Origin of the sequence: Kitasatospora papulosa (assembly GCF_000717245.1) — a bacterium.
GTDB lineage: Bacteria > Actinomycetota > Actinomycetes > Streptomycetales > Streptomycetaceae > Streptomyces > Streptomyces papulosus.
On the sequence record NZ_JNYQ01000013.1, the window covers coordinates 1 to 57,671 of the forward strand.

At 70.6% G+C, this 57,671-nt stretch carries 46 protein-coding genes and 1 pseudogene; 17 read left to right on the forward strand and 30 right to left on the reverse strand.

From position 1 onward, the window contains the following. Positions 1 to 289: 289 nt before the first annotated feature. The 3 genes from IA22_RS0127085 to thyX form a co-directional block, all read right to left on the reverse strand. A complete protein-coding gene (locus tag IA22_RS0127085) occupies positions 290 to 1,975 on the reverse strand; it encodes a ribonuclease J (RefSeq protein ID WP_015578985.1) in 1,686 nt (561 codons plus the stop codon). Positions 1,976 to 2,105: 130 nt separating this feature from the next. Further along, the gene (dapA, locus tag IA22_RS0127090; protein WP_030125134.1) at positions 2,106 to 3,005 is read right to left on the reverse strand and encodes a 4-hydroxy-tetrahydrodipicolinate synthase; all 900 of its coding nucleotides are present in this window, start codon (positions 3,003 to 3,005) and stop codon (positions 2,106 to 2,108) included. A 152-nt stretch (positions 3,006 to 3,157) separates the two neighbouring features. After that, the gene (gene thyX / locus IA22_RS0127095) at positions 3,158 to 3,895 is read right to left on the reverse strand and encodes an FAD-dependent thymidylate synthase (RefSeq protein ID WP_030125135.1); all 738 of its coding nucleotides are present in this window, start codon (positions 3,893 to 3,895) and stop codon (positions 3,158 to 3,160) included. Positions 3,896 to 4,070: 175 nt separating this feature from the next. Here thyX and IA22_RS0127100 point away from each other — a divergent pair, with 175 nt between their 5' ends. Together IA22_RS0127100 and IA22_RS0127105 are read left to right on the forward strand one after the other, a co-directional pair. Next, positions 4,071 to 4,310, forward strand: coding sequence for a hypothetical protein (locus IA22_RS0127100; protein WP_014153715.1), 240 nt, complete (start codon positions 4,071 to 4,073; stop codon positions 4,308 to 4,310). A 93-nt stretch (positions 4,311 to 4,403) separates the two neighbouring features. Further along, on the forward strand, positions 4,404 to 4,955 hold the full coding sequence (locus IA22_RS0127105) for a hypothetical protein (RefSeq protein WP_014153716.1): 552 nt from the start codon (positions 4,404 to 4,406) through the stop codon (positions 4,953 to 4,955). A gap of 52 nt (positions 4,956 to 5,007) precedes the next feature. On the opposite strand, the gene IA22_RS0127110 is transcribed toward IA22_RS0127105, so the two are convergent. The 6 genes from IA22_RS0127110 to eccD all read right to left on the reverse strand — a co-directional run bounded on the left by IA22_RS0127110 (position 5,008) and on the right by eccD (position 12,096). Further along, positions 5,008 to 5,460, reverse strand: a complete 453-nt coding sequence (locus tag IA22_RS0127110) for a tetratricopeptide repeat protein (protein ID WP_014153717.1) — start codon at positions 5,458 to 5,460, stop codon at positions 5,008 to 5,010. 14 nt (positions 5,461 to 5,474) lie between these two features. Then, the gene (gene dapB, locus IA22_RS0127115; RefSeq protein ID WP_030125136.1) at positions 5,475 to 6,227 is read right to left on the reverse strand and encodes a 4-hydroxy-tetrahydrodipicolinate reductase; all 753 of its coding nucleotides are present in this window, start codon (positions 6,225 to 6,227) and stop codon (positions 5,475 to 5,477) included. A gap of 13 nt (positions 6,228 to 6,240) precedes the next feature. After that, positions 6,241 to 7,632 (reverse strand): M16 family metallopeptidase, encoded by a 1,392-nt coding sequence (locus IA22_RS0127120; RefSeq protein WP_015578982.1) that lies wholly within the window; start codon positions 7,630 to 7,632, stop codon positions 6,241 to 6,243. After that, entirely contained in the window at positions 7,629 to 9,842 is a 2,214-nt protein-coding gene (locus IA22_RS0127125) for a polyribonucleotide nucleotidyltransferase (RefSeq protein WP_014153720.1), read from the reverse strand. The genes IA22_RS0127120 and IA22_RS0127125 overlap by 4 nt, the downstream gene beginning before the upstream one ends. A gap of 271 nt (positions 9,843 to 10,113) precedes the next feature. Beyond that, complete coding sequence (gene rpsO / locus IA22_RS0127130) at positions 10,114 to 10,404, reverse strand: 30S ribosomal protein S15 (RefSeq protein WP_003965855.1); 291 nt, start codon at positions 10,402 to 10,404, stop codon at positions 10,114 to 10,116. A gap of 189 nt (positions 10,405 to 10,593) precedes the next feature. Then, positions 10,594 to 12,096, reverse strand: coding sequence for a type VII secretion integral membrane protein EccD (eccD, locus tag IA22_RS0127135; protein ID WP_014153721.1), 1,503 nt, complete (start codon positions 12,094 to 12,096; stop codon positions 10,594 to 10,596). 245 nt (positions 12,097 to 12,341) lie between these two features. On the opposite strand from eccD, the gene eccCa reads away from it, so the two are divergent. The 3 genes and pseudogenes from eccCa to IA22_RS38320 form a co-directional block, all read left to right on the forward strand. After that, the gene (gene eccCa / locus IA22_RS0127140) at positions 12,342 to 16,310 is read left to right on the forward strand and encodes a type VII secretion protein EccCa (protein ID WP_030125137.1); all 3,969 of its coding nucleotides are present in this window, start codon (positions 12,342 to 12,344) and stop codon (positions 16,308 to 16,310) included. A 620-nt stretch (positions 16,311 to 16,930) separates the two neighbouring features. After that, on the forward strand, positions 16,931 to 18,001 hold the full coding sequence (locus tag IA22_RS0127145; protein WP_030125138.1) for a (+)-(1(10)E,4E,6S,7R)-germacradien-6-ol synthase: 1,071 nt from the start codon (positions 16,931 to 16,933) through the stop codon (positions 17,999 to 18,001). A 244-nt stretch (positions 18,002 to 18,245) separates the two neighbouring features. Beyond that, positions 18,246 to 18,433: pseudogene (locus IA22_RS38320) on the forward strand (VOC family protein); the annotation flags it as partial. Between the two features lie 159 nt (positions 18,434 to 18,592). On the opposite strand, the gene IA22_RS0127150 reads toward IA22_RS38320, so the two are convergent. From IA22_RS0127150 to eccB, 7 genes are all read right to left on the reverse strand, one after another. Further along, entirely contained in the window at positions 18,593 to 18,892 is a 300-nt protein-coding gene (locus IA22_RS0127150) for a WXG100 family type VII secretion target (RefSeq protein ID WP_014153724.1), read from the reverse strand. A gap of 64 nt (positions 18,893 to 18,956) precedes the next feature. Then, a complete protein-coding gene (locus IA22_RS0127155) occupies positions 18,957 to 19,310 on the reverse strand; it encodes a WXG100 family type VII secretion target (protein ID WP_014153725.1) in 354 nt (117 codons plus the stop codon). 77 nt (positions 19,311 to 19,387) lie between these two features. Then, complete coding sequence (locus tag IA22_RS0127160; protein WP_030125139.1) at positions 19,388 to 20,644, reverse strand: S8 family serine peptidase; 1,257 nt, start codon at positions 20,642 to 20,644, stop codon at positions 19,388 to 19,390. Between the two features lie 25 nt (positions 20,645 to 20,669). Next, positions 20,670 to 22,382 (reverse strand): WXG100 family type VII secretion target, encoded by a 1,713-nt coding sequence (locus tag IA22_RS35430; protein ID WP_078640221.1) that lies wholly within the window; start codon positions 22,380 to 22,382, stop codon positions 20,670 to 20,672. After that, positions 22,379 to 22,819: a hypothetical protein gene (locus IA22_RS0127170; protein ID WP_014153728.1), complete on the reverse strand. Its 441-nt coding sequence runs from the start codon at positions 22,817 to 22,819 to the stop codon at positions 22,379 to 22,381. Before IA22_RS0127170 ends, IA22_RS35430 begins: the two co-directional genes overlap by 4 nt. Before the next feature lie 163 nt (positions 22,820 to 22,982). Continuing rightward, positions 22,983 to 24,227: a type VII secretion-associated serine protease mycosin gene (gene mycP, locus IA22_RS0127175; protein WP_030125141.1), complete on the reverse strand. Its 1,245-nt coding sequence runs from the start codon at positions 24,225 to 24,227 to the stop codon at positions 22,983 to 22,985. Between the two features lie 11 nt (positions 24,228 to 24,238). Further along, the gene (gene eccB / locus IA22_RS0127180; protein ID WP_030125142.1) at positions 24,239 to 25,771 is read right to left on the reverse strand and encodes a type VII secretion protein EccB; all 1,533 of its coding nucleotides are present in this window, start codon (positions 25,769 to 25,771) and stop codon (positions 24,239 to 24,241) included. A 183-nt stretch (positions 25,772 to 25,954) separates the two neighbouring features. Here eccB and eccE point away from each other — a divergent pair, with 183 nt between their 5' ends. The 9 genes from eccE to IA22_RS0127225 all read left to right on the forward strand — a co-directional run bounded on the left by eccE (position 25,955) and on the right by IA22_RS0127225 (position 37,810). After that, a complete protein-coding gene (gene eccE, locus IA22_RS0127185; RefSeq protein ID WP_014153731.1) occupies positions 25,955 to 27,295 on the forward strand; it encodes a type VII secretion protein EccE in 1,341 nt (446 codons plus the stop codon). Then, the gene (locus IA22_RS0127190) at positions 27,292 to 28,002 is read left to right on the forward strand and encodes a hypothetical protein (protein WP_014153732.1); all 711 of its coding nucleotides are present in this window, start codon (positions 27,292 to 27,294) and stop codon (positions 28,000 to 28,002) included. The genes eccE and IA22_RS0127190 overlap by 4 nt, the downstream gene beginning before the upstream one ends. 80 nt (positions 28,003 to 28,082) lie before the next feature. Next, entirely contained in the window at positions 28,083 to 28,316 is a 234-nt protein-coding gene (locus tag IA22_RS0127195; RefSeq protein WP_014153733.1) for a DUF397 domain-containing protein, read from the forward strand. Positions 28,317 to 28,670: 354 nt separating this feature from the next. After that, positions 28,671 to 31,673, forward strand: a complete 3,003-nt coding sequence (locus IA22_RS0127200; protein WP_030125143.1) for an SCO5717 family growth-regulating ATPase — start codon at positions 28,671 to 28,673, stop codon at positions 31,671 to 31,673. Between the two features lie 197 nt (positions 31,674 to 31,870). Next, a complete protein-coding gene (locus IA22_RS0127205; RefSeq protein WP_030125144.1) occupies positions 31,871 to 33,742 on the forward strand; it encodes an ABC transporter substrate-binding protein in 1,872 nt (623 codons plus the stop codon). Positions 33,743 to 33,745: 3 nt separating this feature from the next. Further along, on the forward strand, positions 33,746 to 34,837 hold the full coding sequence (locus IA22_RS0127210) for an ABC transporter permease (RefSeq protein WP_030125145.1): 1,092 nt from the start codon (positions 33,746 to 33,748) through the stop codon (positions 34,835 to 34,837). Next, entirely contained in the window at positions 34,834 to 35,754 is a 921-nt protein-coding gene (locus IA22_RS0127215; protein WP_014153737.1) for an ABC transporter permease, read from the forward strand. The genes IA22_RS0127210 and IA22_RS0127215 overlap by 4 nt, the downstream gene beginning before the upstream one ends. Continuing rightward, on the forward strand, positions 35,751 to 36,812 hold the full coding sequence (locus IA22_RS0127220) for an ABC transporter ATP-binding protein (protein ID WP_015578968.1): 1,062 nt from the start codon (positions 35,751 to 35,753) through the stop codon (positions 36,810 to 36,812). Before IA22_RS0127215 ends, IA22_RS0127220 begins: the two co-directional genes overlap by 4 nt. Beyond that, a complete protein-coding gene (locus IA22_RS0127225; RefSeq protein ID WP_014153739.1) occupies positions 36,809 to 37,810 on the forward strand; it encodes an oligopeptide/dipeptide ABC transporter ATP-binding protein in 1,002 nt (333 codons plus the stop codon). The genes IA22_RS0127220 and IA22_RS0127225 overlap by 4 nt, the downstream gene beginning before the upstream one ends. Here IA22_RS0127225 and IA22_RS0127230 read toward each other — a convergent pair. From IA22_RS0127230 to rimP, 10 genes are all read right to left on the reverse strand, one after another. Then, the gene (locus IA22_RS0127230; RefSeq protein ID WP_030125146.1) at positions 37,807 to 38,913 is read right to left on the reverse strand and encodes an XdhC family protein; all 1,107 of its coding nucleotides are present in this window, start codon (positions 38,911 to 38,913) and stop codon (positions 37,807 to 37,809) included. The two genes, IA22_RS0127225 and IA22_RS0127230, sit on opposite strands and share 4 nt — an antisense overlap. Before the next feature lie 76 nt (positions 38,914 to 38,989). Further along, positions 38,990 to 39,943 carry a bifunctional riboflavin kinase/FAD synthetase gene (locus IA22_RS0127235; RefSeq protein WP_015578966.1) on the reverse strand — a complete coding sequence of 318 codons (954 nt, stop codon included), beginning with the start codon at positions 39,941 to 39,943 and terminating at the stop codon, positions 38,990 to 38,992. Between the two features lie 43 nt (positions 39,944 to 39,986). Continuing rightward, on the reverse strand, positions 39,987 to 43,532 hold the full coding sequence (locus IA22_RS0127240) for a S1 family peptidase (RefSeq protein ID WP_030125148.1): 3,546 nt from the start codon (positions 43,530 to 43,532) through the stop codon (positions 39,987 to 39,989). Positions 43,533 to 43,761: 229 nt separating this feature from the next. Then, positions 43,762 to 44,667, reverse strand: coding sequence for a tRNA pseudouridine(55) synthase TruB (gene truB, locus IA22_RS0127245; RefSeq protein ID WP_014153743.1), 906 nt, complete (start codon positions 44,665 to 44,667; stop codon positions 43,762 to 43,764). After that, complete coding sequence (gene rbfA / locus IA22_RS0127250; protein ID WP_014153744.1) at positions 44,664 to 45,125, reverse strand: 30S ribosome-binding factor RbfA; 462 nt, start codon at positions 45,123 to 45,125, stop codon at positions 44,664 to 44,666. The genes truB and rbfA overlap by 4 nt, the downstream gene beginning before the upstream one ends. A 26-nt stretch (positions 45,126 to 45,151) precedes the next feature. Further along, complete coding sequence (locus IA22_RS0127255) at positions 45,152 to 45,448, reverse strand: DUF503 domain-containing protein (protein ID WP_014153745.1); 297 nt, start codon at positions 45,446 to 45,448, stop codon at positions 45,152 to 45,154. A gap of 167 nt (positions 45,449 to 45,615) precedes the next feature. Next, complete coding sequence (gene infB, locus IA22_RS35435; protein ID WP_078468471.1) at positions 45,616 to 48,726, reverse strand: translation initiation factor IF-2; 3,111 nt, start codon at positions 48,724 to 48,726, stop codon at positions 45,616 to 45,618. A gap of 148 nt (positions 48,727 to 48,874) precedes the next feature. Next, positions 48,875 to 49,153: a YlxR family protein gene (locus IA22_RS0127270; protein WP_014153747.1), complete on the reverse strand. Its 279-nt coding sequence runs from the start codon at positions 49,151 to 49,153 to the stop codon at positions 48,875 to 48,877. Positions 49,154 to 49,305: 152 nt separating this feature from the next. Then, on the reverse strand, positions 49,306 to 50,346 hold the full coding sequence (gene nusA, locus IA22_RS0127275; protein WP_030125150.1) for a transcription termination factor NusA: 1,041 nt from the start codon (positions 50,344 to 50,346) through the stop codon (positions 49,306 to 49,308). A gap of 2 nt (positions 50,347 to 50,348) precedes the next feature. Beyond that, the gene (gene rimP, locus IA22_RS0127280) at positions 50,349 to 50,846 is read right to left on the reverse strand and encodes a ribosome maturation factor RimP (RefSeq protein WP_014153749.1); all 498 of its coding nucleotides are present in this window, start codon (positions 50,844 to 50,846) and stop codon (positions 50,349 to 50,351) included. Between the two features lie 171 nt (positions 50,847 to 51,017). Here rimP and IA22_RS0127285 point away from each other — a divergent pair, with 171 nt between their 5' ends. The 3 genes from IA22_RS0127285 to IA22_RS0127295 are packed head-to-tail and all read left to right on the forward strand — an operon-like array spanning position 51,018 to position 52,991. After that, complete coding sequence (locus IA22_RS0127285; protein ID WP_015578961.1) at positions 51,018 to 51,542, forward strand: hypothetical protein; 525 nt, start codon at positions 51,018 to 51,020, stop codon at positions 51,540 to 51,542. Further along, on the forward strand, positions 51,539 to 52,033 hold the full coding sequence (locus IA22_RS0127290; protein ID WP_014153751.1) for a ferritin-like domain-containing protein: 495 nt from the start codon (positions 51,539 to 51,541) through the stop codon (positions 52,031 to 52,033). The genes IA22_RS0127285 and IA22_RS0127290 overlap by 4 nt, the downstream gene beginning before the upstream one ends. A 43-nt stretch (positions 52,034 to 52,076) precedes the next feature. Continuing rightward, positions 52,077 to 52,991, forward strand: coding sequence for an aminoglycoside phosphotransferase family protein (locus IA22_RS0127295; protein WP_015578960.1), 915 nt, complete (start codon positions 52,077 to 52,079; stop codon positions 52,989 to 52,991). Between the two features lie 54 nt (positions 52,992 to 53,045). Here IA22_RS0127295 and IA22_RS0127300 read toward each other — a convergent pair whose 3' ends face one another. The 4 genes from IA22_RS0127300 to ispG all read right to left on the reverse strand — a co-directional run bounded on the left by IA22_RS0127300 (position 53,046) and on the right by ispG (position 57,619). Next, a complete protein-coding gene (locus IA22_RS0127300; RefSeq protein ID WP_030125151.1) occupies positions 53,046 to 54,743 on the reverse strand; it encodes a proline--tRNA ligase in 1,698 nt (565 codons plus the stop codon). A gap of 105 nt (positions 54,744 to 54,848) precedes the next feature. After that, entirely contained in the window at positions 54,849 to 55,427 is a 579-nt protein-coding gene (locus IA22_RS0127305; protein ID WP_014153754.1) for a GNAT family N-acetyltransferase, read from the reverse strand. Positions 55,428 to 55,456: 29 nt separating this feature from the next. After that, positions 55,457 to 56,302: a GNAT family N-acetyltransferase gene (locus IA22_RS0127310; RefSeq protein ID WP_014153755.1), complete on the reverse strand. Its 846-nt coding sequence runs from the start codon at positions 56,300 to 56,302 to the stop codon at positions 55,457 to 55,459. 159 nt (positions 56,303 to 56,461) lie between these two features. Continuing rightward, on the reverse strand, positions 56,462 to 57,619 hold the full coding sequence (gene ispG, locus IA22_RS0127315; protein ID WP_015578957.1) for a flavodoxin-dependent (E)-4-hydroxy-3-methylbut-2-enyl-diphosphate synthase: 1,158 nt from the start codon (positions 57,617 to 57,619) through the stop codon (positions 56,462 to 56,464). Positions 57,620 to 57,671: the final 52 nt, after the last annotated feature.

Below are 57,671 nucleotides of genomic sequence, written 5' to 3' on the forward strand. Positions count from 1 at the left end.
TCCCTTTCCGGCGAGTCCGACTCTACCAGATTCTTTTTCGTTCCGTTTCCGGTCCGAATTCGATTCCAGCGGCCTGCGGAGTGGCCTTTGCCTTTCGGCGGGCCCGACTTTATCAGAGATTCTGAGTCGGATTTCCCGCCTCCCCTGGAGGGGCGACCAGGTACTCCCGGCGCACAAGTGCGCGAGGTGCTTCCCGTTCAGGCGGAATGGCAAACGTACTGGAGCGGGGCGCCTCGATGCAAATCGAGGCGCCCCGCTCCTGGTTGGCGGCCTGGCGGCCGCGCTCGCGTCAGACCTCGACGACGACCGGAAGGATCATCGGACGCCGGCGGTAGGTGTCGGACACCCACTTGCCCACCGTGCGCCGGACCAGCTGCTGGAGCTGGTGCGGCTCCATCACCCCGTCCTGGGCGGACTTGTTGAGCGCTTCCTCTACCTTGGGCACCACGGCGGTGAAGGCACCGTCGTCGATGCCGGAACCGCGGGCCTGGATGTGGGGGCCGCCGACGATCTTGCCGGACGAGCTGTCCACCACGATGAAGACGGAGATGATTCCCTCGTCACCGAGGATGCGGCGGTCCTTGAGGGAGGTCTCGGTGACATCGCCTACCGAGAGGCCGTCGACGTACACGTAACCGGCCTGGACCTTGCCGACGATCTTCGCCTTGCCGTCGACGAGGTCGACGACGACGCCGTCCTCGGCGATGACGATGTGGTCCTTCGGCACGCCGGTCAGCGCACCGAGTTCGGCGTTGGCCCGCAGGTGGCGCCATTCACCGTGGACCGGCATCAGGTTCTTCGGCTTGCAGATGTTGTAGAAGTACAGCAGCTCGCCGGCCGAGGCGTGGCCCGAGACGTGGACCTTCGCGTTGCCCTTGTGGACGACGTTCGCGCCCCAGCGGGTCAGGCCGTTGATCACGCGGTAGACCGCGTTCTCGTTGCCGGGGATCAGGGACGACGCCAGGATCACCGTGTCGCCCGGGACGATCCGGATCTGGTGGTCCCGGTTGGCCATGCGGGAGAGGGCTGCCATCGGCTCGCCCTGCGAACCCGTGCAGACCAGCACGACCTCGTCGTCGGGCAGGTCGTCCAGGGTCTTGACGTCGACGACGAGACCGGCGGGCACCTTGAGATAGCCCAGGTCACGCGCGATCCCCATGTTGCGGACCATGGAGCGTCCCACGAAGGCGACCCGGCGGCCGTACTCGTGGGCGGCGTCCAGGATCTGCTGGATGCGGTGCACGTGGCTCGCGAAGCTCGCCACGATGATGCGCTTCTGCGCGTTGGCGAACACCGTGCGCAGGACGTTGGAGATGTCCCGCTCCGGCGGAACGAATCCCGGAACCTCCGCGTTCGTCGAGTCGGAGAGCAGAAGGTCGATGCCCTCCTCGCTCAGCCGGGCGAAGGCGTGCAGGTCGGTGAGACGACCGTCCAGCGGAAGCTGGTCCATCTTGAAGTCACCGGTCGCGACGGCCAGACCCGCAGGGGTGCGGATGGCGACGGCGAGGGCGTCCGGGATGGAGTGGTTGACCGCGATGAACTCGCAGTCGAACACACCGATGCGCTCGCGCTGCCCCTCGGCCACCTCGAGGGTGTAGGGACGGATCCGGTGCTCCTGGAGCTTGGCCTCGATGAGCGCGAGGGTCAGCTTGGAGCCGATCAGCGGGATGTCCGGCTTCAGGCGGAGCAGGTACGGGACGCCACCGATGTGGTCCTCGTGGCCGTGCGTGAGGACGATGCCCTCGATGTCGTCCAGTCGGTCCCGGATGGTGGTGAAGTCCGGCAGGATCAGGTCGATGCCGGGCTGCTCCTCCTCCGGGAAGAGGACGCCGCAGTCGACGATGAGCAGGCGGCCGCCGTACTCGAAGACCGTCATGTTGCGGCCGATCTCGCCGAGACCGCCCAGCGGGGTGACTCGCAGGCCGCCCTTGGGGAGCTTCGGCGGGGTACCGAGTTCAGGATGCGGATGACTCAAAAGACTCTCCTTACCACGCGCGCCACGTACCGCTGAGGGCACGTGGCGCGCGTGTCATTCGTGCACTTGCTGTTGTCAGGTGGTGTTTCCGCCGCGAGTGTCCTCGCGTATTCAGTTGTGAAGTCCGTGGTCAGAGCTGTACCCCACCGGCAGCCAGATCGATCTTGAGCTGGGCCGTCTCCTGGGCGGTGAGTTCCACCAGGGGGAGGCGCAGCGGGCCGGCGGGGAGGCCCTTCAGGGTGAGCGCGGCCTTGGTGGTGATCACGCCCTGGGTGCGGAACATCCCGGTGAAGACCGGGAGCAGCCTCTGGTGGATCTCCGTGGCCTTCTGCACGTCTCCGCCGAGGTGCGCCTCGATGAGGGCGCGGAGCTCCGGGGTGACGACATGGCCGACGACAGAGACGAATCCGACGGCGCCGACCGAGAGCAGCGGGAGGTTGAGCATGTCGTCGCCCGAGTACCAGGCGAGGCCGGACTGGGCGATGGCCCAGCTGGAGCGGCCGAGGTCGCCCTTGGCGTCCTTGTTGGCGACGATCCGGGGGTGCTCGGCCAGCCTGACGAGCGTCTCCGTGTCGATCGGCACACCGCTGCGGCCGGGAATGTCGTACAGCATCACCGGGAGGCCGGTGGAATCCGCGATGGCGCCGAAGTGACGGAGGAGGCCCTCCTGCGGCGGCTTGTTGTAGTACGGCGTGACCGCGAGGAGACCGTGGGCGCCGCTGCGCTCGGCGGTTCGGGCCAGTTCGATGCTGTGCCGGGTGTCGTTGGTACCGACGCCGGCGACGACGTGGGCTCGGTCTCCGACGGCTTCCAGCACAGCCCTGACCAGCTGGTCTTTCTCCGCGTCGCTGGTGGTCGGGGACTCGCCCGTGGTGCCGTTGACGACCAGGCCGTCGTTGCCTGCGTCCACCAGATGGGTGGCGAGCCGCTGGGCGCCGTCGAGGTCGAGTGCGCCGTCAGCCGTGAAGGGCGTGACCATAGCGGTGAGGACCCTCCCGAAGGGGGTCTGCGGAGTGGAGATCGGAGCCATGGGTAACACGCTACTCGTTGCTCGGAGCGTCGCGCCCCCTCGGGGGGACGCGGAAGAGGAGCCCGGCACTGCCTGCTCGGGGGTTCAAGCAGTGCCGGGTCCGTTTGATCAGCCTAGATGAACTTCACGAAACGCCGCAATACGGACACCGCCTACGGGGCGACCCGTCCGTTTTTGTTGAAGGCGGCATGAGTGAGCGGCATCAGGGTCCGCCAGTGCTGTTCCATCTGCTCCCCGACCATTTCGATCTCGCGCTGCGGGAAGGACGGCACCTTGGCCAGCTCGTGCTGCGTGCGCAGGCCGAGGAAGTGCATCAGGGACCGGGCGTTGCAGGTCGCGTACATCGTGGAGAACAGACCGACGGGGAGTACCGCGCGGGCCACCTCACGGGCGACCCCGGCGGCGAGCATCTCCTGGTAGGCGTCGTACGCCTGGCGGTAGGAGTCCTCCATGGCGCGGGTCGTGAGCGCGTGCTGCTCCGGGGTTCCCTCGACGAATTCGTACTTTCCGGGGCGGCCCTGCTGGATGAGCTTGCGGGACTCCCCCGGGACGTAGAAGACCGGCTCCAGCTCCCTGTACCGGCCCGATTCCTCGTTGTAGGACCAGCCCACGCGGTGCCGCATGAACTCGCGGAAGACGAAGATCGGGGCGCTGATGAAGAAGGTCATCGAGTTGTGCTCGAACGGGCTGCCATGCCGGTCCCGCATCAGGTAGTTGATGAGCCCCTTCGAGCGCTCGGGGTCCTTCGTGACCTCTTCCAGGGACTGCTCGCCGGCGGTGGACACACGGGCCGCGAACAGCACGTCGGAGTCGGCTGCGGCTGATTTCACCAGGTCAACGGTGACATCGCTGCGGAAGTGGGCCTTGGTGGGCTCGGGGGTGTCGGTCACCGGCGGGGGTCCTTCCAATTGCGTCGCTCGGGCGGCGTCCACTCTACGGGCCTCGGAGAGGGCATCGGTCAGCGGGAAATTCTGGATCGGTTCGGCGATTCGGGGCACCGATCGGGCCTCTCGTACGTCTGACTCATTAGCAGCACCCGTCACAGAGTTCAAGGAGAGTTTCCTCATGTTCCGCCGGCGTGAATCCGTCCCGTTCTCGTTCGTAGCCGAGGCCGACCGGTTCCGCAGTAATGTCACTCCCCCTCCCCGCCGGCGCGTCAGCCGTTCGCAGCTGGCCGCTCGTTCCCTCGTAGGGCTGACGATGGTCGCCGGCTTCGCCGGATCGCTGCTCTTCGGTCTGCCCGCGCTGGACACCGAGCGGACGCCGTCCCACAGCCAGACGTCCGAGGCGTCCCAGCACCGCTGACCCGTACGGGCCCCCTGGAGTGGTCGGCCGGGGGGCTGCTCGGTAGCCTCACCGGGCACAGCAATCGAGCGTGCTTGTGAGTGAGGATCAGTCGTGCCCCTGCCCTTCCTGACGGCCGACCGCGCATTCGACGCGGATGCGGAGGACATCGCGCTGCCGTTCGACGACCACGACAGCTGGCGACGGCCCTACCGCCCCGGCCCCTGGCGTGTCGCGGCGGCAGCCGGCCTGCTGCTGCTGGCGTCCTTCGTGCTGCTGGCCGCGATGATCATCACCTTGGCCGGTTCGCTGTCCGGCGCCTCTGCCTGCTTCGTGCTCGCGGCTGCGATGATCGCCGCCGCGCTGCGGCTGCTGCGGGTCGGTGCGTGGGTGAGCCTGCACGGCGTGCGCCGGGTGGGCTTCTTCCGCACGACCACGGTGCCGTGGGCGAGCACGGAGGCGGTCCGCACAGTCCAGCAGCCGGTGAAGTGGCTCGGCTTCCCGCGCACCGTGCAGGGGCAGGCCCTGGTCGTGGTGCGCAGGAACGGCGAACCGCTGCCGCCGCTGGTCACCGATCACAACGCGGACTTCCTGGCCCGTGCCGAGGCGTTCGAGCGTGCCACGGACACCATCGAGGCGTGGGGCGACGAGTACCGCACCGGCTGACGACCGGGGCCCCTCGGGCCGCAAGGACACCCGCAAGCCGGTACGGCGCCGCTCAGGCGCGTACCGGCTTGTTCCTGTGCAGGGCGATGGCACGCTGCATCGCCTTGCGGGCACGCGGGGTGTCCCGCGCGTCCTGATAGGCCACCGCGAGCCGGAACCAGCAGCGCCAGTCGTCCGGGCTGTCCTCGGTCTCCTCGCGGCGCCGGGCGAACACGGCGTCGGCGGAGTCCCGGTCGATACGCCCCGAAGGTGTGCGCACCAGCTCGTCGACGGGGAGGCCTCCTTCGGCGTCCAGTTCGGCGGCCAGGCCGTTGGCCCGGCGCACGAACTGGGTGTTCTTCCAGAGGAACCAGATGCCGATCACCGGCAGGATCAGCACCGCCACACCGAAGGTGACCGTGAGCAGCGTGCCGTGCCGGATGAGCAGCACGCCCCGGCTGCCGGCCAGGACGAAGTAGAAGACCAGGACGGCAGCGGTGACGAGGTAGGTGAGCTTTGCGCGCATCGGGTGGGGCCCAGTCAGTTCAGGTCGAGGAAGTGTTCCAGGCCGAACGTGAGGCCGGGAGTGGTGACCACGCGGCGGGTACCGAGCAGGATGCCCGGCATGAAGCTGCTGTGGTGGAGCGAGTCGTGCCGCAGGGTGAGGGTCTCGCCTTCACCGCCGAGCAGGACCTCCTGGTGGGCGAGGAGCCCGCGGAGCCGGACGGAGTGGACCGGCACTCCGTCGACGTCGGCACCGCGTGCTCCGTCCAGCGCGGTGGCCGTGGCGTCGGGCTGCGGAGCGACGCCGGCCTTCTCCCGCGCCGCGGCGATGAGCTGGGCGGTGCGGGTGGCGGTGCCGGAGGGGGCGTCCGCCTTGTTCGGGTGGTGCAGCTCGATGACCTCGACGGACTCGAAGTAGCGGGCGGCCTGCTCCGCGAACTTCATCGTGAGGACGGCGCCGATGGAGAAGTTCGGCGCGATGAGCACACCGGTCTCCGGGGAGCCGGAGAGCCAGGTGTTCAGCTGCGCGAGCCGTTCGTCGGTCCAGCCGGTGGTGCCCACGACGGCGTGGATGCCGTGGCCGACGCAGAATTCGAGGTTCTCCATCACCGAGGCCGGTGTGGTGAGCTCGACGACGGCCTGGGCGCCGGTCTCCGTGAGGGTCTCCAGCGTGTCGCCGCGGCCGAGCGCGGCCACCAGCTCCATGTCGTCGGCGGCCTCCACGGCTCGTACCGCCTCGGACCCGATGCGTCCCTTGGCGCCGAGAACGGCCACGCGCAGCTTGCTCATGTGTGTTCTTTCCTTACGGGGTGGTGAGTGAGACCGCTTCCTGGAGGCGGTCGGCCTGCTTGTCCTTCAGCGGGCCGATGACCGAGAGCGAGGGCCGCTGTCCGAGGACGTCGGCCGCCACGGCACGGACCTCGTCCGGGGTGACCGCCGCGATCTTGGCCAGCATGTCATCGACGGACATCTGTTCGCCCCAGCAGAGCTCGCTCTTGCCGATGCGGTTCATGAGCGCGCCGGTGTCCTCCAGGCCGAGGACGGTGGAACCGGCGAGCTGACCGACGGCGCGGCCGATCTCCTCGTCGCCGAGGCCGTGCGTCGCCACGCGGTCGAGCTCGTCGCGGCAGATCTTGAGGACGTCGTGCACCTGGCTGGGCCGGCAGCCCGCGTACACGCCGAAGAGCCCGCAGTCGGCGAAGCCCGAGGTGTACGAGTACACGCTGTAGGCGAGACCGCGCTTCTCCCGTACCTCCTGGAAGAGGCGTGAGCTCATGCCGCCGCCGAGCGCGGTGTTCAGGACGCCGAGTGCCCAGCGGCGCTCGTCGGTCCTGGCCAGCCCGGGCATGCCGAGGACGACGTGCGCCTGCTCGGTCTTGCGGTTCAGGAGCTCGACCTTGCCGGCGGCGCGCAGCGTACGGGATCCCGCGCGCGGCGCCGTGGGGACGGCGTCGGTCCGGGTGAGGGCGCCCGCGCGCTCGAAGGCCCTGCGGACCTGCCGGACGACGGTGGCGTGGTCGACGTTGCCCGCGGCGGCCACCACCAGGTGGGTGGGGTCGTAGTGCTTCTTGTAGAAGCGGGCGATCTGCCCGCGGTTCAGCGCGTTGATCGTGTCGACGGTGCCGAGGACCGGGCGGCCCAGCGGGGTGTCACCGAGCATCGTGTGCGCGAACAGGTCGTGCACGCAGTCGCCCGGGTCGTCCTCCGTCATCGCGATCTCCTCGAGGATGACGCCGCGCTCGGCGTCGACGTCCTCGGGGGCGATCAGCGAACCGGTCAGCATGTCGCAGACGACATCGATGGCCAACGGGAGGTCGGTGTCCAGGACCCGAGCGTAGTAGCAGGTGTACTCCTTCGCCGTGAAGGCGTTCATCTCGCCGCCGACCGCGTCGATCGCGGACGAGATGTCGAGGGCGCTGCGCTTGGCCGTGCCCTTGAAGAGGAGGTGTTCGAGGTAGTGGGTCGCGCCGTTCAGGGTGGGCGTCTCGTCGCGTGATCCGACGTTGGCCCAGATCCCGAAGGTGGCGGAGCGTACGGAGGGCAGCGTCTCGGTGACGACCCGGAGACCGCCCGGGAGGACGGTGCGGCGGACGGTACCGATGCCGTTGGTGCCCTTGAGAAGCGTTTGGGTACGGGCGACGGCCCGCCCCTCCGAGGAGGGGCGGGCCGTCGTCACGGAACTACGGGACGTCACTTGTCGGTGTCGTCCTTCTTCTCGTCCTCTTCGCCCTCGATCACGGGGATGAGGGAGAGCTTGCCGCGGGAGTCGATCTCCGCGATCTCGACCTGGACCTTGGCGCCGACGCCGAGCACGTCCTCGACGTTCTCCACGCGCTTGCCACCGGCGAGCTTGCGGATCTGCGAGATGTGCAGCAGACCGTCCTTGCCGGGCATCAGGGAGACGAAGGCACCGAAGGTGGTGGTCTTGACGACCGTACCCAGGTAGCGCTCGCCGACCTCCGGCATGGTCGGGTTGGCGATGGCGTTGATCGTGGCGCGGGCGGCCTCGGCCTGCGAGCCCTGCTGGGCACCGATGTAGATGGTGCCGTCGTCCTCGATCGTGATGTCGGCGCCGGTGTCCTCCTGGATCTGGTTGATCATCTTGCCCTTGGGGCCGATGACCTCACCGATCTTGTCCACCGGGATCTTGACGGTGATGATCCGCGGGGCGTTCGGGGACATCTCGTCCGGGACGTCGATGGCCTCGTTCATGACGTCCAGGATGTGCAGACGCGCGTCACGGGCCTGCTTCAGCGCGGCGGCCAGGACCGAGGCGGGGATGCCGTCGAGCTTGGTGTCGAGCTGGAGCGCGGTCACGAACTGCTTCGTGCCGGCGACCTTGAAGTCCATGTCGCCGAACGCGTCCTCCGCACCGAGGATGTCGGTGAGGGCGACGTAGTGCGTCTTGCCGTCGATCTCCTGCGAGATCAGACCCATGGCGATACCGGCGACGGCGGCCTTGAGGGGCACACCGGCGTTCAGCAGGGACATGGTGGAGGCGCAGACCGAGCCCATGGACGTCGAGCCGTTGGAGCCCAGCGCCTCGGAGACCTGGCGGATCGCGTAGGGGAACTCCTCGCGCGACGGCAGCACCGGCACGATGGCGCGCTCGGCGAGCGCGCCGTGGCCGATCTCGCGGCGCTTGGGCGAACCCACGCGGCCGGTCTCACCGACGGAGTACGGCGGGAAGTTGTAGTTGTGCATGTAGCGCTTGCGGGTCACCGGGGAGAGGGTGTCCAGCTGCTGCTCCATGCGGAGCATGTTGAGGGTGGTGACGCCCAGGATCTGGGTCTCGCCACGCTCGAACAGCGCCGAGCCGTGCACGCGCGGGATGGCCTCGACCTCGGCGGCGAGCGTACGGATGTCCGTGACGCCGCGGCCGTCGATGCGGACCTTGTCCTTGATGACGCGCTCGCGGACCAGCTTCTTGGTCAGCGCGCGGTAGGCACCCGAGATCTCCTTCTCGCGGCCCTCGAAGGCCGGGAGGAGCTTCTCGCCCGCGATCTCCTTGATGCGGTCCAGCTCGGCCTCACGCTCCTGCTTGCCGGCGATGGTCAGCGCCTTGGCGAGCTCGGTGCGGACGGCCTTGGTGAGCGCCTCCAGGACGTCGTCCTGGTAGTCGAGGAAGACCGGGAACTCGCCGGTGGGCTTGGCGGCCTTGGCGGCGAGGTCGGACTGCGCCTTGCAGAGCGTCTTGATGAAGGGCTTCGCGGCCTCGAGACCGGCGGCGACGACCTCTTCGGTCGGGGCCTCGGCACCGTCCTTGACGAGCTGGATGGTCTTCTCGGTGGCCTCGGCCTCGACCATCATGATCGCGACGTCGCCGTCCTCCAGGACGCGACCGGCGACGACCATGTCGAAGACGGCGTCCTCGAGCTCGGTGTGCGTCGGGAAGGCGACCCACTGGCCCTTGATCAGGGCCACACGGGTGGCACCGATCGGACCGGAGAAGGGCAGGCCCGCCAGGATCGTGGAGGCGGAGGCGGCGTTGATCGCGACAACGTCGTACAGGTGGTCGGGGTTGAGCGCCATGATCGTCTCGACGATCTGGATCTCGTTGCGCAGGCCCTTCTTGAAGGAGGGGCGCAGCGGGCGGTCGATCAGGCGGCAGGTGAGGATCGCGTCCTCGGAGGGCCGGCCTTCACGGCGGAAGAAGGAGCCGGGGATCTTGCCGGCCGCGTACTGCCGCTCCTCGACGTCCACCGTGAGGGGGAAGAAGTCGAGCTGGTCCTTGGGCCGCTTGGAAGCGGTGGTGGCCGACAGCACCATGGTGTCGTCGTCCAGGTACGCGACGGCGGAGCCTGCGGCCTGCTTGGCCAGGCGGCCCGTCTCGAAGCGGATGGTGCGGGTGCCGAAGGTGCCGTTGTCGATCACGGCTTCGGCGTAGTGGGTCTCGTTCTCCACTAGTGATTTCTCCATACTCGTCGTCTTTCGTCCTGCCGCCCGTGTGGCGGAGGACGGTGCGGAGAAGCGCGCCGTGTGTGCGGGCCGGTCTTCGATCGAAGCTCCCGGGCGTTGCCCCGGGGGCCACTACCGAGGACCGGCGGCGGCCGTGGCGCGCCTCTCCTCGTTATGCTGTCGTGCTTCCAGGTTACTGAGCCGAACCCGGGTCACGCACGTACAGCAAAGGGAGCGGCCCCCTGGAACCGGGGTACCGCTCCCTCTCACAGCGTCCTTACTTGGCGCCGCCGGCCGCACCGCGGCGGATGCCGAGGCGGTCGACGAGCGCACGGAAGCGCTGGATGTCCTTCTTGGCAAGGTACTGCAGGAGGCGGCGACGCTGGCCGACCAGGATCAGCAGACCACGACGGGAGTGGTGGTCGTGCTTGTGCGTCTTGAGGTGCTCCGTCAGGTCCGAGATCCGGCGGGAGAGCATGGCGACCTGGACCTCGGGGGATCCGGTGTCACCCTCCTTCTGGGCGAACTCGGACATGATCTGCTTCTTCGTAGCGGCGTCGAGCGGCACGCGTACTCCTCTTGATGTTCGATGCGCCCACGAGTGCCCCTGGTCTTGATCTCAGGGGAGCTTCCGTGACTCGGAGGCGAAGGTCCGATGAGCGCAGCCCTCAGGAGGATTCCCGGAGGCGCGTACACAAACGGCCGTCACACAGCGTACCAGTCGCTGCGGGCCCGTCCGTCCGTGGTGCCGCCCGGGTCAGCTGGTGAGGGCCCGGATCGAGTGGTAGACGTCGAAGACCGCCAGGCACAGCGGCAGCAGCGTCAGCAGGACGAAGGCCTCCGCGATCTCCAGGAAGCGGCCCCAGAACGGGGTGACGCCCTTGCGCGGGACGATCAGCCCTATGGCGGTGATCAGCGCGGCGACGCCGGCGACCGCGGCGGTGAGCCAGATCGTACGGATGTCGAGTCCCGCGCTGTCGCCCTTCAGCGCCTCGCGGATCAGGTCGACCGGCGGGTTGAGCGACAGCCCGAGGCCGAGGAGCACCAGTGAGGCGAGGCCCGCGCCCAGGGCGCAGCCGACCTGGGCGGTGTAGCGGAACAGGTGGGCGCGCATCAGCATCGCGACCCCGGTGGCGAGCGCCAGGAGCTGGCCCCAGACGCTGTCCGAGAAACCGAGCACCGCCGTGGCACCCACGGCCACCAGCGCGCAGCCCCCGGCGAGGCCGAGGAGCAGCTCGTGCCCGCGTCGCGCCTGGGCGGCGATGCGGTCGGCGTCGACCGGGCCCTGCGGTGCCGGGTCGGACGTCCCGTAGTCACCGACGGTGGTGCGGGGCGGCTCGAAGCCGATGGGGAGGCGCGCGAAGCGGGTGGAGAGCCCGGGCAGGAAGGCGAGGAGGCCCACGGAGAGAGGGGCGCACACGGCGGCGGTCTCGGCCGGCTCCATGCCGGTCAGGATCGCGACGAAGGTCACCAGCACGCCGATGGCGGAGGCGAAGACGAAGGCGACGAACGTGCCGTCGCCCTCGGGGGCGGCGATCATGAGGATCACCGACGCCACCAGCACGGCGGCGCAGGCGAGCAGGAACTGCAGCCTGCCGACGCCCTGGCCCTCGCTGAGCGGCAGGAGCCCGGCACCGGCGACGGCGGAGTTGGTGAGTGCGCCGATGCCCAGCGCGATGGACGAGCCGCGGTCCGCGTAGACGCGTGCGCGTACGCAGGCGAGCGCGAGGAGGAGTACGGCGGTGACGGCGGCCAGGATGCCCGGGAGGCCGTGCATGTCGTGCCGGATGTCGGAGGTCCAGAGCACGAAGCCGAGCAGGACGAGCAGGACCGACCCGCCGAAGAGCCCGGCCGAGCGCATGAGGCTGTCGCCCCAGAGGGTGCGGTCCTTGGCGACCGCGGTGGCGACCGCGTCGGAGACGTCGTCGAAGACCGCGGGGGGCAGCGACTCGGAGAAGGGCCGCAGGGACAGGAGCTCCCCGTCGAGGATGCGCTGGCCGGCCAGCGTGCGCCCGCTGTCGAGGACGGTGCCGTCGCGGCGCACCAGGTGGTATCCGACCGGGGCGCCCTGGGCGGGGCTCTGGCCCGAGAGCCGCAGGATCTCGGGGTAGAGGTCGGCGACGGCGATGTCCTCGGGGAGCGCCACGTCGACACGGCTGTCGGGCGCGACGACCGTGACCCGGCAGAAGCCGGTTCCGTTGCCGGCCGGAACTCCGGGACCCGGCCGACCGGATCCGGTAGCCGCGGTTTGGGCCGTCATAGTCACGTGCTGCTCCCCCTCATGATGCTCATGGACTCCTGAAAACGCACCCCTGGATCGAGGGCTCGACCTGCGTCCCGAATGACCCGTTTTTTTGCGGTAGTTAGCGGATGCGTACACGCGTCGCGACACCCTACCGCCCTCGGGTCACCGGGCACGCCAGTAGGATCCTCCCGCGGACGGAACCCCGTCGCCACGGGGGCGCCGATAGGAACAGTTCCGTCCGGCAAGGGATTTGGTGAGCTGTGAGCCACATTGTCGTGAAGCGCCCACCGCGGGCCCTCCCCTCCGAAGTTCCGGGCGAGCAGGTGCAGTTGCAACCTCCGCCGGAGTTGCCCCGCGGGCAGCAGGAGGGGGTGATGATGCAACTGCTGCCGATGCTCGGTATGGGTGGTTCCGTCGTCTTCTTCTTCATGACCCCGAACCCGATCATGCGGATCATGGGCATGATCATGATTGCGTCGACGATCGCGATGGCCATCTCGATGCTCGTCCGCTTCCGGCGCGGCACCCAGGGTCAGCTGGCGGACATGCGGCGCGACTACCTGAAGTATCTGACGCAGACCCGGCGCGCCGTGCTGAGGACCGCCCGTCAGCAGCGCGACGCGCAGTTCTACCTCCACCCGTCCCCGGAGCAGCTGTGGGCCCTGGTGGCCGAGGGCAGCCGGGTGTGGGAGCGCCGTGTGGGGGACGCCGACTTCGCGCACGTACGCATCGGTCTGGGCGGCCAGGAACTCGCCACGCCGCTCGTCGCCCCCGACACCGCGCCGGTCGACGAGCTGGAGCCGCTGACCGCCGGGGCGATGCAGCAGTTCCTGACGACGCACAGCACGCTGGACGGGCTGCCGATGGCGGTCTCGCTTCGCGCCTTCTACCACCTGACGATCAGCGGTGAGGCCGGATCCGCGCGTGCGACGGCCCGCGCGATGGTCGGGGCGCTCGCCTCGCTGCACTCCCCCGAGGACCTGGTCGTCGCCGTCGCGACCGGCCGCGACGCCGCTCCGCACTGGGAGTGGACGAAGTGGCTCCCGCACGTCCAGGTGCAGGGTTCCACCGACGGCGCCGGCAGCCGGCGCCTGATCACCACCAGCGTCGCGGAGCTCGAGGAGATGCTCGCGGGCCGCCTCGACGGCCGCCCCCGCTTCCAGCCCGGGGGCCAACCGCTCCTCGACCAGCCGCACGTCGTGGTCGTGCTCGACGGCGAGTCCGTGCCGGCGACGTCCGCACTCGCGTCGGCCGAGGGCCTTCAGGGCGTCACCGTCGTCGAGATCGTCACGGGCCAGGTCACCGGGGCGCGCGGCGGTCTCTCCATCGTGGTGGACCCCCACACGCTCCAGCTGGAGTCGGGGCACGGCCTGGTGTACGACGGTGTTCCCGACCTGCTGAGCCACGAGGCGGCGGAGGCGCTGGCGCGCCAGCTGGCGCCGCTCCACGTGGCCACCGGCGGGGACGACGACGAACCGCTGCTCGCCAATCTGGAGTTCACCGACCTGCTGAATCTCGGTGACGCGGCCTCGGTCGACGTGAGCCGGACCTGGCGGGCCCGCTCGCAGGCCGAGCGGCTCCGGGTCCCGATCGGCGTGGGCGAGGACGGCAGCCCGGTGATGCTGGACCTCAAGGAGGCGGCACAGGAGGGAATGGGACCGCACGGGCTGTGTGTCGGCGCCACCGGTTCCGGCAAGTCCGAGCTGCTCCGCACGCTGGTCCTGGGTCTCGCCGTCACCCACACCTCGGAGACGCTGAACTTCGTCCTCGCGGACTTCAAGGGCGGTGCCACCTTCGCCGGAATGGCGCAGATGCCGCATGTCGCCGCGGTGATCACCAACCTCGCCGACGACCTGACGCTGGTGGACCGCATGGGCGACTCCATCAGCGGTGAGCTCAACCGCCGCCAGGAGATGCTGCGCGACGCGGGCAACTACGCCAACATCCACGACTACGAGAAGGCGCGCGCCGCGGGTGCCCCGCTGCAGCCCATCCCCTCGCTCGTCCTGGTCATCGACGAGTTCAGCGAGCTGCTGACGGCCAAGCCCGACTTCATCGAGATGTTCGTCCAGATCGGCCGCATCGGCCGTTCGCTGGGCGTCCACCTCCTCCTGGCCTCGCAGCGCCTCGAGGAGGGGCGGCTGCGCGGCCTGGAGACCTATCTGTCGTACCGGATCGGCCTGCGTACGTTCTCCACGGGCGAGTCCCGTGCGGCGCTGGGCGTCCCGGACGCCTACCACCTGCCCAATGTGCCCGGTTCGGGTTATCTGAAGTACGGCACGGACGAGATGGTCCGCTTCAAGGCGGCGTACGTCTCCGGGGTGTACCGCTCGGGGGCGCAGCCCGCCGCGTCCTCCGGTCCGCTGCCCGTCGACCGCCGGCCGGTGCTGTTCACCGCGGCGCCGGTGCCGGTGCGCTATGTGCAGCCGACGGTGGAGCCGGGCGTTCCCGAGGCGCGCAAGTCCGAGGACGACGCGCTGGCGGACACGGTCCTCGACGTGATCGTGCGCAGGCTGGAGGGCCGCGGGGCGTCGGCGCACCAGGTGTGGCTGCCCCCGCTGGACAATCCGCCGTCGCTGGACGAGCTCCTTCCGGGGCTGTCCGCGGTCGAGGGCCGCGGGCTGACCCAGCCCGGGTTCGAGGGCTCGGGACGTCTCGTCGTACCGCTGGGTGTGGTCGACAAGCCGTACGAGCAGCGCCGTGACACCCTCTACCGGGACTTCTCCGGCGCGGCCGGCCACATGCAGATCACCGGCGGCCCGCAGTCGGGCAAGTCCACGCTGCTGCGGACGCTGATCGCCGGCTTCGCCCTGACCCACACGCCGCAGGAGGTGCAGTTCTACGGGCTGGACTTCGGTGGTGGCGGCATGGCCTCGGTCTCCGGGCTGCCCCACGTCGGAGGGATCGCCTCCCGGCTCGACCCCGAGCGGGTGCGCCGTACGGTCTCCGAGGTGTACGGGATCATGGCCCGCCGTGAGGAGTACTTCCGCAGCGCGGGCATCGACTCCATCGCCACCTTCCGCCGGCTGAGGGCGCGGGGCGAGATCTCGGTGACGGACCAGCCGTGGGGCGACGTCTTCCTGATCATCGACGGCTGGGGCAACTTCCGTACGGACTACGAGGCCCTGGAAGCGGCGGCCATCGACATCGCTCAGCGCGGTCTCGGCTACGGCATCCACCTGATCGTCACGGCGTCGCGTTCCATGGAGGTCCGGGCCAACCTCAAGGACCACCTGATGAACCGGCTCGAACTGCGGCTCGGTGACGTCATGGACTCCGAGCTGGACCGCAAGGCCGCGGTCAACGTGCCTGCCGGTGTACCCGGTCGCGGTCTCACGCCGGAGAAGCTGCACTTCATGGCGGCGGTGCCGCGGATCGACGGCATCAACTCCGACAGCGACCTCTCCGAGGCCACGGCGGCCATGAACCAGGAGGTCGCCCGGCACTGGACGGCGGCTCCCGCACCCGCCGTCCGGCTGCTGCCCCGCGAACTCCCGGTCCACGACCTGCCCGCGGGCTACGCGCAGCCGGAGCGGGGCATCGCGTTCGGCATCGACGAGAACAACCTGGAACCGGTCTGGCTCGACTTCGAGCGGGACCCGTTCTTCCTGGTGTTCGGTGAGAGCGAGTCCGGCAAGTCCAACCTGCTGCGCATGCTCATCAAGCAGCTGACCGAGAGGTACGACGGGAACGCCGCGAAGTTCTTCGTCATCGACAACCGGCGAGCGCTCCTGGACGTCACCCCCGCGACGCACCTCGCGGAGTACGTTCCCATGTCCAACAACATGGAGCACCACGCGGACGCGCTGTACGACCTGATGAAGCGCCGTACGCCGTCGCCCGACGTCACGGCCCAGGAGCTCCGCGACCGCAGTTGGTGGAGCGGCCCGTCGGTGTTCGTGGTCGTCGACGACTACGACCTGGTCTCGACGTCCAGCGGCAACCCGCTGTCGAAGCTCACGGAGATGCTGCCGTTCTCCCGTGACGTGGGGGTGCGGTTCATCATCGCGCGCAGCACGGCGGGAGCGGGCCGCGCGCTGTACGAGCCCTTCCTCCAGCGCATCCTGGAACTGGGGGCGCAGGGCGTGATGTTGTCCGGCGACCCGATCGAAGGGGACATCCTCGGCAACGTACGTCCACGGCCGATGCCCCCGGGGCGCGGCGTCTTCGTCACCCGCCGGCGCGGGAACCCGCTGGTGCAGACGGGACTCATGGACGGGGACCGGTAGGACCGGCGGCCGGTGCGAGGCGGGTGGTGACGGGATCGATCCGTCACCACCCGCTTCTGCGTGCGGTCCGGCGGCAGACAGCCGGCAGCAGGCAGGCAGGGGATCCGGCTTCGAGCTCGGAAAGGCTCTCCGGCGATCGACGGCGGGCGCCCGCTTCCCCGTTGCTGCGTGCGCGCATGCGGGTGGCCAGAACTGGGCGGAATCACAACTGCTTGTAGGCGGCTTCCCGGCCAACGGGAATCGGGGGCTCGCCGGCAACCCCCACCGGGTGTCGGTGCACGGACCGACGAGGGGGCGACCGAGACGGCATGCAGCGCGATGACGGGGCCCACGGACGGCGGAACGTGGGCGCGTACGACCGGAATTGGTGAATCCTGAACCGGCAAGAGCCGCTTTCGGGCCAACTGCACACCGAGGACGATCAACCGCAAACACGGCGTGATCAACCACTTCGGTACGGCCCACGAGGGGCGGAGGTGTAACCGGACGCCTCCACAGTGTGGCGGGGAGGGTCCGACCCATGGGGCAACCCGGCTGGAAAGGGCTGTACCAGTTCCCTCCCCGCCTTGCTAACTTCCGGGACCCAGAGGCATTGAAAAGTACATGCGAAAAGGTGGTTCATGACCTCCCAAGCTTCAGCGCCGAAGATCCCTCAGCTGTGGGTCCCGCTCCCCTCCGGGATCCACCCGAGTTGGCGTGAGATCGACCAAGGCTCCGCCGCCTGGCTCGATCGATTCGGCCTCTACTCCGATCATGCGCAACGGGAACGACTGACCCGCATCTCCGTGGGTGAGATCACCGGCCGAGGTGGCCCGGACGGGCGACTGGCGGCTCTGCAGTGGACCGCGGACTTCCTGATGTGGCTGTTCGCGTTCGACGACGAATACTGCGACGAGGGTCCGGCTGCGGCCTCTCCGGACGCCACCCTGCTCATCATCACGAAGCTCCAGCGAATCGTCGAAGTCCCCTGGGCCGCTCCCGCGGATGACAACTACAGCGCCGCGTTACTCGAGTTGCGTCTGCGCCTCGACGATCTGACCACCCCCGTACAGACCGCTCGCTGGGCCGCCAGCTTCCGTGCCTACCTCCAGGGCCAGATCTGGATGGCCGCGAACAGCACATACGGGCGCATCCCCACCCTCTCCGACCACCTGGCGGTCCGGCTGGACTCTTCGGGCGTCAAGATCTTCTCGACGCTCAGCGAGATCATCCATGGATACGACCTCCCTGCGGCCGACTACGACCGGCACGACGTCCGCGGGTTCGTGGAGGTCTTCGCCGCGATCATCGGCTGGTCGAACGACCTGGTCTCCTATCACAAGGAGCGCCGGCGCAGTCAGGACAGCTACGGGAACGTGGTCGATCTGATCGCGCACGAACGGCAGTGCTCCGTCGAAGAGGCCGTGAGCGAGACGGCCACGATGCATACCCGCGCCATGGCTCTCTACCTGCGTCTCCGCGATCAGATTCTCCGCGACGCCGAACCGGAACTGCGCAAGTGGATCACGGACTGCGACTCCTGGATCCGCGCGGACTACGACTGGTCCCTCACCACCCATCGCTACGTCAATCCCGATGACCCCGCCGACCTGCCCGCCGGCAGCGCGGAAGCCCCCTTCCGTGCGCGGGAGGCGGACCAGCCTCTTCCGATCGCCAGCGTCTCCTGGTGGTGGACGCTGCTGAAGGACTAGACGGCGCGCCGGTTCGTGATGTGCGACGGTTGCGAACGCGAGCTGCTTCCTGACGGACGGAGGCCTCGCGTGCGCACCACGCCGTCTCACGGCGCACGACCGTCACGGAGTCCCGAAGCCGATCGGGGGCTCGGCCCCCGCGAACGGGACACCTGGAGGCTCCGATGCCCTGATCGCGGCAGCCAGGACAACGTCCTCGCGGCAGCGGACCAGCCGCCGCAGGACGCGCCTCAGGGTGTGCCGCATGACGCTGCAACTTGTTCAGGTGAACTCGAGGCCAGGGACGACTCGGCGCTCGGCCGGTTCTGGGCAGAGGTACTCGGCTGGGGTGTTTCCAGTGTTGGTCACACGTCTGAGGGCGCTCGGAGCGACCAACGCCGACGTGGGCCGAGGCGCGTGCCGGGGACGGTGATGGCCGACCCCGAAGGCAACATGTGGGGGAGAACCCGATGGGGCAACCGTGGTGAGGACCAACCGGCCCGGATCTTCTGCACAGCGGATGGCGGAACGTCGGAACCAGCTGAAGAAACAGGTCAGGGTGGGCACCTCCCGTGCGTGCCCACCCTGACCTGTTGTGTCTATCGCTGAGATTTACTCGAAGTTGGCCCGCGCCCGCTTGTCACCCGCGTGGTACGCCGTACCCGCGTCCCGCACCTTGCGGGAGATCTCCGCGAGAGCGGTCTGGATGCCCGTGGCGTCGCGGTCCCAGCCGGCTTGCGCGGCGTCGTACGCCGACTTGGCCTCGCCCACCCAGAGTTCGGAGACGTTGGCGACCATCCGCTTGATGGACGCGAGGTCTTCCTGAAGCTGCCTGCCCTGCCGGTCGATGTCACCAGCGGCCTGCTCCAGGCTTGAGTAAGTGACAACCATCGTGCCGTCGTTGGTCGGCATACGGTCCTCCAGTTCGAAGTGGTTCGATGTGATGACCCGTACGAGGTACGGGGGAAGGCAAGTATCAGAGGGAGTTGATCGCCGAGGTCTTGGCCTCGGAACCGGTCGAGTGACCGGGGACGACGTCCACGCCCTGGAGGGCCTGCCGGATCTCGTCCTCGGTGTTACCCGAGATCGTCCGGGCCGCCTTGATCGCTTCCTGGAAGTTGACCAGGCGGGTGGCGATGTTGCCCATCTTGATGTTGATATCGGCCTGCTTGGCGTTGAACGCGCTGGCGCCGATGCCCTTCCAGGCGCCTTCCAGGCTGTCGATCGTCGCCTGCAGAGTCTTCAGCTGACCCCTCACGGAGTCGAATCGCTTGGTGAGCTCGCCTTCGAGCTTGAGCAGCATTTCATCTGAAAGCTTCTGATCTGCCATGGTGCTGGCTTCCTTCCTGGTGCTCTTTATCGGTCCGACGCCTCACGCCGGACAGTGCGTCTGGGGATTTACGGCAGTCAGGCAGAACGGCGCTTACGAACCAGGGCGAAGGCTCCGCCGCCGATTACGAGCACCACTGCCACGCCGCCGAGAATCAGCCCCAGTTGGCTGCTGTCGTTCTTCTCCGTGCTGGAGCCTGCCATGGCGGCATCCTCAGCCTTGTCCTTCTTCTCAGGCTGTGACGAGGCTGATGCAGAGGGAGCGCCCGATCCTTCGGAGCCGGACGTCTTCTCCTTGGTGAGGGGACTGATGTCCGGGGCGCCGGGATCACCCTTGCCCTTGAGGATGTTCATGGAAGGGCGGATCAGGCCGTGACCGAGGTACTTGCTGAGCGTGCCCTTTTCCCAGTCGCGACTGGCAGTGTCGAAAAGTACGTTGAGGACTTGGTTTGCAGTCCAGTCCGGGTGTGCGGACCAGACCAGAGCGGCAGAGGCGGATGCGATTGCGGTCGCTGCACTCGTTCCGCCGTCGCCATCACAGTATTCCTGGAAGGTCTCGTCGCACCAGTAAGGAATATCGTTGCCAGGAGCGGCGATGTCGACGGTGCTCCCATTCTGGGAGTACTCGGCTACCTTCCCGTCGCGGTCAGCCGACGAGACACCCACAACCTCGGGGTAAGCCGCCGGATAGCTAACCGGGTTACCCTTCTTGGCTTCATTTCCTACAGCGGCGAAAAATAGCTTCCCTTTACTCTGGGCGTATTTCACCGCCTCAAGCTCTTCATCCAACTTGAAGTCGTTACCGAACGACATACTGATGATCTTGGCTTCACTGTCGGCTGCAGCGCGAATCGCGTCCGTTGTGTCGAGGGAGTTCACGCGCTCCTTCGTCTGCCAATCACCGTCAGCGACTCTCATTGGGATAATCTTCGCCCCGGGAGCTAGCCCCCTAAGGCCACCCCCCTTACCCGTGCCAGCAATCAATTCAGCCATGGTGGTTCCATGGCCGTTGTAATCGTCGGCCTCGTCACCCTCCACGCCCGTGGCATCAAGTCCTGCCAGAACTTGCCCCTCCAGAGACGAGGTGGCTGAATTGACTCCTGTATCGATGACGGCAACCTTTATGCCCTCACCCGTCGTAACTTTCCACATCTCCTCAGCCTGCATTGCGCCGAGGTACCACTGCTTCGATTGCACGTCTGCGGCTACCGCCGCTGGGGCGGCCCCCACGACTCCCACAGTGCAAACAGCGACTACAGCCATCGTGCCGAGCAGGCGCCCTCTCAATCCGAGAGACCTATGGCGCTTCCGGGTCTGGCTCATTCCTGCTGTCATCCTGACTTCCGAACCTTCCCTTTGCCTACTCGATCACCGGCGGTGCAGCCCCACGCCGGCCGGCCTCCCACGTCTCTCTGTCTTCCGTCAGGTAGTCGGGGCGCTGCGTGCCGTCATCCTGGTCGTCGTCGCGGGCGTCCTTGCGTCCCGCAGGGCCACGCACAAGACCCGTACCACCTGCGGTGAAGCCCTTCCCACCGGCGCCACTCCCCGCACCACGGGGTGTACCCACAACACCATTCGTGCTGGGTGTGCCACGTCCACCAGGCCTGGACGCACTGTTGGCTTTGTTTGACCCGACGACACCTCGTTGGCCGAAGGCGCCAGCCGGACCCCCCGTTCGAGGCACGCCTCCTGATCCGACGACCGTGCCGCGCGGTACGCCACGAGCGCCTCCAGCCGTACCTGCTCCTGCGCGCTGCGGGGTGCCACCCACGATGCCGCTCGCGCGGCCTGCCCGGGGGCTGGAGGAACCGGACACCGGCTGGCCCGCGGCTATGGGCCTGCCGCCAGTGATGCCGGATCGACCGGCGGTCCCCGAGGCCGATCCGCCCCCCATGGGCGAAGGGCGTCCTACTGGTGATCCGGCGCGGCCGTTCGCGGCAGCGCTGCCGCCTGTGGGGTTACTCGTACGGCTCCCGCCGCTCACCGTCCGACCAGTGCTTTTGGGCGCGCTGATTGGCCCCTGGGACCCTCGTGAGCTTGCCGATACCGGATTGACGAATCCGGGAGCCATGGGCGGGGCGGAGCCCCCGCCCGAGACCGCGGGACTCGTCGTCGGCTGGGGCGAAGTGCCGGAAACTGTCGTCGGCGACGGCGGTGCAGCAACGCTGTTGATCTCTGTCGACGTGCTTTGATCCAGCACAGGCGCCACAACCTCTGGCGTCTCGAAGCCATGGCCGCTTGCTGAAGAGCTCGAGCTGCCCGTCACCAGGTGCTCTGCCACCCGTCCAGAGCTTGCGCTGTCTGACGGAGAGTTGCCACCCGATGACGATGAATCCGACTCGCCCGTTCTGCGCGCATGGCCCTCCGGCCGCGGCATCGCCACATCAAGCTTCTTCTCGAACCGCGGCGGCTCCTGTGCCGCCAGCGTCTCCTCCGAGACCGCGTAGTAAGAAGCGAGCCTGTTCGCCTGGTTGATCGCTTCCTGGCGGTCCTTCTCGACCTTCACCGCAGCCGCGTACTCCGCATTGCCCTCGACCCGCTTCGGAGCCTCGACCTCGTCGGGGGATTTCTTGTTCAGGCGGGTGTCGCGAGGAGGGAGGGAGTTGCGGACCGAGGCGAGGCCAGTGCCTGCGACCATGATCTGCGTACCGGCCGTCTCCGCGAAGTCGCCCAGCTTCTGGGCGTGGGCGACCAAGCCCTTGCCCCAGTTGCGGAATGCGACTTCGGACTCGCCCTCCCAGTCGACGCCTTCGATGAAGCCGCGCAGGTCGTCCGCCGCCCTCCTGAGCGCGGTCCTCGCCTTCAACAGCGCTTCCCCGGCGCTCTCCAGATCCTCCGGCTTGGAGTTCTCGATCAGGTCGATCATCGCGTTGAGGTCATGACCCTCGAAAGAGGTACGCCCCGACGAGCCGGACCCGAACCCGAACGACTCCATCACGCCCTGGACCTGCCGCGTGACGTCCGTGACGAGCAGTTGCCCCTGAACGCGCCCCTGGTCCTGCTCCCGCTGTTCCGCGGGAGTCAGTTCGGGCTCCGCTTCGGAGCTGGAACTCGGCTTCTTCGGTTCGCTCATTCGGCTGCCCACCCCGCGTCGCTCTTCTTGTCGGCGTTGTGCTCGGGCTTGACCGGCTTCTCGCCCTGCGCCCTCTCACGCTCCGCGTCCAGGTCGGCCCGGATCTCGTGGAACCGCCGCCGCGTCTCGTCGTCCACGTTGTCGAAGCCGACGGCCGCCGCGTGCACGCCCAGGCTCAGGTACTCGATCTGGTCACCCAGCGACTTCGAGAGCGTGACGAGGGATTCATGCACACGGTTGTACTGGGTGTAGAGCCCATCCGCTTCCGCGAAGCATGCGTTATGGCCACTCAAGGAGGCACGCGACACCTTCTGTGCCGCGACCTCCGTCTTGCCGGCCGCTGAACTCTCGAGCTCACGCAGCAACGCGTTCACGCTCTGTTGGAACTTCTCCAGGGCCCCTACGCCCTTATGGAGATCTCCTTTTCCTTTGGCCACGTTGCTGCCTCTCCCCGTTTCCCCGTTTGCACAGTCCGTCTCGCGTTGCTAACGCACTCACGTGAACAGGACTGGCCCATCACATCACTCTAGCCAACGGCACTGACATGACCAACTGTCTTGTCCGTCACGTAACTTCCCCGCAGCCCTTACAGGCCGGGCCTCACGCACCGTTCGCCCGACCCCGTCTGCGCTGCATGTCGCGCACCGCGATCGCCGCTCCCGCGATGGCGGCGACCAGGACTCCCCCGCCCACCACGACGTAGGTCGCGAGCCGGGCGTTGCGTTCGTCGGCGGTCTCGCCCAGGTGGAACGCGGCGGGGACCGGCGCTTCGCCCTTGCTCATGCCTTCGTGTGCCACCGGCTTCTCGATGGGCTTGTCGTCCTCGGTCAGGGCACGCACCGGGTCGACGACGCCCCATCCGACCAGGCGGTCGTGGCCCGCGATCGAGCGTTCGGCCGTCTGCTCGATCTGGGCGACGATCTGCTCCTGCGTCCAGTCCTCGTGCTTGGCCTTGATCAGGGCCGCGACTCCCGCGACGTAAGGGGCCGAGAAGCTGGTTCCGTTGTCGGCGCAGTGTCCCCCGCCGGGCACCGTGGAGATCATGTCCACGCCGGGGGCCGCGACGCCCACGAACTCGCCGGACTGGGAGAAGGCCGCGCGCTCGTTGTTGCGGTCCGACGCCGCCACGGCCAGGACGCCGTCGTACGAGGCCGGGTAGGTCTCCTTGACGTTTCCGCCCAGGCCGTCGTTGCCGGCCGAGGCGACGATCACGATCTCCTTGTCCAGGGCCGCGTCCACCGCCTCCTCGAGGAGGGGTGTGGGTTTCACGGCGTTGGCCGTGTCCTGGGAGATGTTGATGACGTCGGCGTTCTTCAGGACGGCGTGCCGGATGGCGGAAGCCAGTGTCTCCGCGGTCCCGTGTCCCTCCGCGTCGTTCTGCTGGATCGGGATGATCGTGGCGTCGGGGGCCAGGCCGGTGAAGCCGGTGCCCTTCGCCTCGCGCGCGGCGATGATTCCGGCGACCTTGGTGCCGTGCCCGACCAGGTCGGTGGTGCCGTTCTCCTTGCCGCGCTCGATCTTGTTGCCGTTGTCGTCCTTGAGGTTCTTGTCCAGGAGGTTGATACCGCTCCCGGCGTCCACGGCCTTCGCCAGTTGCGGGTTCTTGACGTCGACCCCGGTGTCGATGACCGCCACGCGTACGCCCTTGCCGGTGGACTGGTCCCAGAGTTCGTCCATCAGTACGCGTTGCAGTGACCAGGGGCGGCCCGCGTACTTCTTCGACGGGAAGGTGCACTGGGTGGAGTCCTCGGCGGCGGCCGGCAGCACCGGCAGCGTGACGAGGAGGACGGCGGTGGCGGCAGCGGCGGTCAGCAGGCGCCTGCGAGGGGACGGGTGCGTGGTCACGTGGCCGCTCCTCACGAACCCTGCGGCTGACGGGCGGCACCCGTCGACAGACGGGGACCCGTCGGGAGGAAGGCGGACCAGGCTGCGGGGACGGGGGCGGGGTCGACGTCCTTGTATCCGAGCCGGTTCTGCGCCTGCTGTGCCTCCTGCTGACGCTGCTCCCTCTCCTCCTTCGTACCGGACTCACCGATGCCGGAGTCGTCCTGCACGCTGTCGCCGTTGGACTGCATGGCATAGCGCAGACCGGTGTCGGTCACCAGGAAGAGCGGGCCCGACTCCGGGCTGGAACCCTTGAACTGCCGGAAGAGCTGACCGGAACCGGGGGTGACGTAGGCACTGCTGGAACCGGTGGGCAGTGCGGCGGGGAAGCCGGTGCCCGCCCAGGTGCTCAGTGTGCTGGCGCCCCCCTTGTCCGCGACACCGCGCAGAACGTTGCACACGGTGTCACGGCCTCCGCCCGACGTCTCCGCGGAGTTGACGGGCTCCGGCTCAGCCGCGGGCCAGTCGAATTCCTGCCCGAAGGCCTTGCCGGGCTGGAACGCGGCGGCGCTGACGTCCTTCGCCTTGCCGTCCTGGTCGAGGCTCACCAGTGCGCGGCTGCTCAGCAGGAGCTTGGCGACGAAGTCGGAGACCGGGGCGACCCTGCCCGGCAGGACCACGTACTGCTGGGTCCTGGTGCCGGAGGTCGCAGCGAGGACCATGCCCACCTTGTTGTCCTCGGGCTGCAGCGCTCCCTCGACACCTGCGTCGGTGCCGGGGTTCCCCTCGACGGCCGGGAAGGTGACCTCGTCCCCCATGTGCAGGGTGGCGAGCCAGTCCGCGGACACCCGCTGGGCTTCGCGGCCTCCGTCGACCAGGGTGCGCAGCAGGAGTTCGTCGTTCTTGACCGGGTACGCCTTGCCGGTGGCGTCGACGATGTAGCGGGTCCGGTCCGGCCCCGGGCCCTCGACGTACATCACCTCGCCGCCCCGCAGCTTGTTCTTGCCCTCGGTCTTCGTCTGCTCGCGCTCCGCGAAGACGAACGCCGCCTTCTGGATGGCCCTGCCGCCCTGGCCGGGCCGCTCGCAGACCGCCCAGCGCTTCGTGGTGCCGGCTTCCTTCTTGTCGGGCAGACGGTCCGGGGCGTAGGGGATGCCGAGGGTCGCTCCGTGGGGGATCTTCCCGTTGTCGAGAACAGATTCGTCGACGTTGATGACCGTGCCCTTGTCCGGGGCGAGCAGGAGCTTGGCGCTCGACATGTTGAGCACGGGATGGAGCTGGGTCTTGCCGTCGGTCGTCAACACCACGTATCTGGTGGTGGATTTGCTGGCGATGATGACGTTCTCGTACGGGGTGTCCCACTTCTGCGGAGCCACGGGCTTGAACATCCCCCAGGCACCGAACACGGCGAGGACGACCACGCCGACGATCGCACCGGGAACCACCGCGCGAAGAGGGCGGGGCGCACCCTCCTCCGAGCCTGACGGGTGGGGCTGCAGGAACTGTGCGACCAACCTCCGCTTCGCGAAGGTGTAGGCATTGAGTTCGTCCCGCCGTGATGCCATCTGCGCGCTGCCCCTTCTCCCCGGTGGGCGACCAGATTCGCACACCCTCCGCGAGCCGCTTCCCCCGACCGCGACCCCTACTATGCCTGTTGGCACTTGGCTATCACCGCTCAGGTAGGGTGAGCGCCCGATCAACGCCCGTGCAAAAAATGGTGAATACGGACACGAGGGGGCAACGCGGCGATGGGTGCAGCGACGGGGGAGCGCACGAGGCGGTCCGCCCACCGAACGCCCGGCCCTTCCCGGCGGCAACGCAGCAACGATCAGGACGGGGCCCCTCCCCCTCGGCCCGCCGGAGCCCCCGCGGCGACCACGCTCCACTCGATCTCCCGCACCGGCCGCGTCGGGCCCGCGCTGCGGCAGTTGGTGCTGGTCGAGGCGGCCCTGGCGGTCGCCGTGGTGGGTGCCGCGCTCGGCGGCGCGTGGATGATCCCCGCCGGTGTGATCGCGTGCCTGCTGATTCTCCTCGCACTGGTACGCCGTCGAGGACGGGCCGTACAGGACTGGCTGTCGACCGTGTCCTCCCTCCGGCACCGCCGGCGGGCCGCCGAGGCACCCTCCTCCGAGACGGAGCCCCAGTTGGCTCCGGTGACGGAGAACGTGCCGGGATTCGCTCCGTACATCTATGTGGACGGCGCCCGCCGCACGGTGGGCATGGTCGGGGACGGCACGTTCCTGACCGCGGTCGTACGGGTCGAGGCCAGCGGTGAGTCGCTCCGCCAGGCCATGGGCGCGCGGTCGCTCCCCCTGTCCCTCCTGGGCGACGCCCTCACGGTGGACGACATCGTGCTGGAGTCCGCGCAGCTCGTGCAGCAGGTGCGACCCGCTCCGGCGCCGCATCTGCCGGAGCGGTCGGTGGCCCGGCTGTCCTACGGTCCTCTCCAGGACCGGACCGGGGCGCCCGCGCTGCGGATGACCTGGGTGGCGGTGAAGCTGAACCCCGAGCTGTGCCGGGAGGCCGTGGAGGCACGTGGCGGCGGTATGGGCGGAGCGCAGCGCTGCCTGGTCCGGGTCGCGGACCACGTGGCGAGCCGGATCACCGGTGCCGGGTTCAGGGCCGCGGTGCTGGACCAGGACGAGCTGAACTCCGCGGTGGCGACGTCCGCCTGCGCCAGCCCCATCCTGTCGGCGCGCGCCGGACGCCCGGACGCGGCGCCGCAGAGGCGCACGTCGGAGACGACGCGGGTGTGGCGCTGCGACGACCGCTGGCACACCACCTACGCGGTGGACCGCTGGCCCGAGCTGGGCCGTGGCGCCACACCGCTGCCCCGTCTCGTCGCGCTGCTGACCTCGGTCCCCGCCTACGCGACGACCTTCAGCCTGACGGTGCGCCGCGGCGCGCACCAGGGGCACGTGTCGGTGCGCGGCCATGTACGGATCACCGGGGGCTCGGACACCGAACTGGTCGGAGTACGAAGGACCTTGGAGCAGGCGGCACGGCACGCCGAGGTAGGTCTCGTACGGCTGGACCGCGAACAGCTGCCGGGTGCGCTGGCCACGCTCCCGCTCGGAGGCGCGCAGTGAGGAAGCACATCGCTCCGAGGCGTGGGCTGCTCGGCCCCCGCCATGCCGGCCACACCCTGGCCACCGACCACCTGGGCGCGCTGTCGCTGCCCGTGGGCGACGACGGCGTGATCATCGGCGACGATGCCGAGGGACGCCCCCAGATGATCGGCTTCCACCGCCCGGCCCCGTACGACGTCCTGTTGATCGGCGGCCTGTGGACCGCACAGGTGCTGGCCCTGCGGGCGGCCGCTACCGGTGCGCGGGTCGCGGTCGAGACGGGCCGCACCCAGGCGTGGACCACGCTGGCGCAGGCGGCGGGCGCCGGCCTCGAGTGCGTCTCGCTCCACGACGTGGGGCGGGTCCCTCCGACCGGCGCGGCCGTGGGCAGCCCGGTGGTGGTGGTACGCGACTGCGGCATGCGTCCGCCCCGCGGCCGGGTGGTGTCCTCGCCGTGGCAGTCGGTGCTGACATTGCTGCCTTATCTGAGCCCGGTGGCGCCCCGGTTGATGCGGGCGGCGACGCTCGTGGGCATCCAGAGGGTCTCCCCCGCCGAGGCGGAGCAGATCGGACGGATCCTGGGTCTGGCACGGACCGAGAGCGAGGCTCTGCCGACGCTCGCGGACGGTGTCACCCTCTGGGTGTCGGGCCGGGACCGCCACTGGGTCATGACGAGTGCGACGGATGTGGAGACCGGACTGCTCGGCACCGCCCGCAGGATGGACTGAATCCTCGTTTGCTCCCCGGAGCCGCGGCATTTCAGGATCATGGCGAGGGAACGGATCGGTTCGACCGAAGGGACGTGCGTATGGGCACCCAGCAGGAAAAGGACGAGCTCTACGCTCTCGACATCTCGGATGTGGAGTGGCTGAGCGCACCCGGCACCGAGGACGTGGAGGAGCGGGTCGAGATCGCCCACCTCCCCGGCGGCGCGGTCGCCATGCGTTCGTCACTGGATCCGGGCACGGTGCTGCGGTACACGGAGGCCGAGTGGCGTGCCTTCGTACTGGGAGCACGGGACGGCGAGTTCGACCTCACGTAGGTGACGCGCGGTGAAGGAGGGCGGCTGTCCCGGACTGCCGCCCTCCCGCCATGTCCGGCGACATGTCCACCGGGTGTCCTGCCATCCCCGGGGAGTGACAAACAGGCCGATTCCTCATGTTCCGTCGCAGCGGCTCCGTTCGGGGACCGGACGTGACCTACGGGACAGTTGCCGCTGGGCGATACGGCCTGCCGCAGTCCGCCCCATGGCGATTAGGGTGGGTGGGGGCGCGGCAGAGGAACCTGAGGGCAGGCACTGCGCGTCGCAAGGGGGAGAGCCGGGCGGACCGGACAACGGGAACGGTCGCCCCCACCCACCACGGCACAAGGGTGCTCGACCACACCAGGAGGCAAAGTGAACGGCGATCGGGACGAGATCAGCGGGGGATGGAACACGCCCGTCGACGAGTCCGACGCGGATCCCGCCGAGATGACGGGTGAGTTCACCATCGACTACACCCCGCCCGCCTGGTACACGCAGAACGCACCGGGCGACTCGTCGGGAGGGGCCGGGTCCCACCTGGCACCGCCCCCGCCGCCGCAGGGGCCTCCGCTGTCCGTTCCGGGCCCGTCCTCCGGCGGGTTCGAACCCGCCTGGCGGCCGGCTCCGGCAGCACCGTCCGACACCGCGCCGACGGCATCGGCGGCGCCGTCCTCGCCCTCCTTCGAGCCCACTCCCCCGGCGCCGGCGCCCGCAGCGCCCGTGGCCGGCGCCCCGGAACCGGACTCAGGGAGCGGTTCGTCCGGCCCGTTCGGTGGCGGCGACGTGGAGAGCGGCGCGACCATGCGGTTCTCACCGGCCGCGCTGAAGCGGGAGATCGCCGAGCGCGAGGCCGTCAGGACCGACGCCTCCGCCTCCGACGCCTCCGCTGCCGTCGCCGGAGATTCCGCCGAACCCACGCCCGAAGCCACCCCGTCCGAGGCCGAGGCCGAGAGTGAGGTCACGGATCCGGCAGGCGCGGTGGGCGACAAGGACTCCGAGGACGGTGACCGGACCTCCGCTCCGGAGGCGGACGCGTCACGGGGACCCGAGCCCGAGGCCGACGACGAGCCGGCGGCATCGGCGACGCCGGAGGCAACGGGGACACCGGACGCCGACGGCACACGGGCCGACGAGCCCGTCAGCCCGGTGCCCGGCTCGACGTCTCAGGACGCGTCCCCCCAGGACACGCCTTCTCAGGACGCGTCACAGCCGGCCGGCACACCGCCGCCCGTCGACGCCCCGCAGGACTCCGTCCCGCCGAACGCACCGGCACCGTGGTCGCCGGCGCCGCCCGCGCAGGGCGCTCTTCCGCCGCTGCCTCCCGCCTTCCAGCCGGCCGCGCCGCAGCCGAGCGCTCCGCAGTCCGCGTCGCAGTGGCCCGCCCAGCAGCCCGCTCCGGCCGCCGAGGCACAGGGAGGCTACGGGTTCCCGCAGCCTCCCGCTCCCCAGGCGCCGGCCCAGCAGGCGTACCCCGACCCCGCCGCGGCGCACGGTGGTTACGGGTTCCCGCAGGCACCGCACCAGGGTGGCTACGGGTTCCCCCCGGCACCCCCGCAGCAGACACCTCAGCCCCAGGCACCCCACCAGGTGCCCCAGCCTCAGGCGCCACAGCAACCGGCAGCGCAGCAGCAGGCACCGCGCCTGCCCGCCCAGGGCGCGCCCCAACCGCCCCCGGCCGCGCAGCCCCAGGGTGGCTACGGGTTCCCGGCCCCGCAGCCCGGCCGGCCGCCGCACATCCCCGCGCAGGCGGCGCCGCTTCCTCCGCAGGGGGCCCCGCTCCCTCCGCAGGCGCCTCAGCAGCCGGCCCCCGGCGCGCCGAACCCGCCCGCACAGCAGCAGCACCAGCAGCAGCCGGAGGGCTACCGCCCCCAGCAGCCCGGCCCCCAGGCCCCGCCCGTCGACCCGCGCACCGGGGCCGCCTGGCCGACGCCGGTCACCCACGACCAGCGCGAGCGCTCCGTGCCGGGTGCCCCGCTCGGTTACACCGCCGCCGTCGAGCTGTCCTCGGACCGGCTGGTCCGGGGCAAGCAGAAGGCCAAGAGCAGCCGCACCCCGTCCGCCGCATCCCGCTTCAAGCTGGGCGGCAAGAAGGAGGAGCTCGAGCGGCAGCGGAAACTGGACCTGATCCGCACGCCGGTGCTGTCCTGCTACCGGATCGCGGTCATCAGCCTCAAGGGCGGGGTCGGCAAGACCACGACGACCACCGCGCTGGGCTCCACGCTGGCCACCGAGCGGCAGGACAAGATCCTCGCCATCGACGCCAATCCGGACGCCGGAACGCTCGGCCGTCGTGTGCGCCGGGAGACCGGGGCGACCATCAGGGACCTGGTCCAGGCGATCCCGTACCTCAACTCGTACATGGACATCCGGCGCTTCACCTCGCAGGCGCCCTCAGGCCTGGAGATCCTCGCCAACGACGTGGACCCCGCGGTCTCCACGACCTTCAACGACGAGGACTACCGCCGGGCGATCGACGTCCTCGGCAAGCAGTATCCGATCATCCTCACCGACTCGGGCACCGGTCTGCTCTACAGCGCGATGCGCGGTGTACTGGACCTCGCCGACCAGCTGATCATCATCTCGACGCCGTCCGTCGACGGCGCGTCCAGTGCTTCCACCACCCTGGACTGGCTGTCGGCGCACGGCTACGCCGAACTGGTCCAGCGTTCCCTGACGGTCATCTCCGGTGTCCGCGAGACCGGCAAGATGATCAAGGTCGACGACATCGTGCAGCACTTCGAGACCCGCTGCCGCGGTGTGGTGGTCGTGCCGTTCGACGAGCACCTGGCCGCCGGCGCGGAGGTCGACCTCGACATGATGCGCCCGAAGACCCGCGAGGCGTACTTCCACCTCTCCGCACTCGTGGCGGAGGACTTCCAGCGGGCCCAGCAGCAGCAGGGGCTGTGGACAGCGGACGGCAGCAACCCGCCGCCGCAGTTCGCCCCGCCGATGCCGGGACAGCAGACGCCCGGTCAGCAGGCGCCCGGTCAGCAGCAGTACGCGCCGCAGCCCGGTCAGTCGTATCCGGGCGGGCCGCACCCCGGACAGCCGTATCCCGCGCAGCCGCAGCAGCCGTATCCGCCCCAGCAGCCCTACGGCGGCCAGCAGCCTTATGGAGGCCAGCAGCCGCCGCACCAGCAGCCCGCCGCACCGCAGCAGCCCTACCCGCCGCACCCTGGTCAGGGTGCGCAGAACAACAGCTGGCAGCAGGCGCAGCCCGCCCAGGCGCACCCCGGGGGCAACCCGGCCGGACCGCCCCAACCGCCCGCGCAACCCGATGGCCAGGCACATCAGTCCGCCCGGCCCGAAACGCAAGGCCCGGTTCCGCCCGCGGGCTGGCAGCAGTACCCTCCGCCGCCGGCGCCTCAGCAGTAAGGCAGTAGAGGTCTAAACCAATGAGGGCCCGCACCGTTCACACGGTGCGGGCCCTCATCGCATTCCCGCAGACCACACGCGGTTTGGCGGACCGTTGACGCGACTCGACCGCCGCTGATAAACCTTCGCTTCACCAGCTGGCGAACCAGAGATCTGCCCGCCTTAACCGTGCGAGTCATGACGCGAGGTCCCCGTCCATGGTCACAAGATTCCCTCCACGTTCCTTCCGCCCACGCGGCCGTCTGCGCATCCTTCTCGCCTCCGGAGCCGCCTCCCTGGCGCTGGCCGCCGGATCGGTCGTCCCCGGAAACCCGCTCGCCCCCGCGCCGCAGGAGGCACACGCCGACGGCGGGGGGTCGACCCTCACGGTCGCGGTCGCGCAGAGCGTCGACTCCCTGAGCCCGTTCCTCGCCCAGCGGCTGGTCTCCACGAGCGTCCACCGGCTGATGTACGACTACCTCACCAACTACGACGCCAAGGACAACCGCACGATCCCCGGACTCGCCACGAAGTGGGAGACCTCCGCGGACAAGCTGACGTGGACGTACACCATCCGGTCGGACTCGAAGTGGTCCGACGGCGAGAAGGCCACCGCCGAGGACGCGGCGTGGACGTTCAACACGATGATGACCGACGAGGGCGCGGCCACCTCGAACGGAAGCTTCGTCAGCAACTTCAAGAAGGTGACCGCCACCGGCCCGGACAAGCTGGTCGTGGAGCTGAAGCAGCCTCAGGCCACCATGACGGCGCTGGACGTGCCCATCGTCCCCAAGCACGTGTGGGAGAAGATCGGCGACTTCTCGAAGTTCAACAACGACACGAAGTTCCCGATCGTCGGCAACGGGCCGTTCATCCTGACGGACTACAAGGTCGACAGCTATGTGAAGCTCAAGGCCAACAAGGACTTCTGGCGGGGTGCGCCCAAGTTCGACGAGCTCGTGTTCCGGTACTACAAGGACCAGGACGCAGCGGTCGCCGCCCTCCGAAAGGGTGAAGTTTCCTTCGTCGCCGGCAGCCCCAGCCTGACCCCGGCCCAGGCGGACTCGCTGAAGAGCGCCGACAACATCAAGGTGAACGACGCCCCCGGCCGCCGCTTCTACGCACTGGCCACCAACCCGGGCGCGCAGACCAAGGACGGCAAGAAGTTCGGCGACGGCCACGTGGCGCTGCAGGACCAGAAGGTCCGTCAGGCGCTCTTCATGGCCGTGGACCGCACGGCCATCATCGACAAGGTCTTCCAGGGCCACGCCATAGAGGGCGAGGGCTACATCCCGCCGCGCTACGACTCGTACTTCTGGAAGCCGTCGGCCGAGCAGAAGCTCGCCTACGACCCGGCGAAGGCGGCGGCCCTCCTCGACGAGGCCGGCTACAGGAAGAACGGCGCCGGCAAGCGGACCGGGAAGGACGGCAAGCCGCTCGACTTCCGCATCCTGTGCCACGCCACCGACCCGAACGACAAGGCCATCGGCAAGTACCTCCAGGAGTGGTGGGGCGAGCTCGGCATCGGTCTGAAGGTCGACTGCCTCGACAACGTCTCCGACCCCTGGTACGCCGGTGAGTACGACCTCGCCTTCGACGGCTGGTCCGTCAACCCGGACCCGGACTTCGTCATGTCGATCCACACCTGCGCCGCGCTGCCGGCCAAGGCGAAGGAGTCCGCGGCGACCGACAACTTCATCTGCGACAAGCAGTACGACGCGCTCTACGCGAAGCAGCTGGCGGAGTACGACCCCGCCAAACGGGCCGACCTCGTGAAGCAGATGGAGTCGCGGCTGTACGACCTGGGGTACATGAATGTCATGGCGTACCCCAATGCCGTCGAGGCCTACCGCACCGACCAGATCAAGTCCATCACGACCATGCCCTCGGCCGCGGGCAACATCTACGGCCAGGACGGTTACTGGAGCTGGTGGTCGGCGGTCCCGGCAGCCGGTGCGTCGGGCGACTCGTCCGACGGCGGCGGCTCCACGGGAGTCCTCATCGGTGTCGGTGTCGCCGTAGTCGTCCTCGCCGGTGGCGGACTGCTGTTCGCCATGCGTCGTCGTTCCACCGCGGAAGACCGTGAATAGTCCATGAGCACAGAAAGCACTCCCGCGCTCGTGAAGGGCGCGGCGGGCGTGGACGCTGTGGGGACCGACGGCCCGGCTCCGGCCGGGCCGTCGGCCCGCAGTCCTCGCGCCCGCAGCACGACCGCTTATCTCCGCTACACGGCGGGCAAGCTGGCCGGTGCGGCCGTCTCGTTGTTCGCCGTGCTCGTCACCAGCTTCTTCCTCTTCCGTCTGATCCCCGGCGACCCGGTCAAGCAGATGACCGGTGGCCGGCAGGTCTCGACCGAACAGATCGCCGCGATGCGCGAGGAGTTCGGCCTGGACCTGCCCCTCTGGCAGCAGTTCACCGACTACTGCGGCAAGGCCCTGACCGGGGACTTCGGTACGTCGTACCAGTTCCGCGCGCCGGTCATGGACAAGATCACCGAGGCGCTGCCCGCGACGCTGCTGCTGACCGGCACGGCGTTCGTGATCTACACGGCGATCGGCATCTGGCTGGGTGCCAGGTCAGCGTGGCGCAACGGCTCGGCCGGCGACCGCTTCCACACCGCCTTCGCCCTGACGCTGTACTCGGTGCCCTCGTTCTGGCTCGGCCTGCTGCTGATCATCACCCTGTCGGTCGGCATCGGCCCCGTCCCCGGCATGTTCCCGACCGGCGGCATGGAGTCCGGCGACGAGAGCGGCTTCGCCTACGTCCTGGACGTGGCCCACCATCTCGTCCTGCCGGTCGTCACCCTCGTCGCCGTCGAGTACGCGCGCACCCTGCTGGTGATGCGCTCCTCGCTGCTCGACGAGATGGGCAGCGACTACCTCACGACGGCACGCGCGAAGGGGCTCCGGGACGACCTGGTGCGTCGGCGTCACGCCGTCCCGAACGCGATGCTCCCGACGGTGACCCTGCTCTTCGTCAACCTGGGCAACACCGTGGCGGGCGCCATCCTGGTCGAGACGGTGTTCTCCTGGCCGGGTCTGGGCGGACTGTTCTACCAGGCCCTGAGCGTGCCCGACCTGCCACTGGTGCAGGCGCTGTTCTTCATCTTCGCCGCCGCGGTGATCCTGATGAACACGCTCGCCGATGTGATCTATCCGCTCCTCGATCCCCGGGTGGGCCGATGACGACCACGACAGACGCCGCACGGATCGCCGGCCCGCGCGCGCTGGCCTGGGCCCGCCGCCGCCAGGCCGCGGCCCGCTTCTGGCAGCAGTACCGCGGCCACCGCACGGGCGTGGCCGGCCTCGTCGTCCTCGCGGTGATCGCCCTGACGGCGCTCTCGGCGCCGCTGCTGGTCGGCGCGGGCTCGCAGAGCGTCACCGCCGCTCCGGGCGGTCCGCTGGAATCTCCGAGCGCCGAGTTCCCCCTGGGCACCGACCAGTTCGGCCGCAGTCTGCTCGCCCTGCTGGTGTGGGGGACGCGGGTCTCGCTGACCGTCGGTCTGCTGGCCGCGTTCCTCTCGGTGGCCATCGGGACCCTGGTGGGCATCACGGCCGGCCACTTCAAAGGCTGGTACGGCAACGTCGTCATGCGGATCACCGACTGGTTCCTGGTGATGCCGACGCTGGTGCTCGCCATCGCGCTGGCCACCGTGCTCTCGCGTTCGCTCTGGACGACGATCCTCGCCATCGGGGTGACGACCTGGCCGACGACCGCGCGGCTCGTGCGGGCGCAGACGCTGTCCGTGGAGTCCCGTCCGTACATCGAGCGCTCCAAGGCGCTCGGCGGCGGGCACGGCCACATCATGTCCCGTCACGTCCTGCCCAATGTGATGCCGCTGGTGCTCGCGCAGACCACGCTGGTGATCTCCACCGCCATCCTCACCGAGGCGACCCTCGCCTTCCTCGGGCTGGGCGATCCCACGATCGTCTCCTGGGGCGGGCTGCTCCAGGACGCCCGTGAGGCCGGGGCCGTCAGCTCCGGCAACTGGTGGTACCTCGCCCCGCCCGGACTCGCCATCGCGGTCGTCGCCCTCGCGTTCACGCTGTGCGGCCGCACCATCGAGTCCGTGCTCAACCCCAAGCTGGGGGTGTCCCGTTGACCGCCGTCAAGACCGAGAGCGTTCCGAAGCCGGAGACCGGGCAGCCGTTGCTCGACGTCCGGAACCTGCACGTCACCTACGGTTCCGGGGCGTCGGCCGTCCCTGCCGTCCGGGGTGTCGACCTGCGGGTGGAGGCGGGCCGGAAGCTCGGCATCGCCGGGGAGTCCGGCTGCGGGAAGTCGACGCTGGCGCTCGCCCTGCTGCGCCTCCTGCCCGCGTCCGCGACCCTGAGCGGCGAGATCCTGCTCGACGGTGAGGACGTCCTCACCATGAAGTGGGGGCGGCTGCGGGCCGTGCGCTGGGCGGGGGCGTCGATCGTCTTCCAGGGCGCGATGCACTCGCTGAACGCCGTGCACCGCATCGGGGACCAGATCGCCGAACCGATCCTGCTGCACAGCAAGGCGTCCCCGGCCGCCGCCCGTCGGCGCGCCGGTGAGCTGCTGGAGCAGGTGGGGCTGCCGGCCGCGCGCGCGGACGCCTATCCGCACGAGCTGTCCGGCGGGCAGCGCCAGCGTGTGATGATCGCGATGGCACTGGCATGCGACCCTCGGCTGATCATCGCCGACGAGCCCACGACGGCCCTCGACGTGATGATCCAGGCGCAGATCCTGCGGCTCATCGAACAGCTCGTCAGTGACCAGGACCTCGGTCTGATCATGATCAGCCACGACCTGGCGGTGCTCTCCGACACCTGTGACCGGCTGGCGGTGATGTACGCCGGACGGGTCGTCGAGGAGGGCCCGGCCGACCAGGTCTACGAGAACGCCAGGCACCCCTACGGCAGCGCCCTGTCGGCCGCCTTCCCCCGTATCGGGGACCCCGCGTCCCGGCACGCGCCACGGGGTCTGCCCGGGGATCCGCCGGACCCGTCCGCGCTGCCCTCGGGCTGTACGTTCCATCCGCGCTGCACGGCGGCGCTGGACTCCTGCGCCACCGAGGACCAGGTGCTGCGGCCGGCCGGTCCGTCCCGCCGTGCCGCCTGTGTGCTGGTGGAGCCGGAGGCCACGGCCGCGCCCGTTCCGCCCGACGGCGCCGAGGAAGCAAGGAGCACCTCATGACGACCACCCCCCCGGCACCCCTGCTCAGCGCCCAGGCGCTGGAGGTCGCCTTCCCGGGCCGTCGGGGGGCGGCGACCGCGCGTGCGGTCGACGGCGTCGACCTCGACATCCGTCCCGGCGAGATCGTCGCCCTGGTCGGCGAGTCGGGCTGCGGGAAGACGACACTGGCCCGGTCCCTGCTCGGCCTGGTCCCTCCCACGGCCGGCCGGGTCACCTTCGGCGGCGAGCCGCTGGACTACGCGGGCCGGGCGCTGAAGGCGTACCGCAAGCGGGTGCAGCTGGTGCTCCAGGACCCCAGTGGTTCCCTCAACCCCCGTCACACGGTGTACGACGCGGTGGCGGAGGGCCTGCGCATCCACGGGTACACGGGGGACGAGGGGGCGGCCGTGTCCGGGGCGCTGGCGCGCGCGGGGCTGCGGCCTCCGGAGCGCTTCCTCCTGCGGTATCCGCACGAGCTGTCCGGCGGGCAGCGTCAGCGCGTCGTGATCGCGGGCGCCCTGGTCCTGGAACCCGAGCTGATCGTCGCGGACGAGCCCGTGGCCTCGCTGGACGCGTCCGTCCGCGGCGAGATCCTGGCGCTGCTGCTGAAGCTGCGTGACGAACTGGGCCTGTCGGCCCTGGTGGTGACGCACGATCTGGGGCTGGCGTGGAACATCGCGGACCGGGTCGCGGTGATGTACCTGGGCCGGATCGTGGAGACGGGTGACGTGGAGCAGATCCTGACGGCTCCCCGGCACCCGTACACCCAGGCCCTGCTGTCCGTGCTGCCGGAGGCGGACGGGGAGCCGGTGATCCTGACGGGCGAGCCGCCGGACCCCTCGAAGGTCCCGTCCGGCTGTCGCTTCCACGCCCGCTGCCAGGTGCTCGCCTCGGGTGAGGCGGAGCGGGCGGGCGTGGCGGACGCGTGCCGCACGAAGGACCTGCCGGTGCTGGAGGGGGGCGGCCGTACCCAGGTCGCCTGCCACTGGGTGGCGGCGGAGACGGCCCGGGCGGTCTAGAGCGGGGCGTGGTGGATCGCCCCGGACAGTTCGGCCAGGGGCCGGCCCGTGCCGCCCCAGCGGTGCTGGATGATCTCGGCGGCGATGGACACGGCCGTCTCCTCGGGTGTCCGGGCTCCGAGATCGAGGCCGACGGGTGAGGCGAGGCGGGCGAGTCCAGCCTCGTCCACCCCGGCCTCCCGCAGCCGGGCGAGCCGGTCGGCGTGGGTCCGGCGGCTGCCCATCACCCCGATGTACGCGGCGGGGGTCCGCAGCGCCGCGGCGAGCAGCGGCACGTCGAACTTCGGGTCGTGGGTCAGGACGCAGACGACCGTGCGCGCGTCCACCGGGGTCGAGGCCAGGTAGGTGTGCGGCCAGGCGCAGACGACCTCGTCCGCCGTGGGGAAGCGTTCCCGGGTGGCGAAGGCCGGACGGGCGTCGCACACGGTCACGCGGTAGCCGAGGAAGGACCCGATCCTCGCGGTGGCCGCGGCGTGGTCGATGGCGCCGAAGACGAGCATGCGGGGTGCGGGGGCGTAGGTCTGGACGAAGACGGTGACGTCCTGCATCCGGCGTTCACCGTGCGCGCCGTACCGGATGGAGCCGGTGGCTCCCTGGGCGAGCAGTCCGCGCGCGTCGTCGGTGACGGCGGCGTCGAGCCCCTCGTCGCCGAGGGAACCGTCCGCCCGGCCGTCGCGGACCAGCAGCCCGGCACCCCGGCGCGCGGCTCCGGACACCACGGTGGCGAGCGCGACGGGCTCCCCGGCGGCGACGGTGCCGACGAGTACCCGCAGTCCTTCCCGGTCCGCAGGCGCGACGCAGGGCCGCACCAGGACGTCGATCGTGCCACCGCAGGTCAGCCCGGCGCCGAAGGCCTCGTCGTCGCTGATGCCGTAGGTCCGCAGCTCCGTCCGGCCCGTGGTGAGGGTCTCCGTGGCGACCTCGTAGACATCGCTCTCCACGCACCCCCCGGAGACGCTGCCCGCCACCGCGCCCGAGGCGGTCACCGCCATCGTGGCGCCCGGGGCCCGGGGCGCGCTGCCCCGCACCGCGACGACGGTGGCGAGGGCGAAGGGCGTACCGGCGGTCAGCCAGTCGCTCAGTTCCGGCAGCAGCTCACGCACGTGCGGACTCCTCCTGGGCCGACGGCTCCTGCCCACGAGGATGCCCCGGCGCCGGCCCGCGCACCACAGGGCGGCGTCAGGACCGTTCGTACGCCTCGATCAGCTCGCTCGACCGCTTGACGTCGGCGGCCATCGCCACGAGCAGGTCGTCGATCGACTCGAACTTCAGCATGCCGCGCACGTAGGCCAGGAAGTCCACGGCCACGTGAAGTCCGTACAGGTCGAGACCGACGCGATCGATGGCGTACGCCTCGACGGTCCGCTCCGTGCCGTCGAACTGCGGGTTCGTGCCGACGGAGATCGCGGCGGGCATCGCCTCGCCGTTCACCGTGAGCCAGCCGGCGTAGACGCCGTCGGCGGGGATGGCGGTGTGCGGAAGGGTCTCCACGTTCGCCGTGGGGAAGCCGAGCTCACGCCCGCGCTGGGCACCCCGCACCACGACGCCCTCGACGCGGTGCGGGCGGCCGAGGATCTCCGCGGCCCCCGCGACGTCGCCCTCGGCGATCAGGCGGCGGGTGAGCGTCGAGGAGAACGGCTCGCCGCCGCCCGCTTCGCCGCTGACGTAGAGGTCGATGACCTCGGTGCCGTAGTCGTACGTCGCACCGAGTTCGGTGAGGAACGTGACGTCGCCGGCCGCGCGGTGTCCGAACCGGAAGTTGGGGCCTTCGATGACCAGCTTCGCGTGGAGCTTGTCGACGAGGACCTTCACGATGAAGTCGGCGGGCGAGAGCTGCGAGAACGCGGCGGTGAACGGCAGGATCAGCACCGCGTCCACCCCGAGCCCGGCCATCAGCTCGGCACGGCGCTGGTGCGGTGCGAGCAGCGGCGGGTGCGTGCCGGGGCGGACGACCTCGCTGGGGTGCGGGTCGAAGGTGACGACGACCGAGGGGACGCCGAGCTCCCGCGCCCGCTCCACGGCACGGCCGATGATCAGCTGGTGTCCGCGGTGCACCCCGTCGTAGGACCCGATGGTGACGACGCTGCGTCCCCAGTCCTCAGGGATGTCCTCCAAGCCACGCCAGCAGTGCACTCTGACCGCTCCTCGCCCGAACCTGTGTACGTGTGTATGTCCATTACGCAGGTCTAAGACTGCCATGCTCACGTCCCGCGGCCTGCATCGGCATGGGGATCGCGGCCCGTGGTCCGCCGGGTGCCTCGAGGGCGAGCCGGGCTGCGGGCCCCACCACGGTGGCCCATTCCTGGGGGGCGTCCGTCAGCCACCGGGAGACGAGGGCGGCGAATCCGGGAAGGTCCCGGGCGAGTTCGGCCAGCCCCCGGTCGAAACGGCCCGCGCCCTCCGCCGTCCGGGCGAGGAGCGTCCCGGTGCGGTGCACCAGGGCCCGGGTGCGGGCTTCGGGACGGAGTCCGCAGCCCGCGGCGGCTGCCCGCAGCAGGGCGTCGAGGACCTCGGGGTCCCTTCCGGTGTCCTGCTCGAAGTCCAGCAGGACCTCCAGCAGCTCGGCCCGCAGCGGCCGCGAAGCGGAGGTTCCCGGAGCGGCGAGCACCCGGGCGAGCGCGGCGCGCACGGGCGGCGGCGCCGGGTTGTCGCGCAGCAGGCCCGTCATCAGGGGCAGGAGCAGCGCCCGGGCGGCGGGGCTGTGCTCCAGCCTGAGGTCCACGTAGGAGGCGGCCTGCGCCGCGGCGTCCGGGCCCGGCCGGCTGTCGATGAAGCAGCGCACGAGCCCTGGGGCGTGGAGTGCGAGGGCGGGGGTGTCCAGGGCGGCCATGTCCCGCAGCACCCCGTCGGCGGCCTCCCCGGGCAGCGACAGGCGGGCCCGCAGCGCGGCGAGCACCGGCTCGGGGTGCTCGGGGAAGACCTCGGTGAGCAGGGCCACCGGCAGCCGGGGGTCGCCAGCGGCGAAGACCCTCAGGGCCTGCGGGAGGTGACGGCCTCCTGTCCCCGGATCGCGTACGAGGACGGTGAGCGCCTGGGCGTGCAGGACGGCGTCGTCCGGCCGGGCCAGCAGGGTGAGTGCGGCACGGCGCAGCAGGGCGCGGTCGGAGTCGTGGAGGGTGCGGGCGGCGGTGAGCGGGAGGTGCACGGCCGCGGTGGCGCGCCGCGCGGGCCGCTCCTCGTCGCGCGCCCAGCGGTCCAGAGCTCTGCACAGCGCCGCCGGCTCGTCCTCGGCGAGGGTGGCGAGCAGTTCGGCGGCCCGCGGATGGGGGGTGTCGACGAGCGCCTCGGTGAGGTCGTCCACGGCGAGGTCCCGCCTGGCGTACAGGAGGGCCTGGGCGGCGGCGGCCACGGTGAGCCGCATCGGCACGCCCTCCTCGGCGGGCAGCGGACTGTCGTCCGTGAACCAGCGGCACAGCAGCGGCTGGACGGTCCCGGGGCGGGCGGCCAGCCGCCGGGCCACCGCGTCGAGGTAGCGTTCCCCGCCGTCCGGGCGGGGGGCTCCGTCGGCCGGCAGGAGGCGTCGCAGCAGGTCGATCCGGTCCTCCTCGGGCAGCCGGACACGGCGCCAGAACCACGGCCCGAACTCCGCGTAGGGGCCGAGGGCGTCGGGCCCGCCACCGGACTGGGAACGCCGGGTGATCCGCCCTGCCAGCACCCGGAGCACCCCGAGGCAGGGCCGGGCGTCCGGAACCCTCAGGAGGCTCTCGCGAAGCAGATGGGCAGCCCACCACGCGGCGTCGGTGTGCCGCTGCCGCGTGCCGGGCGCCAGGCGGTCCATCGCCTCGATCAGGTCGGCCATCCGGTGGGCCAGCGCCGCGTGCCCCTGGCGCCGCTCCAGCAGGAGCATCGCCTGAAGCACGGGGCCGGTGCGGTGACGCGGCACGGGGAGGTTCCGGGGCTCGGCCGGGTCCTGCGGAGGCTCGGGCACCACCGGCGCGCCGTCCGTGTGCCAGCGGTGGACCAGCGAGTACAGCGCCGCGTCCAGGTCGAGGTGCGCGCCCTGCACCCAGTCGCCCAGCTCCTCGTGGGCGAACCGGTAGCCCGCTCCCGCCGGGACCAGCAGCCCCTCGGTGAGGACCGCCGAGGCCCACCCGGTGCGCCAGGGGAAGATCTCCTCGAAGGACGCCCGGTCCAGCTCGCCCTGTCCCGGGCCGAGGCAGCGCCTGGCCGCCTCGTGGACCTGGCCGGCCACCTTCGCCGCCAGCCGGCGGACGGCCGTGCCCCGGAGCGCGGGCTCCGCCTGCGCCCCGATGCGGACGGCGATGCGGACGCAGGCGAGGTCCAGGTGCGCGGCGAAGACCTCCTCCGTGCCGGGACGCCCGGGGACGTCGGGGGGCAGCGCAGCCCGCACCTCGGCCAGCAGGCGCAGGGTGAGGGGATGCCGGTCGTGGCCGGGTTCGATCGCGCCGGGCGGGATGCCGTACCGCTCCCGCGCCAGCTCGGCCTGTTCCGCCGTGAGGTCGCCGAGCCGGACGGCCGGCGGCATGCCCCTGGCCGGCCGCTCCGGGCGGTGCAGGGCACCGGGCGGGTACAGGGCGCCCGCGGTCTCCCAGTGTTCGGGGCGGCAGGCGACGAGCAGGCGCACCTCATGGGCCCGGAGCCACTCCGCGCTCGCCGCGGCCCAGCCGGCGAAGCGGTGGGCCAGCAGGGGCGGCATCTCCTCCGGGCCGTCCACGACGACGAGCAGCGCCCTTCCGGACGCCGAGGCGAGGCGCGCCACCCGTTCCGGGGTGGCCGCCTCCATGTCGCCGCGGGCCCCCGCGGCGGTGAGGATCCGGCCGGAGCGCCCCAGGGTCCGGGTCATCGCGTCGGCGACCGAGCTGTCGTCGGCGAGCAGATCGGCTCCGCGCAGCCAGAGCGTCAGGGCGGGGACCGGGCCGCAGGCCCGGCGGGCGGCCAGGGCGGCGAGTTCCGTGGTGCGGCCGCTGCCCGGGGCTCCGACCAGGCCCAGCACGGGTTCGGTGCCCGTCTCGAACGCGGTGAACTCCGCGATGGTCCCGGGGCGTTCGACGGCCTCCGGACCGCAGGGCCGCCCGTCCGCCTGACCGAGGGAGGTGGCGGTCAGCTGCAGGGCCCCCGCGAGGTTGAGGTCGCAGCCGAAACCGGGGACGGCGCTCGCGTTGCGCCCGAGCACCTCGGCGAGCGGCCCGGGAGCCTCCTGGAGGGCCAGGGGGACGGCGAGCCCCGCGGTCTCACGCCCCGCGCCGAGCGCCGTCGAGAGCACACCGAGAACGGCCCCGGTACACGGGTCCGTCACGGGCCCGCCGACGGCGGCTCCGCCGGAACGCAGCGCGTCACGGCCGTCCGTCCCGAGGGCGAGCTCCAGCGCGCCGTCGACGGCGTGCTCGCGTCCGCCCTCGGAGTAGGTGGCCGGGGTCGTCCCGAGCACCCGTGCCTCTCGCCAGCCGTGGGCGGCGATCCGGACGTAGGTGCCCGCTGCGATCTCCTCGCGTACGGCGATGGGGAGCGGCTCGACGCCCAGGGTCCCGGCGCCGCCGGTGCTCAGCAGGGCGAGGCCCACGCCGGGAAGTGCGGTGACGTCCTCGGGGCCGATCACCCGGCTGCGGCCGTCGGCGGTGTGCAGCGTCAGGTGCGGCGAGCGCGCGACCGCCTGATGACTGGTGACGACCGTGCCCCGGTCGTCCGCGACGAACCCGGTCCCCCGCGGCCGGCCGGCCTGATCGCAGATCCGCACAAGTTTCGACCGGTCCCCGCTGCCCATGGTCCGACGGTAGATCCCAGGTGATCCACAGCGGAAACCCGTATGGCCGAAGCGCCCCCCTCGCACCCCTCCGTCACTCCGAGCGCCCGCCCGTTGGGGTGAATCAGCGGGTTCGGGTGGACAGGAATGGTCGCGGGAGGGGGATCGTGGAGCCGGCACCTCGGGGGGGGCCGCCGGCTCCACGAGGGGCCCGGAACCACAGAGCTCGCGTCGGCGAGGCCGACGAGGGTCAGGCGAAGACGGCGAGGCTCCTGGCCTTGCCCTTCTGCTCCTCGACGAGCACCAGGAACGCCCCGTCGGGCCCGAAGACCCCGACCGGCCCCGGCGGATACGACGGCATGTCCAGCCGTACGCCGTTGAGCAGCAGCTTGGCCCGCTTCTCGTCCACGTCCCAGCGGGGGAAGGCCGAGGCGGCGGCCTCGGCCACCGGCATCACGGTCAGCTCCTGCTGGTGCTGGTCCAGGGTGCGCGCCGCGTCGAGGCCGTAGGGCCCGACCCGGGTCCGCCGCAGCGCGGTCAGATGGCCGCCCACCCCGAGACCTGCGCCGAGGTCGCGGGCCAGGGCACGGATGTACGTACCCGAGGAGCAGACCACGGAGACGACCAGGTCGACGACCGGGGTGCCGTCCTCGGCGACCTCCTCGCGGACGTCGTAGACCCGGAAGGACGAGATGGTCACCGGGCGGGCCGGGATCTCGAACTCCTCGCCGCCGCGTACCCGGGCGTAGGACCGCTTGCCGTCGATCTTGATGGCGCTGACCTTGGACGGCACCTGCATGATCGCGCCGGTGAGCGCCGCGACCCCGGCGTCGATGCCCTCACGGGTGACCGCCGAGGCGTCGGTGGACGAGGTGATCTCGCCCTCCGCGTCGTCGGTGACGGTGTCCTGGCCGAGCCGGATCGTCCCCAGGTACTCCTTCTCGGTCAGGGCGAGGTGACCGAGCAGCTTGGTCGCCCTCTCCACGCCGAGTACGAGGACTCCGGTCGCCATCGGGTCCAGCGTGCCGGCGTGGCCGACCCGCCGGGTACGGGCGATGCCGCGCATCTTGGCCACGACGTCGTGCGAAGTGAAGCCGGACGGCTTGTCGACGATGACGAGGCCGTCCGGCGTTCTGTCCTGCTTGTTCTGCGTCATGCGGAAGGCGAGTCCCCGTCGTTCTCGTCGGACTCGTCCTCCGGCTTGCGGTACGGGTCGGCACCACCGGCGTAGGTGGCGCCCGACGACGCCTCGCGGACCTTGGCGTCCGAGGCACGTGCCCGGTCGAGCAGGTCCTCGATCGCCTTGGCGTTGTCCGGGAGGGCGTCCGCCACGAAGGCCAGGGTGGGGGTGAACTTGGTCCCCGCCGCGGCACCGACCGCCGAGCGCAGGATGCCCTTGGCGCTCTCCAGTCCGGCGGCCGCGCTGGCCCGCTCCTCGTCGTCGCCGTAGACCGTGTAGAAGACCGTGGCCTCCCGCAGGTCACCGGTGACACGCGTGTCCGTGATGGTCACGTGCGTGCCCAGACGCGGGTCCTTGATACCGCGCTGCAGTTTCTCGGCGACCACCACCTGGATGAGGTCCGCCAGCTTCTTCGCCCGCGCGTTGTCGGCCACTGGTCCGTCTCCTTCTTAAGCCTTGCTCAATCGTCTTCGTCGCTGTGCAGCCGCCGCCGTACGGACAGCAGCTCCACCTCCGGCCGGCCCGCGATCATGCGTTCGCACCGGTCGAGTACATCTGTGAGGTGCCCGGTGTCCCCGGAGACCACGGCAAGACCGATCTCGGCCCTGCGGTAGAGGTCCTGCCCACCTGTCTCCGCGACACTCACCGCGTACGCGCGGCGCAGCTCGGCGACGATCGGGCGGACGACGGAACGCTTCTCCTTCAGCGACCGTACGTCGCCGAGGAGCAGGTCGAAGGACAGAGTCCCCACGTACATGTGTGTCCGGATGTCCCGCCGGTTCGGGTTCGCGCCCCGCCATCGCTTGGCGGGGACACAAGAACCGTACACGGAACGGCCGGGGCCGATCGACGGAAATACGACCCGTCGACCGGCCCCGACCGAGAAGGTGAGCCCGGAGGTCTCCCCCCGGGATCCCCCGTTGATCAGCCTCGCGGCTTCTCGCGCATCTCGTACGTCGCGATGACGTCGTCGATCTTGATGTCGTTGAAGTTTCCGAGGTTGATACCGCCCTCGAAGCCTTCGCGGATCTCGGTGACGTCGTCCTTGAAGCGACGCAGACCGGAGATGTTGAGGTTCTCCGCGATGACCTTGCCATCGCGCAGCAGGCGCGCCTTGGTGTTGCGCTTGACCTCGCCGGAGCGGACCAGCACACCGGCGATGTTGCCCAGCTTGGACGAGCGGAAGATCTCGCGGATCTCCGCCGTGCCGAGCTCGACCTCTTCGTACTCCGGCTTGAGCATGCCCTTGAGGGCCGCTTCGATCTCTTCGATCGCCTGGTAGATGACCGAGTAGTACCGGACGTCCACGCCCTCGCGCTCGGCCATCTGCTCGGCACGCCCTGCGGCGCGCACGTTGAAGCCGATCACGATGGCGTCGGAGCCGGTCGCCAGGTTGATGTCCGACTCGGTCACCGCACCCACACCGCGGTGCAGGACCCGGATGTCGACCTCTTCACCGACGTCGAGCTGGAGCAGCGAGGACTCGAGAGCCTCCACCGAACCGGACGCGTCGCCCTTGATGATGAGGTTGAGTTCCTGGACCAGACCGGCCTTGAGCGCCTCGTCCAGGTTCTCCAGGGAGAACCGGACACCCTTGCGGGCGAAGTTGGCGTTGCGCTCACGAGCCGCACGCTTCTCGGCGATCTGACGGGCCGTACGGTCCTCGTCGACCACCAGGAAGTTGTCGCCGGCACCCGGGACGTTGGTGAGACCCAGGACCAGGACGGGGGTCGAGGGACCCGCTTCCTGGACGTTGTTGCCGTTGTCGTCGAGCATCGCCCGGACACGGCCGTACGCGTCGCCGACGACCATCGTGTCGCCGATGCGCAGCGTTCCGCGCTGGACGAGGACGGTCGAGACGGCACCGCGGCCGCGGTCGAGGTGGGACTCGATCGCAATACCCTGCGCGTCCTGCTCCGGGTTGGCCCGCAGGTCGAGCGAGGCGTCGGCGGTGAGGACGACGGCCTCCAGGAGAGCCTCGATGTTGAGGCCCTGCTTGGCGGAGATGTCGACGAACATCGTGTCGCCGCCGTACTCCTCGGCCACCAGACCGAACTCGGTGAGCTGGCCGCGCACCTTGGTCGGGTCGGCACCCTCGACGTCGATCTTGTTGACCGCGACCACGATCGGCACCTCGGCCGCCTTGGCGTGGTTCAGCGCCTCGATCGTCTGGGGCATCACACCGTCGTTCGCCGCCACCACGAGGATCGCGATGTCGGTGGACTTCGCACCACGCGCACGCATGGCGGTGAACGCCTCGTGACCCGGGGTGTCGATGAAGGTGATGCGGCGGTCCTCGCCGTTGACCTCGGAGGAGACCTGGTACGCACCGATGTGCTGCGTGATGCCGCCGGCCTCGCCCGCGACGACGTTCGTCTTGCGGATCGCGTCCAGCAGTCGGGTCTTACCGTGGTCGACGTGACCCATGACGGTCACGACCGGCGGACGGGAGACCAGGGCCTCTTCGCCGCCCTCGTCCTCACCGAACTCGATGTCGAAGGACTCGAGCAGCTCGCGGTCCTCCTCCTCGGGGCTGACGATCTCCAGGACGTAGTTCATCTCGTCCGCGAGAAGCCTCAGCGTCTCGTCGGAGACCGACTGCGTGGCGGTGACCATCTCGCCGAGGTTCATCATCACGGCGACGAGCGACGCCGGGTTGGCGTTGATCTTCTCCGCGAAGTCGGTCAGGGACGCACCGCGCGACAGCCGGACAGCCTGCCCGTTGCCGCGAGGCAGCATGACGCCGCCCACCGACGGGGCCTGCATGGCCTCGTACTCCTGGCGCCTCTGACGCTTCGACTTGCGACCACGGCGCGCGGGACCACCGGGACGGCCGAACGCACCCTGCGTGCCACCACGGGCACCCGGGCCGCCGGGACGTCCACCGAAGCCGGGACGACCGCCGAAGCCGCCGCCACCACCGGGACGGCCTGCGCCGCCACCGCCACCGGGACCACCGGGACGGCCGGCGAAGCCGCCGCCGCCACCGCCGGGACCGGCCGGACGGCCTGCGAAGCCGCCGCCACCGGGACGACCGCCGCCGCCACCGGGACGACCGCCACCACCGGGACCACGGCCGCCGCCGGGGCCACCGCCGGGACGCGGGCCAGCAGCGGGACGCTGCGGCATCATGCCGGGGTTCGGACGGTTACCCGAGGGGGCACCGCCCGGACGGGGAGCCTGCGGACGGGGCATGCCGCCCGGGGTCGGACGTGCGCCACCCTGGCCCTGGGGGCGCGGGGCGCCACCGGGACCACCCTGCGGGCGCGGGGCGCCGGGGCGCTCCTGACCGCCGCCGGGGCGCGGGGCACCGCCGGGACGGGGCGCCTGGGGACGCGCCATGCCGGTGGAGCCGCCGGAGGTGAAGGGGTTGTTGCCCGGACGGGGACCGGCCGGACGTGCGCCGCCGGGGCGGGGTGCGCCCTGGCCGGCGGGACGTGCGGGACGGTCTCCGCCGCGCTCGCCGCCACGGCCGCCGTCACGCTCGCCACCACGACCGCCGTCACGCTGACCGCCGGCCGGGGCCGGACGGGCGGGACGCGGGCCGGGGGTGGCGCCGGTGGGACGGGGGGCCTGCTGCGGCGCGGCAGGCTGCTGGGCCGGAGCCGGAGCCGAGAACTCCGCGGCGGGCACCGGGGTGACCGGGGCGGGCTTCGGCGCGGGCCGGGGGCCCGGACGGGGACCCGCCGACGGCGCGGAGGGCGCCGCGGGGGTGCTGCTCGCCGGAGTCTCCGCGGCGGCCGGCTTGGGGGCCGGGGCGCCGGGCTTCGGGGCAGCGGGACGTGCCGCGGCGGCCGGGGACGGCGCCGCGGGCTTCGCGGGGGCGGCCTTGCGGGGCGCGCCAGGCTTCGCAGCGGACTTGCCGGCGTTGCCGCCGGGCCCCTGCAGTGCGTCAGTCAGTTTGCGTACAACCGGCGCCTCGATCGTCGAGGACGCCGAACGGACGAATTCACCGAGTTCTTGGAGCTTGGCCATGACGACCTTGCTCTCCACGCCGAACTCCTTGGCGAGCTCGTATACCCGGACCTTAGCCACTTCGCTCCTTTTAGGTCCGGGTTACCGCCGGACCGTCGCTACTTCATGGGCGTACTCATCGCGTACTCATCGAGTGCTCATCGCAATCTCGACCTACTTCCAACTCGCGAGGTACCTGACCGCACGGGGACCCGTGCCGTTCACTTTTCTACGGTGTCACCCGCTCGACGAACCGCTGCAGTGCGGCGGAGTCGAACGGCCCCTTGGCCTTGAAGGCCCGGGGGAATGCCCGGCGGCGGACCGCCAGGTCGAGACAGACAGAGGCGGGGTGTACGTACGCACCCCGGCCGGGCAGCGTACCGCGTGGATCAGGGACAACCTCTCCCTCGTCCACCACGATGCGCAGCAGCTCGCTCTTGGCCGCTCGCTCCCGGCATCCCACACAGGTTCGCTCGGGGCAAGCGCGGGCGTGCGTCCGGCCAGACACGGTTAAGTCTACCTCCCCGTACCGACCACACCCCTTCGGGGCACAAATCGAACGGATGTTGTCGTGATCTCAGCGGCATCGCGCCTTGATCTATTCCTTCGGAGCCGGTCCGGGGGCCGCCGCGGGCGGCCCCCGGACCGGCTCCGGTGGTCTCAGCCGCGCTCGGCGCGCTCGCGGGCGCGCTCGGCGCGCTCCCGGTCGGCGACGTCCCGCTCGGCCTCGGTCTCGGTGTCCGGACGGATGTCGATGCGCCAGCCGGTGAGCCGGGCGGCGAGGCGGGCGTTCTGGCCCTCCTTGCCGATCGCCAGGGACAGCTGGTAGTCGGGCACGGTCACCCGGGCGGAGCGCGTGCCCAGGTCCACGACCTCGACCTTGCTGACCCGCGCGGGTGACAGCGCGTTGGCGACCATCTCGGCGGGGTCGTCCGACCAGTCCACGATGTCGATCTTCTCGCCGTGCAGCTCCGCCATGACGTTGCGCACACGGCTGCCCATCGGGCCGATGCAGGCGCCCTTGGGGTTCAGACCGGCCCGGGTGGAGCGCACGGCGATCTTGGTCCGGTGACCGGCCTCGCGGGCGATGGCCTCGATGGCGACCGACCCGTCCGCGATCTCCGGGACCTCCAGCGCGAAGAGCTTCTTGACGAGGTTCGGGTGGGTGCGCGAGAGCGTGACGGACGGACCGCGCACCCCCTTGGCCACGCGTACGACGTAGGTGCGCAGCCGCAGGCCGTGCGTGTACTCCTCGCCGGGCACCTGCTCCTGCACGGGCAGGATGGCTTCCAGCTTGCCGATGTCGACCAGGACGTTCTTGGGGTCCTTGCCCTGCTGGACCAGGCCGGTGACGACGTCGCCCTCGTGGCCCGCGTACTCCCCGAACGTCCTGTCGTCCTCGGCGTCGCGCAGCCGCTGCAGGATGACCTGCTTGGCGGTGGTCGCGGCGATACGGCCGAAGCCGGACGGCGTGTCGTCGAACTCCTTGGGCTCCTGGCCCTCCTCGAGCTCGGCCGGGTCGTCCTTGGCCCACACCGTGACGTGGCCGGAGGCGTCCAGCTCGACGCGCGCACGGCGGTGGCTGCCCTCGGTGCGGTGGTACGCGATGAGGAGGGCCGACTCGATCGCCCCGACGAGCACGTCGAAGGGGATCTCCTTGTCCTGCGCCAAGCCCTTCAGAAGCTTCACATCGATGTCCACGGCTACGCCTCCTCTTCCTTCTTGTCCTTGCGGTTGAATTCGATCTCCACGCGCGCCCTGCTGATCTCGTCGAAGGCGACACGGCGCGACGTGGGCTTGCGGCCCTTGACGCCCGGCACTTCCAGATCGAGTCCCTCGTCGTCCACCCCGAGGATGCGGGCCACCAGCTCGCCGCCCTCGCCCAGGGTGAGCCGGGCCAGCCGACCGGTGGCGCGTACGTAGTGGCGGTGCTCGGTCAACGGGCGGTCCGCGCCCGGAGAGCTCACCTCGAGGACGTACTCGTCCTCACCCATCGCGTCGGTCTCGTCCAGCTTCTCGGAGATGCTGCGGCTGAGTTCCGCGCAGGTGTCGAGCTCCACGCCGTCCTCGGAGTCCACGATGACTCTCAGCACCCTCCGCCGGCCCGCCCGGGACACCTCGATCTCCTCGAGGTCCAGCTCCTTGGCGCTGACGAGCGGCTCCAGCAGCCCGCGCAGCCTGTCGCTCTGGGTGGTGCTCATCCGGGTGACTCCTCGGCCGCGTGTGCTGTTGTGGGGATCGTCGCGTGTCAGGTCAAAGGGTATCCGGTCCGCAGGGGTGTTGCCGTCCGCCTCCCGCCCTGCCGCGGGTACGCTCACCTTCGGTGATCACTTCGGGTCAGAAACTGTCAAAAACCAGGCTGAAGGAGACAAGTGCGCCGCACGGGGACGACGCGCAGGAGTGCGCTCACCGCCACGGGAGCAGTCGCCCTGGGTGCGGTGCTGACCGGCTGCGGGGACGGGCCGCGGAACCGCGACCTGCCCGGCGGCGCGGATGCCCGGACCGCCGCGCTCCGGGAGCGGACGGCTCTGCGGGCCGCTGCCGCCCGTGACAGCGCCTCGCTGCTCTCCCGCTACGAACAGGTCGCGGCCGCCCACCCGCTGACGGAGGCGGGAATCGCGCCGATGGGTGCCGCGGTACGCGCACACCTGGCGGCCCTGGGCGGTCCGGCGAAGGCGGCCGGCACGTCGCCCCCTCCCTCCCCGCCGGCCACCCCCGCCGACGCGCGGGCGGCGCTGCGGGAACTGGCGGCCGAGGAACGCCGGGTGGCGGACGGACGGGCCACGGCCCTGCTGAACGCCGAACCCGAACTGGCCAGGCTGCTGGCCTCGATCGCCGCGGCCGGCGCGGCGCACGCGTATCTGCTGACCGAACTGGCCAAGGAGACCCCGGCATGACCCAGCTGGCGGGAAAGGACGGCACCGACAGCACGCTGCGGGCCGCACAGGCCGCGCTCGCGGCCGAACACGCCTCGGTGTACGGCTACGGGGCGCTGGGCGGGCGTCTGGAGGACGGCCGCCTGCGCGACGCGACGGCCGCCTCCGACGCCCACCGGGCCCGGCGCGACGCGCTCGTACGGACGGTGCGGGACCTGGGCGGCACGCCGGTCGTGGCGCAGGCCGCGTACGCGCTGCCCTTCGCGGTGCGGGACCCGGCGAGCGCGATGCGGCTCGCCGCGGTGCTGGAGGAACGGGTCGCGGGTGTGTACTCCGACCTCGTACGTGCCGCCGGTGGCTCGCTGCGGCAGGACGCCGCGGGTGCGCTCCGGGAGGCCGCGGTGCGCGCGGCGCGCTGGCGCGGCACCGGCGTAGCCTTTCCTGGGCTCACCGAGAAGGCCGCCCCTCCGGAGGACACGGCGGAGGCAGGGGCCACGGGGGTCACGCACTGACGTCCCGCTCCGGGATCACGCTCTGAAAGGGAACACGGCACGTATGGGTTCTGAACCGCCGCAGCGGCTGGTGCGAGCGCTCGGTGAGACGTACGGGGAAGCGGCCGCCGCCGAGTGGCTCGCACGGCTCCCCGCGCTCACCGACCGCGCCCTGTCCGCGCACGGGGTCTCCCTGGAGCGTGTGTGCGCCCCCGGTGGACGCACCGCCCTCGTCCTCCTGGTGCGCCGGGCCGACGGCACACCCGGCGTGCTGAAGATCGCGCCTCCCGGAGCCGTTCCCGCGCTGGAGGCGGCGGCGCTCGCCCACTGGAACGGCTGGGGCGCCGTCGAGCTCCTGGCCGGCCCCGGCGCCACGCCGCCGGACGACGCCCTCGTGCTGGAGCGGCTGCACCACGAGGTCTCCCTGCGTTCGCTGCCGGAGGCGAAGGCCCTGCTGGAGGCCGCCGGGACGGTACGGCGCCTGTGGGTGGAGCCCCCGGCCGGCCACGGCTTCGAGACCGTCGCCGAGCGCACCGCCCGGCAGCTGGATGCCATGCGCGCGGCGGCCGAACGGGACCCCGCGCTCGAACCTCTCGTCTCGGCGGCCCTCGCGGCACGTGAGGAACTGGTCCAGGACTCCCCCGAACTCTTCCTGCTGCACGGCAACTTCCGCCAGAGCAAGGTCCTGGCGGGCGAGCGCGCTCCCTGGCTGGCGGTCGGTCCCGAGCCGCTGACCGGTGAGCGCGCGTACGACCTGGCGCGGCTGGTGCGCGACCGGGTCGAGGACCTCATCGCCTCGCCCGGTGGTGCCGCGACGGCCCGGCGCCGGGTCAAGAAGCTCGCCGAGTCGCTGGACGTCGACCAGGCGCGGCTGCGCGGCTGGACGCTGTTCCGCGCCGTGGAGTCCGGCACCCGGGCACTGACGGTGGGGCGTGCCCAGGACGGCGAGATGTCCCTGGAGTTCGCCGACTGGCTGTAGCCGTACGCGAAGGGCCCCGCGCGCCGCGCGGGGTCCTTCGCGCTGTCCTGCCGGTCAGCCGCGGTCGGTCAGCCGGGCGATCGCCTCGTCGACCGTGAGCTCCTCGCGCTCGCCCGTGCGGCGGTCCTTCAGCTCCAGGACGCCCTCGGCCGAACGGCGGCCCGCGACAAGGATCTTCGGGACACCGATGAGCTCGGAGTCGGTGAACTTCACGCCGGGCGAGACGCCCGCGCGGTCGTCGACCAGGACACGCAGGCCCGCGGCGTTGAGCTTCTCCGAGACGTCGAGGGCCAGCTCGGTCTGGAGCGCCTTGCCGGCGGCGACGACGTGCACGTCGGCCGGGGCGATCTCGCGGGGCCAGCACAGGCCCTTGTCGTCGGCGGTCTGCTCGGCGAGTGCGGCCACCGCGCGGGAGACGCCGATGCCGTAGGAGCCCATGGTGACGCGGACCGGCTTGCCCTGCTGGCCGAGGACGTCGAGGGAGAAGATGTCGGCGTACTTGCGGCCGAGCTGGAAGATGTGGCCGATCTCGATGGCGCGGTCCACCTGGAGACCGGTGCCGCAGTTGGGGCAGGGGTCGCCCGCCTCGACGACGACGACGTCGAGGTAGTCGTCGACCTCGAAGTCGCGGCCCGCGACGACGTTCTTCGCGTGCTTGCCCTCCTTGTTGGCACCGGTGATCCACGCGGTGCCCGCGGCGACGCGGGGGTCGGCGATGTAGCGGACCTTCTCCAGGCCCTGCGGGCCGACGTAGCCGCGCACGAGATCGGGGCGCTCCACGAAGTCCTCGGCGGTGACGAGCTCGACGACCGCGGGGGCGAGGTGCTCACCGAGCTTGCCCATGTCGACCTCGCGGTCGCCGGGCACGCCCACGGCCACGATCTCGCCGTCGACCTTGATCAGGAGGTTCTTCAGGGTGGCGGAGGCCGGGACACCGAGGTGCGCGGCGAGGGACTCGATCGTCGGGGTGTCGGGGGTGTCCAGCTCCTCGACGGCGCCGGCCGCGTCGGCGACGGCCGTGACCTTGTACGTCACCGCCTCGGTGTTGGCGGCGTAGTCGCAGTTCGGGCAGTCGACGAAGGTGTCCTCGCCGGCGGGGGCGGGGGCGAGGAACTCCTCGGACGCCGAGCCGCCCATGGCGCCGGAGACAGCGGAGACGATGCGGTGGTCGAGGCCGAGGCGCTCGAAAATCCGGATGTAGGCGGCGCGGTGCAGCTGGTACGCCTCGGCCAGGCCCTCGTCGGTGGTGTCGAAGGAGTACGAGTCCTTCATCTGGAACTCGCGGCCGCGCAGCACACCGGCGCGGGGGCGGGCCTCGTCGCGGTACTTGGTCTGGATCTGGTAGAGGATCACGGGCAGGTCCTTGTAGGACGAGCACATGTCCTTGACGACCTGGGTGAAGATCTCCTCGTGGGTGGGGCCCAGGAGGTAGTCGGCCCCCTTGCGGTCCTGGAGGCGGAACAGCAGGTCGCCGTACTCGTCGTACCGGCCGCTCGCCTCGTACGCCTCCTTGGGCAGCAGCGCGGGGAGCAGCACCTCCTGGCCGCCGATGGCGTCCATCTCCTCGCGCACGACGCGGGTGACGTTCTCCAGCACCTTCTTGCCGAGCGGCAGCCACGACCAGATACCGGCCGCGGTGCGGCGTACGTAACCGGCACGGACGAGGAGCTTGTGGTTGAGCGTCTCGGCGTCCGCCGGGTCGTCGCGCAGTGTCTTGATCATCAATCGGGACATGCGCTGGACCTGGGCCATGATGAACTCCTGCTCGGAAGGGTGGTGAGCCCGAGGTTAGCCGGGCCGCCCGCGCGGGCGGAAATCCATTCCCCGGACCGTCCCCCGCGGGGAGGGCGGACGGTCTCAGCCGCGGCGGCGCAGCGGAAGGGGCGCGCCCATCACGGCGTACGGCTTGGGCGCGCTCGGGAAGAGCACCTGCCGGGCCAGGTCCTGGTAGCCCAGGGCGCGGTAGAGACCGCGGGCGGGGCTGTCGGTGTCGATCGCGGAGAGGATGGAGCGGGGCAGGTCCACCGTGTCCGTGATGGTGGTGATCAGGCTGCGGCCGATGCCGCGCTGCTGGAACTCCGGGTGCACGTGGAGTTCGGTGATCACGAACGAGTCGTCGAGCCAGTCCTCGGATCCGGTGACGCGCAGATACGGTTCGACGACGGTCGACCACCAGTGCGTCCGGCTGTTCGGCAGCCCGTAGACGAATCCCACGAGCCGTCCGTCGGCGGCGACGGCACCGAAGGAGCGCGCCCCCGGGTCGTCGAGGTGCCGCAGGACGATGTGGCGGCGTACGTCGATCTCGTCCTGCGAGAGGCCGAAGGCGTGGGCCTGCACGACGAGTGCCTCGTCGACGCGCGCGGCCAGGTCGAGCGGTCCGACCACGATGTCGGGGGTCCCGGAGCCCCAGGGGGACATGGGGGTTGCTGCTGCCATGCGGGGAACCCTACTGGCCGTACGGTCGCTCAGAACAGCACGCTCATGAACGCGCCCGTCTCCTGGAAGCCGACGCGGCTGTAGGCCCTGCGCGCGGGGGTGTTGTAGTCGTTCACGTACAGGCTGACGACGGGTGCGACGTCCTGGAGGGCATAGCGCAGGACGGCTGCCATGCCGGTCTCCGAAAGTCCCCGGCCACGGGCTTCGGGGGCGACCCAGACGCCCTGGATCTGGCAGGCGCGGGGGGTTGCCGCGCCGATCTCCGCCTTGAAGAGGACCTTGCCGTCCTCTATGCGGGCGAAGGAGCGGCCGGTGGAGATGAGTTCGGCGACGCGCGCCTGGTAGAGGAGCCCGCCGTCGCCCGCCAGCGGGGAGACGCCGACCTCCTCGGTGAACATGGCCACGCAGGCCGGCATGAGGACGTCCATCTCCTCCTTGCGGACCCGGCGCACGAGCGGGTCGGCCGCCACCTCGGCCGAGGGCTGCTCGGCGACCATGAGCGGCTGGTTGGGCCGCACCTCGCGGGCGGGGCCCCAGCTGGGTTCGAGGAGACGCCACAGCTGGGCCGTGGGGCCGGCAGGGCCGACGATCGAGGAGCAGCGGCGGCCGGCCCTGCGGGCGCGGTCGGCGAAGGCCCTGACGGCCTCGGGGGTGGCGCAGATGGGCACGAGATTGGCCCCGGAGTAGCAGAGCGAGCGCAGCCGGCCGTCGGCGTACCAGCCCCACATCTCGCCGCCGAGCCGCCATGGGTCGAGCCCGGCGATCTGGACGCGGGAGGTGACGAACGCGTTGTCGACGGGTTCGCTCTCGAGGATGGCGAGCGCGGCGGGGAGCTCGCCGGGGTCGAGGACCCGGGTAGTGGTCTGCGTCAACACTGGGGCCTCACCGAACGGTCTACTGATGTCCGCACTGTACCCGTCAAGACTGTGGGGTGCCGCCCCGCGGGGGGCCGGGCCCGGTGGACCGGGGGCCGCACACGGCGGTGCCCCGCAGGCAGGGCCTGCGGGGCACGGCGCCGAGGGGGGCGGGGGAGGTCAGCCGGCGATGGAGACCTGGGGCTCGCCCGAGGCGATGCCGTCCTTCTCCATCTGCTCCGCGATCTTCATGGCCTCCTCGATGAGGGTCTCCACGATCTTCGACTCGGGGACGGTCTTGATGACCTCGCCCTTCACGAAGATCTGGCCCTTGCCGTTCCCGGAGGCCACTCCGAGGTCGGCCTCACGGGCCTCACCCGGGCCGTTCACGACACAGCCCATCACCGCGACGCGCAGCGGGACCTCCAGACCGTCCAGGCCCGCGCTCACCTGGTCGGCCAGCTTGTACACGTCCACCTGCGCGCGCCCGCACGACGGGCAGGAGACGATCTCCAGCCGACGCTGCTTGAGGTTCAGCGCCTCCAGGATCTGCAGGCCGACCTTGACCTCCTCCGCCGGAGGGGCCGACAGCGACACCCGGATCGTGTCCCCGATGCCCTCGGAGAGCAGCGCGCCGAACGCCACCGCGGACTTGATGGTGCCCTGGAACGCCGGGCCGGCCTCGGTCACACCCAGGTGCAGCGGGTAGTCGCTCTGCGCCGCCAGCTGGCGGTAGGCGTTCACCATCACGACCGGGTCGTTGTGCTTGACCGAGATCTTGATGTCGCCGAAGCCGTGCTCCTCGAAGAGGGACGCCTCCCACAGGGCCGACTCGACGAGGGCCTCGGGGGTGGCCTTGCCGTACTTCTTCAGGAGCCGCGCGTCCAGGGAGCCGGCGTTGACGCCGATCCGGATCGGGGTGCGGGTCTCGGAGGCCGCCTTCGCGATCTCCTTGACCTTGTCGTCGAACTGCTTGATGTTGCCCGGGTTCACACGGACCGCCGCGCAGCCCGCGTCGATCGCCGCGAACACGTACTTCGGCTGGAAGTGGATGTCCGCGATCACGGGGATCTGGGACTTCCTGGCGATCGTCGCCAGCGCGTCGGCGTCGTCCTGCGTCGGGCACGCGACCCGGACGATCTGACAGCCCGACGCCGTCAGCTCCGCGATCTGCTGCAGCGTCGCACCGATGTCGGACGTGCGGGTCGTCGTCATCGACTGGACCGAGACCGGTGCGTTGCCACCGACCGCGACCGTCCCGACCTGGATCTGGCGGCTGACCCGTCGGTCGGCGAGCTTGGTCGGAACGTCCGGCATTCCGAGAGAAATCGCAGTCATGCGCTGAGCATCCCCAAGGTGTGGATCAGTGTGGATCGAGGTCCCGAGAACG

Bases quoted from the DNA above. Each gene is read 5' to 3' on its own strand.
- dapA (WP_030125134.1), bottom strand. From the start codon at position 3,005: ATGGCTCCGATCTCCACTCCGCAGACCCCCTTCGGGAGGGTCCTCACC.
- IA22_RS0127100 (WP_014153715.1), top strand. From the start codon at position 4,071: ATGTTCCGCCGGCGTGAATCCGTCCCGTTCTCGTTCGTAGCCGAGGCC.
- IA22_RS0127110 (WP_014153717.1), bottom strand. From the start codon at position 5,460: ATGCGCGCAAAGCTCACCTACCTCGTCACCGCTGCCGTCCTGGTCTTC.
- dapB (WP_030125136.1), bottom strand. From the start codon at position 6,227: ATGAGCAAGCTGCGCGTGGCCGTTCTCGGCGCCAAGGGACGCATCGGG.
- eccD (WP_014153721.1), bottom strand. From the start codon at position 12,096: ATGACGGCCCAAACCGCGGCTACCGGATCCGGTCGGCCGGGTCCCGGA.
- IA22_RS0127145 (WP_030125138.1), top strand. From the start codon at position 16,931: ATGACCTCCCAAGCTTCAGCGCCGAAGATCCCTCAGCTGTGGGTCCCG.
- IA22_RS0127150 (WP_014153724.1), bottom strand. From the start codon at position 18,892: ATGCCGACCAACGACGGCACGATGGTTGTCACTTACTCAAGCCTGGAG.
- IA22_RS0127155 (WP_014153725.1), bottom strand. From the start codon at position 19,310: ATGGCAGATCAGAAGCTTTCAGATGAAATGCTGCTCAAGCTCGAAGGC.
- IA22_RS0127160 (WP_030125139.1), bottom strand. From the start codon at position 20,644: ATGACAGCAGGAATGAGCCAGACCCGGAAGCGCCATAGGTCTCTCGGA.
- IA22_RS35430 (WP_078640221.1), bottom strand. From the start codon at position 22,382: ATGAGCGAACCGAAGAAGCCGAGTTCCAGCTCCGAAGCGGAGCCCGAA.
- eccB (WP_030125142.1), bottom strand. From the start codon at position 25,771: ATGGCATCACGGCGGGACGAACTCAATGCCTACACCTTCGCGAAGCGG.
- eccE (WP_014153731.1), top strand. From the start codon at position 25,955: ATGGGTGCAGCGACGGGGGAGCGCACGAGGCGGTCCGCCCACCGAACG.
- IA22_RS0127195 (WP_014153733.1), top strand. From the start codon at position 28,083: ATGGGCACCCAGCAGGAAAAGGACGAGCTCTACGCTCTCGACATCTCG.
- IA22_RS0127205 (WP_030125144.1), top strand. From the start codon at position 31,871: ATGGTCACAAGATTCCCTCCACGTTCCTTCCGCCCACGCGGCCGTCTG.
- IA22_RS0127210 (WP_030125145.1), top strand. From the start codon at position 33,746: ATGAGCACAGAAAGCACTCCCGCGCTCGTGAAGGGCGCGGCGGGCGTG.
- IA22_RS0127215 (WP_014153737.1), top strand. From the start codon at position 34,834: ATGACGACCACGACAGACGCCGCACGGATCGCCGGCCCGCGCGCGCTG.
- IA22_RS0127225 (WP_014153739.1), top strand. From the start codon at position 36,809: ATGACGACCACCCCCCCGGCACCCCTGCTCAGCGCCCAGGCGCTGGAG.
- IA22_RS0127240 (WP_030125148.1), bottom strand. From the start codon at position 43,532: ATGGGCAGCGGGGACCGGTCGAAACTTGTGCGGATCTGCGATCAGGCC.
- truB (WP_014153743.1), bottom strand. From the start codon at position 44,667: ATGACGCAGAACAAGCAGGACAGAACGCCGGACGGCCTCGTCATCGTC.
- IA22_RS0127255 (WP_014153745.1), bottom strand. From the start codon at position 45,448: ATGTACGTGGGGACTCTGTCCTTCGACCTGCTCCTCGGCGACGTACGG.
- rimP (WP_014153749.1), bottom strand. From the start codon at position 50,846: ATGAGCACCACCCAGAGCGACAGGCTGCGCGGGCTGCTGGAGCCGCTC.
- IA22_RS0127290 (WP_014153751.1), top strand. From the start codon at position 51,539: ATGACCCAGCTGGCGGGAAAGGACGGCACCGACAGCACGCTGCGGGCC.
- IA22_RS0127295 (WP_015578960.1), top strand. From the start codon at position 52,077: ATGGGTTCTGAACCGCCGCAGCGGCTGGTGCGAGCGCTCGGTGAGACG.
- IA22_RS0127300 (WP_030125151.1), bottom strand. From the start codon at position 54,743: ATGGCCCAGGTCCAGCGCATGTCCCGATTGATGATCAAGACACTGCGC.
- IA22_RS0127305 (WP_014153754.1), bottom strand. From the start codon at position 55,427: ATGGCAGCAGCAACCCCCATGTCCCCCTGGGGCTCCGGGACCCCCGAC.
- ispG (WP_015578957.1), bottom strand. From the start codon at position 57,619: ATGACTGCGATTTCTCTCGGAATGCCGGACGTTCCGACCAAGCTCGCC.